Below are 57,671 nucleotides of genomic sequence, written 5' to 3'. Positions count from 1 at the left end.
CTGCGTCTGAAGAGCCATTACGAAGAACGCTACGGCAAGCGCTTCATTCCAGACGGCATGACGATCCAGGATTACGGCGTCAGCTACGACGAACTCGAACCGCATTTCGACTTCGCCGAGAAAGTGTTCGGCACCTCGGGCCAGGCTTATAAGGTCAACGGCAAGGTGGTCGGCGACGGCAACGTGTTCGACGCGCCGCGCAGCGACAACTTCCCGCTTCCCGCGCAGTTGAACACCTACTCGGCCGAGCGCTTCGGCAAGGCCGCGCGCGAACTCGGACTGCACCCGTACCGCCTGCCTTCGGCGAATACCTCGGGTCCGTACACCAACCCGTATGGCGTGCAGATGGGGCCGTGCAACTTCTGCGGATTCTGCAGCGGCTACGCCTGCTACATGTACTCGAAGGCGTCGCCGAATCTGAACATCCTGCCTGCCTTGAAGCTGTCGCCGAACTTCGAACTGCGCTCGCGTTGCCACGTGCTGCGCGTCGAACTCGACGATACGAAAAAGCGCGCCAAGGGTGTGACGTACGTCGATCCGGCGGGCAACGAAGTGTTTCAGCCCGCCGATCTCGTGATCGTCGCGGCGTTCCAGTATCACAACGTCCACCTGCTTCTGCTGTCCGGCATCGGCAAGCCGTATGACCCGATCTCGGGCGAAGGCGTGGTGGGCCGCAATTTCGCGTATCAGAACCTCTCGACGATCACCGCGTTCTTCGACAAGGACACCTTCACCAATCCGTTTATCGGCGCGGGCGGCAACGGCGTCGCCGTCGACGACTTCAATGCCGACAACTTCGATCACGGCCCACTCGGCTTTGTCGGCGGCTCGCCGTTGTGGGTGAACCAGGCGGGCACCAAACCGATCAGCGGCATCGCGACACCGGCCGGCACGCCGAACTGGGGCGTGGACTGGAAGAAATCCGTGAAGGACCACTACGCGCACACGATTTCGATGGATGCGCACGGCTCCAACATGTCGTATCGCGACGTGTTCCTCGATCTCGATCCGACCTATCGCGATTCATACGGCCAGCCGCTCCTGCGCATGACCTTCGACTGGAAGGACAACGACATCAGGATGGCGCAATACGTGACCGGGCAGATGCACAAGATCGCGCAACAGATGGGGCCGAAGTCGATCGGCGTCTACACGCGTGAATTCGGCGCGCACTTCGATTCGCGCCGCTATCAGACGACTCACCTGGCCGGTGGCGCGATTATGGGCACCGATCCGAAGACGAGCGTGCTGAACCGCTACCTGCAAAGCTGGGACGTGCACAACGTGTTTGTGATGGGCGCATCCGCGTTCCCGCAAGGCATCGGCTACAACCCGACCGGCCTCGTCGCCGCGCTCGCCTATTGGTCGGCACGCGCGATCCGCGAGCAGTATCTGAAGAACCCCGGGCCGCTGGTGAGCGTATGAAGAAGATCGATATCCGACGCCTGGATCAGGCAATCAAACGCGCGGGCGTGGCGTCTTTCTGCTCTGCTGCAGCCCTGTGCTCGCCGCTCGCCGCGCAAGCGGCGGCTCAAACACCCACTCAATCTCAATCCGGCGCGCCCCTGATCGCGCACGGCGAATACCTCGCGCGGGCCGGCGATTGCATTGCGTGCCACACGGCGCAATCGGGCAAACCTTTCGCCGGCGGCCTGAAGTTCGACACGCCGATCGGCGCGATCTATTCGACCAATATCACGCCCGATCGCGATACCGGTATCGGTTCGTGGACCTTCGCGCAGTTCGATCACGCCGTGCGTGCCGGCGTGCGGCCAAACGGCGACACACTGTATCCGGCGATGCCGTACCCGTCGTACGCGCGCCTGAGCGAAGACGACATGCATGCGCTGTATGCGTACTTCACGCAAGGTGTCGCGCCGGTGAACCAGGCGAATCGTGCGGTCGATATCGTCTGGCCGCTGTCGATGCGCTGGCCGCTCGGCATCTGGCGTCACCTGTTCGCGCCCGATCCCGCAGCGTTCAATTCGAAGCACTACACCGATCCAGTGGTCGCGCGCGGTGCATATCTCGTACAGGGCCTGGGCCACTGCGGCGCCTGCCACACACCGCGTGCGGTAACGATGCAGGAACGCGCGTTGAGCGATCTGGACGGCACCGCGTTTCTCGCGGGCGGCGCGGCGATCGACGGCTGGGTCCCATCGAGTCTGCGCGGCAATCCGCGCACCGGCATCGGCTCGTGGAGCGAAGCCGATCTCGTGCAATTCCTCAAGACCGGACGCACGCAGCACAGCGCGGCATTCGGCGGCATGACCGACGTCGTTCAGCACAGCATGCAGCACATGAGCGACGCCGATCTGACTGCAATCGCGCGCTACCTGAAGACGCTGCCGTCGACCGACCCGCAGGAAACGCCGTACGCGTACAACGATACGGCGGCTCATGCGCTGCGCACGGGCGACGCCACGACTCCCGGCGCCGCCGTGTACCGCGACAACTGCACCGCCTGCCACCGCAGCGATGGCCGTGGCTACACGCGCGTTTTCCCGGCACTGGGCGGCAATCCGGTCGTCCAGGGCAAAGATGCGACCTCGCTGATTCACGTGCTGCTGACCGGCAACACACTCGAAGGTACGAAGAGCGCGCCGTCCTCGTTCACGATGCCGCCCTTCGGCTGGCGCCTGAACGATCAGGAAATCGCCGACGTCACGAACTTTGTCCGCACTAGCTGGGGCAATACCGGTTCGACGATTAGCGCGGCGGACGTCGCCAAGGTTCGCAAGACCGTCACGGTGCGTGCGCCCGAGATGCCGCCGGGTGCTGCACTCAGTCGCTGAGATCGCGCAAACTCAGTGCTGTTGCGGGACCGCACTGATCATCTCGAGATGCCACGCTTCTGTTTCGTCGTCCGCGGGGAACATGCATTCGATACGCAGTTCCTGCGCGGCGACGGTTTGCGGTGTGCCCACGGTGGCGACCATCGAGAAGTAGTTCAGGACCTTGCCGTCCTTCACGAAGCCGAGGGGGATCACCGGCATGCCTGCGGCAGCGGACCCGGTTCCCAAGGCGTTCGAAGAAGCGTTCAGGTCCGTCTGGACGTCCGGATAGGCACGCAACGCGGCAAGCAACTCATGCGTCTGATCGTCGACCACGCGACCGACCGACTCCCGATAGACACGCTGAATCAGGCTATTCGCCACGGCTTGCCAGTCGGCCACGAACGGGCGCATGCCATCCGGATCGAAAATCAGATGCAACATGTTGCGCGGCTCCGCGCGCGCAGCCATGTCGATAAAACAATTGAAGAAACGCGGCGCCGATTCGTTGGTCATCAGCACGTTCCAGTAACGATCCATGACGAGCGCGGGAAACGGTTCATGCTGCCGCAACATGCGTCCGAGTGCCGTGGTGACGCTCTGCATTTCCTGGGCGTTCCAGGCGCCTTCGGCGTACATCGGCGCATAGCCCGCTGCCAGGAGCAGCGCGTTGCGTTCGCGCAGAGGAATATCGAGCGTTTGAGCGAGATCGAGCAGCATCTGACGGCTTGGCACGCTGCGGCCGCTTTCGACAAAACTGATGTGTCGCTGTGAGACGCCCGCGTTGAACGACAGGTCCAACTGGCTGACGCCGCGCATGTCTCTCCAGTGACGCAACAACGCGCCGAGTTCATTCGACGGCGCCTTCCTTTCGGGATTCGCGGGATTCATCGGTCTATGTTCCGCAAGTCGGTACAGATCAGGGTGGATGAGTTGTGGCGCCGAAGCATCGTGAATGTCCGGCGCCGGCCGGCCGTTCGAACCGCGCCGCCCAGCATACTCCCTGATGCCGGGCGGCGCCGCAAACGAACCCTAGGCGGTCCAGGCATGCTCCTGGAAAGAGGCTTCAAGGGCAGGCTTCGTGATGTTGCCGGCGTAGTTCGTGAGGGTGGAAGCGGCCAGCGCCGTGAGAACCTCGAGCACCTGGTCCTTGCGAAAACCCGCCTCGATAAACGGGTTCACGTCATGGTCGCTCAGGTGTCCGCGCTTCTCGATCGCGGTTTTCGTCAAAGCCGAGAGCGCCGCATGCTTAGGATCGGCGGGCGCGCGGCCGTCGCGAATCGCTTCGACGTCGGCGGGTGAAAGCCCCTCTTTCAGCGCGAGAGCCGTGTGAAATGCCACGGCCCATGAGCACGCGTTGGTCACCGCGTTCGTCAGCAACAGGGTCTGGATCTGCACTTCGGTAAACGTACCCGAATGGACTCTCTGGAAGATACCGATGAAGCCGCTGATCAGCACCGGCGATTCAGCCATGGTTCCCGCAATGTTGGGGATAAAGCCAAAGTTTTGCTGGATCTGGCGCAGCACCGGACGGGATTGTTCGGGTGCGGATTCAAGCGTATGAATCTGGAACGTCGACATGATATGTCCTCGATCGTATGCGCCGCTCGGGATGAGTTGCGCGATGACCGAAGAGTAGGCGTGAGCGTGCGGCTCGCCAATTACCTGCGATGTAATAGAAACCCATCTCAGGTGAGACGTTCAGCTTGTGTTCTTTGGCACGCGGCCGTCGTGGTTGCGTGCATGGGCCTTCGCACCGCAATTCAGAATTACAAAAATCGCCAGAATATGCTGCTACCGCCCGGGTCCAACAGTCACGATCAAGACAACGGAAACAACATGAAGAGCCAACCTCTCTTGCTGGCGGTATTCGCGGTCGCCGCGTTCTGGAATACCGCTTCCCAGGCCGCGCAGCCGGACTACGCCTATTCGACGATAGTGCGTCTTGCCGACGGCAAAACGCTGACCTGCGCCGTCAACGAGCCCCTGACTGCTGTACGCGACCCCGGTACCCCGCTCACTCTCCGGGAAAAAACGGAGGCCGACGTGTTGGCGACGCAACGGCTGCGCCTGATCAGCGGACCCACATCTGAGTATCCGTCACCGTATACCGCGCCCAACGTTACGTGCGAGGCAGCGAGTTGAGGTTGGCCAGTTGAGGTTGAGTGGCATGACGAAGCTCGTGTGGTTCATTCCGTACGATGCGGAACATCGTTCGGGAAAGGATAGGGGGCGTGAGGTCCTGGCCATTCCGCCGCCGGCGGACCGCTTAGCGCATCGCATGCTGCGAGGCCCGTCAAAAGGCTGCACATGAGTAAAACGGCGCACATGCTCCGGACTGCTGCTCGAGTACCCATCGCACACCTCCTCGCATCTCGCGCATACACTCCTTCTTGGACCTCCAACCGGCGTGGCGGGTTGCATTGCATGTTGTCATGCGTTCATCATTAACAGCCCGGGCGCGCGCCTGATCTTCCAGCGACGCCGCAGCGACTGCAGCTTGCTCGACTAAGGCCGCGTTCTGTTGCGTAGCGTTGTCCATCTGTGTCATCGAGGCATTGATCTGATCAATCCCGTGCGACTGCCCATCCGAGGCTTCACTGATCTCGCTGACGATACCAGTCACGCTTCTCGCCGCCGTGTAGCCGGCGATCGTGATGGTCAGCGCCGTCCGGATAGTGGTATGTCTGAACATGGCAGTCTTCCTCGACCCGCTGAGCAGAAAAAAGGCGGCGGCCGGACAAGTCCGCCGCCGCCAGGAGGAGCACAACGATGAACGGATCAGCGCGAATCCGGTCCCCGGATCAGAAGCAGGATCAGAAGCGGGTACGCACGCCCGAAGTCAGTTCGAGCTGGTTAGTCGCGCCGAACGTGGTTCCAACGGTGTAGCCGCCATGCAGCCTCATGTAGTCGCCGGCCAGATACACTTCAGTGCGCTTGGACAGGTGATAGAACGCCGACCAGTACAGCGTTTCCTTGTAGCCGTTGTGGAGGCCTGACGTCGGATCGAAAGCGCCGATGTTCGCGTTCGGGATATCGCCGTCGCTGTTGTAAGCGGCATTCTTCACACGCATCTGCTGATAACCGAGTTCGTAATCGAACGCACCTTTCGGCGACAGTTTGAGCGACACCGTCCACGCGTTGTCCTGACGCTGGCCGAGCGCGCCCTGATTGCCCAGGTACCGGAAGTAACCTGCGTTGGCGCGCAGGATGCCGAACGTATAGTTGCCACCCACCGAGAACGACTGGTTTGTAAAGCCAACGCGATTCGCGTGGCTATAGAAGCTCGACACGTTGAACGGTCCGCCGTTGTACCCCAGCGCCGCCTGGTAGTTCGAATTGGAGCCGAAGCTCGTTGAATTGCCGAATGCGTAGCCTGCGCTGGCGAAGATGCCATTGTCGAACAGCTTCTTCCATGCCACGCCATTGTTGTAACGTGTGCCAGTCGCGCTGGCCGCGTAGAAAATCATCTGCTTGAAGTTATTCGAGTTCGTCCAGCCGCCCTCTTCCGTCGTCAGACGCGCGGAGCCGTACGGGTCGCCGTAGATCGTCGATGCGTCGCGCGCGATCGTGTTCTGGAACCCCGCCGTGATCTTGCCGAACGTGTCGTTTTCGATACCAACCCATGCGTCACGATCGAAAATCTGGCCCGGGTCTTCCATCTGGCCATCGCTCACGCGGTATTCGCTTTCAAGCCGGAAAATGATCTTCGAACCCGCACCGATGTCTTCGGCACCCTTCAGGCCCCAACGGCTGCCGCTGAACCACGGTTCGCCGCCGATTCCCATACCGATCACATGATCGCCGTTCGCATTCGCGTGCGACTGATAGGTCGGAACGCTCAGATCCATCAGGCCATAGAGCTGAACACTCGATTGCGCATGTGCGCCGGTTGCCGCAAAAGCGCTCGCCGTGACGGCCAAAGTCAGATACTTTTTCTTCAAGATCGTCTCCTCAGATTACTACGTTGAAATTTTCGTTTTCGTCGTCTGCTGTGCTGCGCAAGCTTTTCAACATGTGCCGGCAACGCGCCATCATGAAAGTGGCCGATACAACGAAGGCGGAACCGGAAGCGCGACGAAATCGCGCTGTAACAGACAGGCAACAGCTACCGGCGAACGTCCACTTATTTCGAACCGGTGAACTCGTTGGTGTAGGTTTTCGCCAGTTCGATATGCTTGCCTTTGACCGACGGATTGAACGCCGACAGCACTTTCAGCACCGTCTCCGGACCGTCGGCGGGCATCTTGCCGTCCTTGGTGAACATCGGCAGTGACGCTTTCAACGCGCTCACGTAAAGCGGTTTGTCCTTCTGATAATCGTCAGGCATCTTCGCCGCGATTTCTTCCGCGCTATGCGTGTGGATGAATTGCATCGTGCGAACGAACGCGTGCGCGAGCTTGGCCGCTTCGGCCTTATGAGAATCGGCCCATGCTGCCTGGACGTAGAGGCTCGATGCCGGATAGGTGCCACCCAACGCCGCCTTCGTGCCTTCGACCGAGCGCATGTCGACGAGCACCTTTGCGTCGCCGGACTTCTGCAGCGCCGAAACGGTCGGCTCAGTCGTCATGCCGGCGTCGATACGGCCTTGTTTAATCGCCGCGATGAAGCTGGCATCGGCACCCACCGGCAGCATCGTGTATTCCGTGGACTGGATGCCGTGCTGTCCGGCAAGGTATTGCGTGAGAAAGCTTGTCGAAGAGCCGAGGCCAGTCACACCGAGCGTCTTGCCCTTCACATCCGCCATCGATTTGAGCGTTTCGGCCGCCTTGGTCGATACCATTTCGACCTCGCCCGGTACCTGTCCGAACACGACGATTGCCTTGACGTCCTTACCTTTGGTTTGCAGATCTATCGTATGGTCGTAGAAACCGACGACAGCCTGAACGGCGCCGGCCAGCAGTTCGTTTTCAGCGTCAACGCCGGCCGGCTGCGACAGAAGTTCGACATCGAGCCCTTCATCCTTGAAATAACCGAGCTGCTCGGTCAGGCGCGCCGGCAAATAGATCAGCTTCGTAATGCCGCCGACCATGATCGTGATCTTCCCGCCACCGTCGGCTGCGATCGCTTGTTGCGACGCAAGACCGAACAGCAGACTGGAAGCAATGGTGATATGGCGCAGCGTGCGAAAGCCTGGGGTCATCGATCGTCTCCGTTATTGTTTGGCGCGGCGGAATGGCGCCCGTCTTCATCGATGGGGCGATTCTAGGAGAGCGAATCCTTCCCTCGGCTTACACGGAAACTCCGGTTTCATGCGGGATTTCCATGAGAGGCAAGGACGCCTTCATGCGAGATCCGGCTATGAATGTCTACGCTCTGCTTACGTATGAAGGATGTCTTTACATCCTGTTTTTGCGCTGTGAGCGAGGATGGCGCGAACGGCTGGTGCGAACGGGGGGCGTATGTCACTGAGCGACGAAGTGGCGACCGGCCCCATGCCGGGGCACAAAAAAAGGCCAAGGCGGCGAAGCCTTGGCCTGCAAAATTCTGCTGAGTGAGCGATCCGGCGGAATCCGCGAACAGCGCGGCGAGCGCGAAAGCCCACGAACTCCCAAACTCACGAACGGACGTTGTTCCAATGCGGCCAGTAGTGACGATGATCCAACTGCCCAAGCCGCTTTCGATGCAACTGCTCCCGGTAATAATGAGCGGCGACGAACACGGGCGCCATCGCCAGCACGAACGAACCCATCACGATTCCCACTGCTTCACTCATCGCAACCTCCATGGCAGAACCAGGGCTTCACTGCAGGTGTTGGCCCCCATTGATTGCAATGTTGGCGCCGGTCACGAAACCCGCGTCGCGCGAGCACAGGTAGAGCACGAGCGCGGCCACTTCGTCGGGTTGTCCGAGCCGGCCAACCGGAATCTGCGGAATGATCTTCGTCTCGCGGATTTCCTCCGGCACCGCCATGACCATCTTCGTCGCGATATAGCCGGGCGAGATCGTGTTGACGGTGACGCCCTTCTTCGCCACCTCAAGCGCCAGCGATTTCGTGAAGCCATGCATACCGGCCTTCGCCGCCGCATAGTTGGTCTGGCCGACCCCCCCCTTGGAGCCGATGATCGACGACACGTTAACGATGCGGCCCCAGCCACGCTCGACCATGCTGTCGCACACTGGCTTCGTCATGTTGAACACCGAATCGAGGTTGGTCCGGATGACCGCGTCCCAATTGATCTTGTCGAGCTTCTTGAAGCTGGCGTCTCGCGTAATGCCGGCGTTGTTGATCAGAATGTCGACCGGTCCGACCTCTCTGCGGATTTGTGCCACGCATTTTTCACACGAGTCGTAGTCGGCGACGTCGACTGTGTATGCAAGAAATTGCCGCCCCTGCGCTTCCATCCGGGCGAGCCACTCGTTCGCACCGGTATTGCCAGGCGAGCAGGTCACCACGACCGCATACCCGGCGTCATGCAAGCTGACGCTGATCGCCTCGCCAAGTCCACCCGTTCCACCCGTCACCACCGCGATCTGCTTTGCCATCGAATCGTCCTCTTAAAAGCGGGCGTCGTGCTCATTTTGAGCAACACGACTTTCAGTCCATGCATCGGATACTGGAATTCCGATTTTTCAACAATCAGGATTCCTTTATATATCGTATAAGCGTTCACCGCGGGCATTGCTGCCCGCGTCAGGTTTATTGCTTCGCGCTCGTGGTTGCCGGAACCGGCTCGGCGTTGTTTCGCCCGGTCTTTGATGCTGTGGCGCCGATTGCATCAAGATTACTCCCGGCAATCGTCACGGCCTGTTGCCCCGTTTTCTGCAACGTTTCGTACAGGGTCGTGGTAGTGGCCATCGCGGATCTCCATGCAGCCATTGCGGCTTCAGACCCCGAAGGAGCACGCTTCGCCACTTCCTCGGCGAGTGCCTGCAGGCGATCGTTATACCGCGCGTAGTACATCTGGGCGAGTTGCGTGACTTCAGCCTGAGTGGTCGACGCAATGTCAAACACCTGACGCCCGTATGACAGCGATTTTTCCACGCTGGGTCCCGCGAAACCTGGCTGCAGCGCGAACCATTGCTGCGGCTCTGGTGTACCGGCTACCTTCGTGATGTTCTCCTGCACTTCGGCCAGCGTGGCTCTCGCGGCCTGCAGGTTCAGAGCGGCCAGTTTTTCGACGCCTTCAAAAATCTTTCCGGCCACCTCAAAGAACGTGTCGGCGTTGGCTTTCGTGGCGGTAAGCTGCTCGGGACTCAGTAGAGTCATGGTTGAATTCCTCATAAGTCGATCGGGCGCGCGAGACCCCGAGCGCACAGACGCATCGTGGCCAATCGCGATGATGAATCAATCGAAGCGGGTGCAGCGGATGCCTAGCGCATCCGGGCAACCGCCTTGAGAATGGAATCGCCTTCGCTTGTGATCCGGGGACGTGGGTGTCCTGACGCGAGGTTTTCCAGTGATATGAGTTGCCGCTCGAACAGGGCGTCGAGCTCGGCGCGGCCCAGTTCGATCTGATCCGGCGCGTTCTTGATGAGCATTAAGGTAGCGAATTCATGGGGACTCAACATATTGTCTCCTCGATTTAGTCTATCTGCATGGGAAGCATTAATTACCCCCTCCAGCCTGAATGCCCGGCAAATATTCCTGCCGCCTCCCTAACGCGATCATTCGAGAAATCACGCCATGGGAGACGCCATCATAACTGTTAAATTTTCAAATGCAATATGCAGGATGTTTTTTATCAAAGCCGCCGTTTTGTCTGCTGAATTATGTTTTGTCTGCTTAATACCCATGCGTTGCAAAGCCTTGTCCGGCGCCATCTCAAACCCTTAAAACCCTTGTCTGACGGGCTTTCCGACCAATTCAGCGGCCCACCATGTTCACCCCGAGACTTTATTAACAATATCAATTCACTTTGGTTTCATTGGGCTTCTATTTATACGTGAATATTGTATTTATCGATTTTCACTTTAGCGCCGGCATCGCCCATACGCACAAATTGCGAAAGATTTATTACAACGCGCGCGCATTTTAGAAATAAACTATATTTCGATCTGCAACAAAACCTGCTTGCCTGTTTATCGGGTTGCCCGCTGCAATCCGGCATGCCGCCGGCCTCGTTGCAGCGGGCGCAGTCGATTGGCCTGATATCCGCCCATGGGCGTGCCTGCCACATGGCCGAAGGAATGCCGACTGCGCCGTCGAATAACCCCCTCGCCGTGCGCAACGGCGCGGCGCTCAAATCAGAACAAGTGATGGATCCCGCTTAGAAACACCGTCTGCCTGCCGCCCGACGCCGCGCCGATCCCAAGCGTATTCGCCACGGCCCCGCCACCGGCGGTCTCGACCATCAGGTCCGCGTAGATTTGCGTCGCTTTCGACAGCGAATACACGTTTGCCACCGTGAATTGCGTCCAGCGATGCCCTGCAAGCGTCGCGCTCCACGCTCCCGCCGCGATTTCCTCCGCGGGCGTCAAGCGTACGTTGACGCCGCCGTCGATTGTGCGAAAGTGCTCGCTGCCACCGTCTGGCTGGATCCGTACATCCGTGGCGAGCGCGTGCAGCGTCACACGTTCAAAGCGGTACGATCCGCCAATCCCCATGTCACGCACCTGCTTCGCGTTGAAGGCAGCGCCGGGCGCGAGTGTCTGCCCCTCGAACGACGACAGGCCCAGTCCATTGGAGAGCGGCAGCAAACGGTCTCGGTACTCGGAATACACCGCCACCAGCTTGAGCGGCCCATTCGTATAGTTAGCGCCGAAACTGATGGTTCTGCCATTGGTGTTGCTGGCCGACGCGCCGGGAAATCCGTAGAGCGCACCGAAACTCAGTCCGCTGTAAGTTGCGCTTTTCCATTTCACTGTGCTCGACAGTTGTACCGGCAAGGTGCTTCCAAGACCATCGAGATTGCCGGGGTGAAACGCGGAGAAGTCGCCGAGCAGTTGACCGGTCGACACCGAGCCGAGCCAATCGAAATTCCAGTCGGTCTGGCGGCCGAGCGTCACGGTGCCGAACAACGGATCGGACATCCCTACGTAGGCCTGACGATTGAAGAAAGTACTGCTGCTGGCAGACGCACCGGTTGTCGTGACAAAACCGCTTTCGAGCCTGAATACCACCGAACGGCCGGCGCCGATATCTTCGACGCCCTGGAAGCCGAAGCGGTCGGCCTGGAAAGTGCCCTGCTCGGCAATATAGGCATGAGCGCCGTGCAGGTTGCTCACATAGCCGAGACCGGCGTCGAGACTTCCATACAGCGTGACACTGCTCTGGGCGTTGGCCGCGGTGGAAACGACGAGCGCGGCCATGCACGCACCGCCCGTCGCGCGAAAAGCGAAATAGGTTTTCATGGAGAGAGGATTGAAACGTTCGAGGGAGGACTGCGAGGGCTTGCGTTAAAAGCCAACGTTAAAAACTACAGTGAGCGCTAAAACCCGAAATCAGATCGCCTGGATCTTCTCCACAGGCCTTACGCGCCATGCACCGAAAACCAGATTCACGACGATTGCCGTGAGTGTCCCTGCCGCCATGCCGTTGCCCAGTACGATCTGCGAATAGCCGGGAAACGATGCATACACGTTGGGAACCAGAATCGGCAACAAGCCCACAACCAGAGCGGCGGCAAGCGTGTACTGATTGCCGCGTGCATGCAGGTCGACTTTACCGAGCAGATTCACGCCCATCACACCGATCATCGCGAACACGATCAGCGCCGTGCCGCCCACCACTGGCGCGGGAATCGCGTAGGCGAAGCGTCCGAGCGGCGCCAACAGCGCGATGACCATCAGCATCGCACCCGCCATGGCGGTCACGTAGCGCGAGCGCACGCCGGTGGTTTGCACGACACCGATATTTTCAGCGCTCGTAATGATGAGCGAGGTGCCTAGCAGCGAGCCGAGCAGCGACGCCACGGCATCGCCGCGAATCGTCCTCGGCACGTCGCGGCGCATGTCGATTTTCCGGCCGGTGATCTCGCCGACGGCCACTGTCTGCCCGGTCGCCTCGGCCATCGAAATGACACTGAAAATCAACATCGGCAGCGCGGCGAGCACGTCGAAGCGTGGCATGCCGAAAGGCAGCAAAGCCGGCAGCGTGAAGAGCGGACCGGCCCACATGCCGCCAGTGGGCATCAGTCCGATTGCCCAGCCCGCGCATGTGCCGATAGCGAGACCGATCAGCACGGCAAGCCGCCCCACCGTGCCCTTGAACAGACGCGCCACAGCTAGCGTAGCCACGATCGTGAGCAGCGCGAGACCCAGCGACTGCGGCCGCGCGAAGCCAGGCGTTCCCGGCTGACCGACGATAATGCCGGCGTAGATCTTGATGAGACTCACCGATACGAGCAGCAGCATCGTGCCCACCACAACTCGCGGAAAAAACCGCAGGCAGCGCGCGAATACCGGCAGCACGAGCCAGTAGAACAGGCTGGTGAGAATCGCCGCCCCCGCTGCTGTGCGCAGATCCGTCTGCGTGGCGATGACGGCGAACAGCATGGCGGGCGCGCCGCCCGGCACCATCACGAAGGGCAGCCGTGAACCGACCGGCCCCGCCCCGAGCGATTGCAGCAGCGTGCCGGCGCCGCAGGCAAAGAAGGTCGCGCCAATCAGGTGCACGGTCATGCCCGAGGAGAGCGACAACATCCGCGACACCAGAAAAACCGCGGTGACGGGCGAAGCCGCCATCGACAGGACATGCTGCAGGCCGAACAGCACGAGTTGCCACGCGGGCAAGCGCGTATCGACGCTATGGGCGGCTGGGTCAGGATTCACGTTACCCCCGGGGATCGAAAATACGGCGTTCAGGCGCGCAGCCACGGCAACTGCTCGCGGCTGTAGCGGAAGGTCTGGAACACGCTGTTCAACTGCCCTGGGCCGGTCTTGCGCGCCGCTTCGTCCGGGTACTCGCCGAACCAGGGAATCACGTATTCCCACACCACCTCGCCCGCGGGCGTCACTTCGAAGAGGCGGCCCGTCGCCGACTCGGTGATGTGCGTGTTGCCGTTCGCGAGCCGCTGCGCGTTGCCCATGAAAGCGCTGTAGAACGCATTCACCATGTCGTCGGCATACGACCACACGACCTCGTTATTCGTCGGATCGATCTCGAGCACGCGTGAGAAAGCCACGTGCGCACCGGTGCGGAAATTGCCGTTGTCGAAGGTGAGAATGTTGCCGTTGGCGAGCGCCACGGGCGCATGCTGGTGCGACACCACTCTCGGCGGAATGTGCATCGTGACGCCACCGGCCTTGCGATCGACGGCGATAATGCCCGACGTGGTGCGCAGGCTCATCAGCACCTCGCCCTTCGCATTCACGCCGAGCCCGTTCACGAGCGGCCAGTGATAACGGCCGAAGCCGGACGCGATCGGAAAGTCCTCGGGCTTCAGGTGCTCCCATGCCTTCCATTCCCACACCAGTTCGCCCGCGCGATTCACTTCGCGGATCACGTCGCCATACATGACTTCGTCGGGGCCGTGCGCGGTGCCGCCAGGCACGCGCTCGGCAAACCCTGCCGGCACGGGCGCGCACGCGGCGTACAGCAGATTGCCGTTGGCGAGCCACTGAGCGTCGTGGTGATGCGCCGGATCTTCGTAATGCCAGACCACCTCGCCCTCAGGCGTCACTTCGGAGAAATCGCCGCCGTGCCACATCGACCACGGCGCGTAACGGTTTTCCGATTTCGCATGGTTGCCGTTGTAGCCGAGATTGCCGTTGGGAAGAATCACGGCGTGGCGGCCGGCTCGCACCGGCATCTTCCACTCGTGCACGACCGTGCCGTCGATATCGATGAGATAGACGCGGCCACCCGCCGTTTGCGGGGCGATCAGCGTATACCCGCCGAATGAAACCCTGGGGTCGTGAGCGATGAGGCCGACGCCGCGGCGGCGCTGGGTAATTTGATCGACTGTTGTGGTCACGGTTCGCTCCGTTAAGATGATGAAGCGAAATCTAGGCTATCCGTTGCGTCAATAAAATCTGATTATTCTTTACGGCCCGTATGGAAAAACTATACGGTTGATTTATGCGTCCAATATCGCAGACATTCCGTTGTTTCGACGAAGTGGTCAGACGGGGTTCGATCCGCAAAGCGGCCGACTCGCTACACCTGACCGCTGCTGCCGTGCACCAGCAAATCCTCAACCTGGAGGAGCAGGTCGGCTCGCCGCTGTTCGACCGGTTGCCGCGCGGCATGCAACTCACCACGGCGGGTGAGATCATCATTGCTGCGGTGCGGCGCGGTCAGCGCGATTTCGATAATGCAATGACTCAGGTGGAAGATCTGCGCTCGCTGCGGCGTGGGCATATCAACCTGGCGGTGTCGCCATCCACGGCCGAGCGGCTGGTGCCCGAAGCGATTCAGGCGGCCATGAAGAGCTATCCGGGCGTGACGTACAGCGTGCGCTCCGGCAACGGCGAGAGCATCCTCAAATGGGTGGAGACCGGCGAGGCCGACATCGGCTATGGCCTGCGCCGCAAGCCACCGCCTGGCGTCGTGGAGGTGCGCGCTTTCTCGCAGCACCTTGGGCTCGTCACGCCGCCGGGGCATCCGCTGACGAAGCTCGGCAAGCGGCCCCGGTTACGCGACTGTCTCGACTACCCGCTCATTCTCATGACACCGGACACGGAATTGCGGGCCATGGTGGATCAGATCGACCACCGGGAGCAGCGCAAGGCACGGCCGCTGGTGGAAACGAGCTCGGTCTCGATGGTGCGCCGGCTGATCGCGGACAGTGTAGGCATCGGCTTCCTGATTGGTGAGAACGTGGCGGAAGATGTAGCGCAGCGCAAGCTCGCGTGGACCGCGCTCGCCGATGCCGGCGCGAAGTCGTTCAGTTGCCTATATCAACGCTCGGACCTGACCACGACCGTCGCGATGAGCATGTTCCTGCAGTTCCTCGGCCAGGCGATCGAGACGACCGAGAGTCAGGTTCATGCATCGGCGCAAACGGGGCGCAAGCGTTCGCCACGGGTCAAGTGAGGACTCCGGAAGTATCGGCAACGCAGAATTGCTCCACACACGCCTGCCTCACGCGCTCGACCGTCACCGGCCAGCCCTCACCCACGGCCCGGCGAAACAGCCGCAGCGTGTGCGGATACCAGGGCGAATCGCTGCGTTCATGCATCCAGCGCCAGTCGATGTCTTTTTCCGGCAGCATCACCCAGCACGGTTTGCCGAGCGACGCGGCCAGATGCGCCGTGGATGTGTCCACGCAAATCACCAGATCGAGTTGCGCGACGATCGCGGCGGTGTCCGCGAAATCGCTCACCGCCGAACCAAGTTCGAGCAGCGGCTGACCGGCAGGCGGGTTGTGCGCCTCATCTTCGCCCTGGCCCTTCTGCAGACTCACAAAGCTCAGGCCGGGCACGCTCCAGAGCGGCGCCAGCGTGGCCAGCGTGGGGATCGAGCGGTTCGCGTCGTTGTGATGTTTCGCATTGCCCTTCCAGACCAGCCCGATTTTGCGGCCGGGCGGCATGGTTTCGAGCATCGGCCGCCACTTGTCGACGAGCGACGCTTCGGCCGCGAGGCGAACTCCGCGCGGAATCGTATCGACAGTCGTACGCAAGTGCAGCGGCGCGCTCAACAGACTCGTCCAGCAGTCGTAGCCGGATGCGGCCACGCGGGCGAGTGCCGTGTCGTGGTCGAGCACGGCATCGATGCCCTCCACCGAAGCCATCAACCGATGCAAAGCAGGCACACACGCAAACGCGATATGCGCGGCCCCTTGCGCCTTGAGCAACGCGAAATAGCGGCAGAACTGGACCATGTCGCCGAGCCCGTCTTCCTGCCAGACCAGCAAGGACTTGCCGGAAAGCGTGTCGCCTTGCCACTGCGGGCAGTTCAACATGGAACGCGTCTTGTAATGCACGAAACCCGGCTGATCGTAGCGGCACTCATACAACCGCCAGCCCTCGTCGAAGCGGCCCATGCCGAGCACCAGCACGGCCAGACCGAATCTGGCGTCGCCGTAATCGGGGCGTAAAGCCAGCGCCCGAAGATAAGCGGCTTCGGCCTCAGGCAAGCGCTTGAGTTGCGCCAGCACGGCCCCGACGTTGTAGTGCGCCTCAGCCAGATCGGGACGCAGCGCGAGCGCTTGTGTGAAAGCCTCGATGGCTTCGGGCAAACGGCCGAGCAAACGCAACACGCAGCCCAGGTTGTTATGCGCATGGACGATGTAGGGCCCACAGCGAACCGCCTCCCGGTAAGCCGCTTCGGCTTCAGGCAGGCGCTCCAGGCTCGACAGCGCGAGGCCGAGGTTGTAGTACGCCTGCGCATAGTCCGGACGATGCGCGATGGCCTGCCGGTATGCCGCTTCAGCCTCGGGCAGACGCTTGAGGTCCGCCAGCACCGCACCGAGGTTGAGGTACGCCTCCGGGTAATCCGGGCGAATAGCCAGCGCGAGCCGGCAAGCCAGTTCGGCCTCCGGCAGGCGCAACGCCGCCTTCAGCGCACCGCCGAGGTTATTGAGCGCCTCCGGATACTGGGGCTTGATGGTCAGCGCCTGCCGGTACGCGGTGTCCGCGTCGTCGACACGCCTGAGGTCCATCAGCACGTTGCCCAGGTTGTTGTACGCCTCGGCGTGCGCCGGCAGCCCGACTAGCGCCTGACGGTAGGCCGCCTCGGCTTCATGCAGGCGGCGCAGTTCGTGCAATACGATGGCGTGGTTGTAATGCGCCTGGGCATAGCCGGGGTGGATCGCGACCGCCTGACGATACGACGCCTCCGCCTCGTTCTTGTAGCCCATCGCGTAGAGCACGGTGCCGAGATTGTGGTGCGCGTCGGCCTGGCCGGGCCGAAGTGCGACCAGTTGCCGATAGACCGCCTTGGCCGCCGACAACCGCCCGAGCGATTTGAGCAGCATGCCGAGACTACTGTACACCTCGGCATAGCCGGGCTTCGCGCGCAAACATTGGCGCCAATAGTCTTCCGCGTCCGGCAGATTGTCCAACCCATACGAGCAGGCCCCGGCGATATTCAACGCGTCGGCCCGCGCATCTTCCTCTTCCGTTACATCGGCATGCGGTTCGAGGAGCGGCGTCACCAGCGCTAAAGCCGCGGCGAATTGCCCGGCCGAGCAGAGCGACGCCGCCTGCTGATTGATGTCGGCTATCGAAGATGCGCGCGTCTGCGTGAGTGTCTGCCTGAGTGTCTGCGTAGATGCCATGAGTCGTCGTGGTGGGATCGGCTGCGTTCAGGCCGGGGCAATCGTGCGTTTCGAGCTTTGTTTACGCCCTATTCGTACCCGCTGCGGCGTTGTGCGTATCCGCGCATCGGCGCGGGCTGGCCGAGACGCCGGCGCGGGAAAGCGCAACCTGCAGCACACAGCTTAAGGCAAGCGGCCGGACGGCAACGCCCGGAAATGAGCGGGTTTCGGGCTTCTAATCCCACGCTATATCCCATGCAATAAGCGCAATCACACGAGAAAAGATTGCGCGGCAATGCTAGAATCGCCCGCGTCTTTACGCCGACCATCATGACTCCACACTCCCGCAACCGCATGACCGCATGGCTTGGCCTCATCGCCATGTGGCTCGTCGTGTTCGCGCCGGTCGTGAGTCAGGTGCTGGTATCGAACCGCGCGAACGAACCTTTCGCCGCACTCTGTTCGGCGCTCCAACCGCACAACCAGAGCGTGGCGAGCCCGTCCACGCAGACCAGCCCGGCGCCGGTTCACCTCAGTCACGACGACGCCTTCGGCGCATGCGGCTACTGCCACCTGCTCGAACACCACGTCGCCATGCCGAGCGTCGCGGCCGTCGAACCGCCTGCCGCGCTCGCGCTGGCCGGCACCGCGCCACCCGCCCTCTCCACCCGCTTCACGCCGCTCGGCGCGTTCCCGTCCGGACGCCCACGCGGCCCGCCCGCCGTTTCCTGATCGCTGTTGTTCCTGATCGCGCATTTCGCAGCGCCCCTTGAGGGCGCGCGCGATCGTCTGTTCAATGCATCAAGGAAACGTTCATGTTCAACTTCGCTCTGCGAAGGCTGCCCTTTTGCGCCCGTCGCATTCCGTCCTTTTGTGCCCGTCGCATTCCTTCCGTCTATCGGCCGCTGTCGTATTTTCCAGTCTTGATTCCGGCGTTCGCACCCGTACTCATCGCCGCCCCGGCACACGCGCAGAGCGCGCCCGCCGACGCCACGCTGCCCGCCGTCAGTGTCACCGCCAAGGCGGTCGCCACGCCGCGTGCCGTCGACCCCAACGTGCCGGCCTCGGTCGAAACCGTGACGCGCGAACAGTTCGACAACTGGAACGTCGTCAACACCGAAGATGTGTTGAAGTACATGCCGAACCTCGCCGTGCGCAAGCGCTTTATCGGCGACCTGAATTCGATCATCGCCGTACGCGGCACCAGCAATACGCAGAGCGCACGCGGTCTCGTCTACGCGGACGGTCTGCTGCTCAGCAATCTGCTCGGCAACAGTTATTCGTTTCCGCCGCGTTGGTCGATGGTGTTTCCTGACGAGATCCAGCAGGTCGACGTGCTCTACGGGCCGTTTTCCGCGCTCTATCCGGGCAATTCGCTGGGCGCCACAGTACTCATCAGCACCCGCATGCCGAAACAGTTCGAGGCCGACGCGGATGTCAAAGCCTTCACCCAGCATTTCAGCCTGTTCGGCATCAATCAGAATTTCAACGGCAGCGAAGCGAGCGCCTCGATCGGCGACCGGATCGGCAAGTTCTCATATTTTCTGGGCGTGAACCACCTGGAGAACACCAGCCAGCCGTTGCAATTCGCCACGCTCGCCAAGTCCAGCACGCCCGCAAAAGCCGGCGACACGCCGGTGACCGGCGCGACCTTCTACAACAACCAGACCAATACGCCGACCGCGGTACTCGGCGTGAACGGCGAAGGGATCGAGCATACGGTGCAGGATCAGTTCAAGCTGAAGATGCAGTACGACTTCACGCCGACACTGCAAGCCGCCTTCACGCTCGGCTACTGGCATCAGACCTACAACAGCGCGACATCGAGCTTCCTGCGCGACGCGAACGGCAATCCCGTCTACAGCGGCAAGGTCGCGATGGGCGGCTACGAATACACGATTCCGGCGGCCGCCTTCGCCCCGAGCCTCGGCCACAGCGAGAACTGGCTATACGGAGTCACGCTGAAGACGCGCAACGCCACCGGCTGGAACGGCGAAGCGATCGCTTCGTACTACGACGTCGGCAATAGCGTGGCGCGCACCGCGAATTCAGGTGCGCCGGGCAACGGCCCGGGCACCGTGACCTTCGGCGACGGCACCGGCTGGAAAACACTCGACCTGCGCACCACTTACACCCCCGTCACGCCGCAAGCGGGGTGGACGAACCACGCGTTGAGCTTCGGCTATCACTACGACAACTACTTCCTCGACAACGAAAGCTACAACACGCTGAACTGGCGCGACGGCGCGGCCACGTCGTTTGCCAATGCGTTCGCCGGCAAGACACAGACTCAGGCCCTGTACGCGCAGGATGCGTGGCGCTTCCTGCCACGCTGGAAACTGGTCTACGGCGTGCGTTACGAAGACTGGCAAGCCTACGGCGGTTCGCAAGCGCTGCCTGGCACAGCCATTCGATACAGCGACGCGAGCCAGCACCACTTCTCGCCGAAAGCCTCATTGTCGTTCGACGTCACCGACGATCTGACCTTGCGCGCTTCGATCGGCCGCGCCTATCGGTTTCCGACGGTGGGCGAGATGTTCCAGGGGCAAATCAACGGCTCGTCGATCATCAACAACAATCCGAACCTGAAGCCCGAAGACGATCTCTCGAAAGAGCTGAGCGCCGAATGGGCGCACTGGAACGGCGTGTTCCGCTTCTCGCTGTTTCAGGACGACGTGAAGAACACGATCTTCAGCCAGACCGATACGACCGTGATTCCCAACGTGACGAACTTCCAGAACATCGGCAAGGTGCGCTCGCGTGGCGTCGAAACAAGCTACGCGGGACAGGACGTATTCATACGCGGTCTCGATCTGCTGGCGAGCGTGGCGTACACGCAGTCGAAGATCATTGCGAACGCGCAGAACCCGGCTAGCGTCGGCAAGTACTTCTATCGAATTCCGCTGTGGCGCGCCAATCTCGCCGCGACGTATCACTTTAACGAACGCGCGGCGCTCACGCTCGCCGCACGCTACTCCGGCCGCGAATACAACACGCTCACCAATACCGACACGAATCCCAATGTATTCGGCGGCACCAGTTCGTACACGGTGGCGGACGCGAAGTTCACGTTCAAGCCGACCAGACTGAGCGAAATCGGTATCGGCGTCGACAACCTGTTCGACGCGCGCTACTTCGTTTATCACCCCTATCCGGGCCGCACGTTCTACGTCGAAGGGAAGCTGCGCATGTGAAGACGCGATATGCCTGCGCTATTTGCACTCGCCCTGGACGATCCACCAGCGAGTTACAAACCGGCGCACGTATCGCTGCGCAAACCGATCGCCTCAATATTTTTCAGGAGGATTGAATAATGTCCACCACCCTTGCTCAACGCACCACTTCGTCGACCGGCGCTGCGAACGCCGGCTACCGGACGCTCTGGCGCTGGCACTTTTACGCGGGCCTCTTTGTGATGCCGTTTCTGGTGGTACTTGCAATCACCGGCACGCTGTATTGCTTTCAGCCACAAATCGAGCCGCTGCTTTACCCGCACCGCCTGATCGTCGAACCGCAAGCCACGCCGAGGCTCACGGAAGAGGTCCTGCTTGCCAGGGCGCGCGCGGCGATGCCGGCCAATGCCCGCGCGGTGACGGCCCCCATCGCGAATGCCCCTGAGCGCAGCACCGAATTCATCTTCCGTCTGGCCGACGGCGAAAAGCAGAGTGTCTATCTGAACCCGTACAGCGGCGAAGTACTGGGCACACTGAGTGTCGAGCATCGCTTCATGCAGGTGGACCGCATGCTTCACCGCAAGCTCCTGCTCGGCAAACCTGGAGAATTGCTGATGGAGTTGGCCGCGTGCTGGACGCTGGTGATGATCGGCACCGGCATCGCACTCTGGTGGCCGCGCGAGAAAACCACCGCGCGCGCAGCGTTGCTGCCACGTTTCTCGCTGAAAGGTCGCGCACTGTGGAAGAACCTGCACGCCGTGATGGGGATCTGGCTTGCGCTCGGTGCACTCGTATTCGTGCTGAGCGGTCTGCCCTGGACGGGTTCATGGGGTAAGCAGTTCAAGGCGCTCGCCAGCGCCGCCAATCTTGGCGCGCCGCCGGGAGCGTGGGGTGGCTTGTCATTGCGCTCCGCGCTGCCGGGCATGCCCGCCGGTGACCAGGCGGGCGCGGCGGATACGCGCGCCGGAACGCAATCCGCGCATGCAACCCACCCTGCTCCCGCATCGACCCATGAACACGGCGAGCACAGCGCCCATGAGGCGAACATGGATTCGATGCCCGGCATGGTCATGGACGATCTGCCGTTGCCGCTTGCGCCATGGGCCGTCGGCAACACCCCGGTACCGCAATCCGCCGATCCGCACGCAGCGCGGGCACTGCCTCTCGGACGCATCGTTGCACTCGCCGCATCGCTCGGCGTCCCGAGCGGCTACGACATCGTGCTGCCCGCCTCCGCCACGGGCGTCTACACCGTCTCGTACTTTCCCGCCGATCCGAAAGACGAGCGCACGCTGTACATCGACCAATACAGCGGCGCGGTGCTGAAAGACATCCGTTACGGCGATTACGGCGCGGTGTCGAAGGCGGTGTCGTACGGCACCTCATTGCACATGGGCCGCTATTTCGGCATGGCCAATCAGATTCTCTGCGCCGCAATTTCGCTTGGGCTGGCGGGGATGGCCGTGACCGGCTGCGTGATGTGGTGGAAACGGCGCCCGCAGCGTTCGCTCGGCGCACCCTCGCGCGAGCGTGCCGCGCCGCCGATGCGCGGCTGGAAAACCGGCCTCGTTCTGCTCGGCATCGTCTTCCCGTTGATGGGCGTCACGTTGCTCGCGGTGTGGCTCGCCGACCGCACGATTTTTGGCCGCGCCACGCGGCAAACGGCTTAGGTACGTCGCTTACGTACACCACTCAGGTACACCACTTAACGCTTCATTCCCGCAGTCAAAACCACGGAGCACATCATGAAGACATCACGCCAACTCCTACTCGCCGGCTTGCTGTGCGGGTCATCCATTCAGGCCTTCGCGGGCGCCGCGGCAAACGCCCCAACAGCGGCGAGCATATCGGACTGCTGGATCCGCGCGCTACCGGGCGATCTGCCGTCGGGCGGCTATTTCAAGGCCGGCAACGCGAGCGACCAACCGGTCAATCTCGTCGGCGTCAGCGCCGACGCTTTCGGCATGGCCATGCTGCATCAGACGCAAAGTCAAGGCAGCACGTCGTCGATGGCGATGGTCGATCAGGTCGCGGTCCCCGCGCGCGGCTCACTCGTCTTTGCACCGGGCAACTATCACGTGATGCTGGAGCACCCGAAACAGCCGCTCAAGATCGGCACGACGATCCCGCTGACGTTCTCGTTCAGCGACGGCGAGAAAGTCACCGCGGCATGCACGGTGAGGAGCCCCGGCACGATGGCGCACTGATAGCCGCCCGGGGCGGCTCGGACGGCTGCGAGGCTGTTCGATGGCGCCGGTTGCAGCTAGTGCGGCTCGTGCAGGTGCCGCCGTTGCCGCCGTTGCCGCCGTCATTGCGCATTCCGCTCGTTTACGATATATTTTGCTCGATTATGATCGTTTTGCAATCGAGCAAGGTGCCGTCATGCAACGAACGCGACAAGACGCAGTGAACGGGCTTCTGCCCGAGGAACGGGAACAGCTGATTCTGGAACGGCTGCGGGCGCAGGGCCGCGTGCTGGCTTCCGAGCTCGCGGCTGAACTCCAGACATCCGAACACACGGTGCGCCGTCACTTGCGCGAACTGGCCGATCAGGGCCATTGCAAACGCGTCTATGGCGGCGCCCTGCTGCTCTCGCCTGCCGCCAAAAGCGCGGCGGTCCGCATGCACGAAGCGGTGGACCGAAAAGCCTGTCTCGCCGTCACCGCTGCGTCGATCGTCCGGCCGAAGCAGATCATTTTGCTGGACACCGGCTCGACCAACGTCGCGATTGCCGCGGCCTTGCCGGACAACGCGGATCTGACCGTCGTGACGAACTCGCCCGAGGCGTGCGCGCGCCTGCTGAACCGGCCCGGATTCGACATCATTCTCATCGGTGGGCGCATCGCTCCGCACGCGGCCGGCTCGACCGGCGCCACCGCCTTGCTGCAGATCCAGCAGATCAAACCCGACCTGTGCTTCCTCGGCACATGCGCGTTCGATCCGGACGAAGGGGTCGCCGCGTGCGAGGCCGAAGAGGCCGAACTCAAACGGGCAATGGTCAACGCCAGCAGCCAGATCGCGATTGCCCTGACATCGGAAAAGCTGATCACCGCCGCACCGTTTTTCGTGGCGCCGGCGCGCGCCGTGGACTATCTGTTCGTCGAAGCGGATGTGACAGCCGAGCGGCGCGCCCTGCTCGAAACGGTCTGCGACAACGTCATGGTGGCGCGCTCATGAACACACTCGACAAACCGTTCATTCAGCCGGACACGAGGCCGCTCAAGGAGCGTGTGGCCACGCTCGGCGTGTTTCTCGCCAATGGGTTCGGGATCGGCGCCTGGGCGGTCGAAGTGCCGCGCATCAAGGAAAGCCTGTCGCTCAGCGACACCTCGCTGGGCATCGCGTTGTTTGCCTTTGCGCTGGGGGCCATCGTGGCGATGCCGCTGGCCGGACAATTGGCGCCGCGCTTCGGCAGCGGCCGGGCCACCGCGCTGCTCGGCGCGGCATTTGTCGTGGTGCTGCCGCTTCCCGCTTTCGCGCCGAACCTGGCGACGCTGTTTATCGTACTGCTCGCGCTCGGCGCAGCGAACGGCGCGCTCGACGTATCGATGAACGGCCACGCCAGCACGATCGAAACGCAATGGAAGTCGCCGATCATGTCGTCGTTTCACGCGTCGTGGAGTGCGGGTGGCCTGCTCGGCGCGGCAACTGGCGCCATGCTGCAGAAAAGCGGTGTCGGCGTGATCGGCGGTCTTATGCTGCCGGACCTGTTCATCGCCGTCCTCATTCTGGCTACCGCGCTGCTTGCGTTGCGCGATCTCGGCCCCCGGGCGGCCGCGTCCTCGAGTGGCTTTGCATGGCCCACGGGCGGCGTCATGAAACTTGCGCTGCTCGCGTTCCTTTGCATGCTGGTGGAAGGCGCGGTGGCCGACTGGAGCGCAGTGTACCTGCGCTCGGCCTTGAACGGCGAGGCCAGCGTCGCCGCGGTCGGCTATTCCGCGTTCGCTTTCTCGATGGCCGCCTGCCGCTTCGTTGGCGACGTCTCCGTGCGCCGCTTCGGTTCGAGCAAGGTGATCGGCCTCGGCGGTCTTCTGGCGGTAGCCGGGTTCACGCTGGTGTTGAGCCTGCCGAGCGTGCTCACGGCATGCGTGGGCTTCGCCATGGTGGGCGTCGGTCTCGCGAATATCGTCCCGGTTATTTTCAGTGCGGCGGGCCGCTCCACCGTTACGCCGGCTATCGGTGTGTCGATGGCGGCCACGGCGGGCTATGCCGGCTTCCTGATCGGGCCGCCGTTGATCGGACTCGGTGCGGGCCTGTTCGGCTTGCGCCTTGCGCTATGCGTGCTCGTCCTGGCCACGCTGATCGTCTGCCTGCTGGGCGGCAAAGCGGTGCGCAGCGCGAGGCTGGCCTAGAACAGGCACGGCATGCGCACGCAGCGGCCAGCTCAGCGCGCCGAACAGCGAACGCGGCTGTGCGCCGTCGTCCAGGCCGGTGGCCGGCCATTCGTGCTTAGCCGGCACCCATAACGTGCCGAACAGGTGATCCCACAGCGGCAGCAGTTGCGTGAAGTTGTGGTCGAAATGCTCGGCACGGTTCGAGTGATGCAGGCGGTGATATTGCGGATTGTTGACCCAGGTCGTGAAGCGGCCCAGGTCGATGCGCAGGTTCATATGCGCGAAGTAATTGCCGAACATGAAAATGAGCGAGGTCACGCCGACAATCCACGGCTCGACCTTGAATAGCACGCCCACCACCGGATAAAGCAGGCAGCCCTTGATGAGCAGTTCGAACCAGTGATGCCGGAAGGTCACGGTGATATTGAACTCGGCGGCGCTATGGTGCAGCGAATGCAGTTTCCACAGTACGGGCCACGCATGCTGCAAGCGGTGAAACGCGTACTCCAGCAGATCGACCGTCAATAGCACGAGCACGATGGAAGCCAGCGCACCCCACCCGCGCGAGGCCAGCACGACCCAGCCGCCGCCGAGCGCATTGACGATCGCGACGCTGGCCATCGCCATCACCGGCCGCATCGCTTCCCCGAGTACCAGATACAGCGCCGCGTAGACAACGTTAAAGCGCTTGCCTGCGCGCGATTGCAGCAATTCGGCCGGCCAGCGCCGTTCCAGCACCGTGCCCACGGTCATCATCGACAGAACGAGCGCGTAACCTTGCAGCCAGTGGCTCGCATGGCCCAGCAATCCGGCAAACGGGCTCGACGCAAACATGTAACTCCCCGGAAAATACGGTGCGGTGCGCTCGATCGCCCGGCCACCCGATCTGGCTGCCATGATCGGGAACAGTTGGTCCGTTGCACGGATCGCCGAAGGCGGCAACCACCGCGGCGCAAGGCGTCAGGACAACGCAAAACATCAGAAGAAAGAGCGAGTTTAACGCGATCTTGGCAGCCTGGTCCGCAGCGCGCAAGTGTCGTTTGGTGGGCAGATTCCCGGTATGAATCCGCATCAAGCAACGTGGCGGCTTCGCTGCACACGCGCTCACGGCGCTTGTGACTCAATACTCCACAAGGATGGTGACGCGGCGATTCGCAGCCCGCGCGGCCACGTCGTCGCCGATGATCAGCGGAAAATTATCCGCCCTGCCGATAGCGGCCATTCTGTGCGGTTCGATTCCCCTGTCCGCAAAAAATCGAACCACGGCGCCGGCCCGTGCCGACGACAACTCCCAGTTGGATTCATACTTCGCGGTCGAGATCGGCACACTGTCGGTGTGGCCCTCGACGAGGATGTTGTTTTTCGAGCGTTCGCGCAACGCCCCGGCAATCTGCTCCAGCACGCCGAAAGATTGCGGCAGGAGATGCGCGTCCCCCGAGTTGAAAAGCACTTTGGCGTTGATGGCGATTTCCACGCCCTGTGAGGCATTCGAAATCTTAATTTGCCGGTTGTCCTGGAGCGGCGCCAGCGAGGCAAGCAGTTGCTGCCTTGCCGCATCGCGCGCACCTGGCGCGACGACGGGAACATAGGCGCTGCCGGCAGCCGTTTGTTCCGTTTTCACCTCGCGATGCTCCAGCATCCTGATCTCGAGCTCGCGGCTTTTTGCCAACTGCAACGCATAGAGCGCAAGGAACAACACCATCAGCGTGGTGACGAGATCCGCATAGGAAATCAGCCAGCGCCCGGACTGCGCGTCACCTTCGCCGTCAGCGTCGTAGTCGCCGTCGTAATGGCCGCGCCGATAGCCGGTTTTGTCCGCCGCAAGGCGCTTGTTGCCCGAAGAGGTGCTTATGCTCGACACGTCTGTTTCCGAATTGCGTTTGAATGAGCGCCTGGCGCGCTGCCGCTCGCCGGTGGAGGCCGATCAGCCCAGCAACTCCGCCGACCTTTCCCGAATGTCGCCCGCCAGCCGTGTTTCGATCGTATGGGGCGACTCCTTGCGCGAAATCGCGAGCAAGCCATCGAGGTACAACCGCCTGAAGCGCAATTCGCTGTCCACCTGCGCCCGTATCTTTCCGTACAGCGGCAGAAACACCAGATTCGCCAATGCGAGACCGTACAGCGTGGCCACAAATGCGACGGCAATCCCTTGCCCGAGTTGCGCCGGTTCGAGCATATGGCCGGTGACCTGAATCAGGCCGAGCACCGCCCCCAGAATGCCGAACGTCGGCGCATAGCCACCCGCCTGCTGCCATATCCTTGCGGCCGCCATGTGATTGCGCTCATAGGCATCCAGTTCTCGTTGCAAGGCGTCTTCGAGCACGGCAGTCGACACCCCGTTGGCCAGCAACTCCAGCCCGCGTTTGGCAAATGGGTTGATGCCGCCCGCCTCGATCACCTCGATCGACTCGAACACGAGCATGCCGTTCAGCTTCGCCTGATCGCCCCACTCCAACAGGACCGACAAACTTTCCCGATCGACCTGCCTTGCCTTCACAAAGGCGAGCCGCAGTTGCTTGATGCCGTCATGGAATCTGGCCCACGTGTTCTGGATCATCACGGCACCGAACGTGCCGCCCAATACGATGACAAACGCCTCCAACTGAAACAGCGAGGTGAAGTGCCCACCCTCGAGCGAAAATCCGGCCACGATGGCCGTCACGCCAAACAGGGCGCCAAATAGCGTCAAAAGATCCATACTTCCTCTCGAACGGCTGCCCCAGTCAGCGGATCGGACCTGAACACGGTCCGCTGTCCGGGCAACGGGAGTCAAGCATCCACATTGGAAAGCGGCACCGCCGTAGCGGCCGACGATTTGATCGTGCGTACGGTCTCGATGAATCGCTCCTCGATCTCGGCGATCTCCAGCGGGTCGATCTTGATCTCACGGCGCATGACCCACGACACCTCCTTCTTGCGCGCCTCGGTCATCACCGAGAACAGGCGATCGGAGATCGGCTCACCGGTCACCGCGGCGAGCAATTTCGCGAGGTCATAGGTGTCGAAAGCGCTCACGGCTTCGAACAGGGTTCGCTGGTCGACAAACTCCAGATCGGTCAGTGACTTGAGCTCGCTCGTGCCACGCGGACTGCGCCTGGAAAAATACGTGATGCCCTTTTCCTCGACGTAGTTCAATACCCGGGTCTTGCGAAACGCGAAGACGTCTTCGGCAATTTCGGCGTGCGAGAGCTTGTTGAGGATCAGAGTCTTCTCGACGCCGATCAGGGCTTCCAGATCGGCCAGCTCGATCAGTTCCAGTTCGCTGTTGATCGACACATCGAGATCGTGGTCCGCCACCTGCTGAGCCCGTTCCGTGATGCGCACCGGATCGAAGGTCACGAGTTGACGCCCCGCTGCGCCGTCTTGCGCCGAATAGCGGGCCGACAGCGTGCTCAGGCGATCGGAGCGGCCCGGTTCGAGCGTCACGAGGTTGAGCTTCTCCATGCGCTTGAGCATCGCCATCACGTGCGGACGGGAATGACCGGCAATCGCATGGCACTTCTTGATGACTTCAGGCAGTGGCACCGAGCACTCTTCCCCTTGAGCGCGGCGCGTGCGGCCGTCCGCCCGCTCCGTGTTATCGATTCCCGCCATTAGCGACAGCACATGCGCGTACGAGAGCACACCTGGCAGAAAATCGGCATGCGTATTAGTGGCGAGGACATCGTCCTTTTTCTTCACGCGTCGAATCATGGTGCGCACGATATGGCGCAAGAGCGGCGATACGCGTTCGAGTTCTTCTTCCACGACGCCGGCCGCGATCACGGTCAATTGACAGAAGCTGATGGCTCTCGCGGTGTGCGCGCGTGGTTCGGCAGGCAACAAGGATGCTTCGCCAAAAAATTCGCCCTTGCCTAGCGTGGCCAGAACAACCTTCTTTTCGTCGCATTGCGTGGAGATTTCGACTTTGCCGTCTGCGATCACGTAGATGACGGCGTCGCCTGCGAAGCCTTCGGCATAGATGACTTCACCTGGAGCCGCTGCGCGCGACCATGGCGATCGTTGGTGATTCAAGTTCGTTCCCCCGAAGAGCTATTGCCATGTGCATCCCGCGTCTTCATGCGGCGCGGGTATGTACGATGGTCCTGACTTATTTGACTGGATAACGACATGCAAAACGCAAATCTTTAACCTGACAAATCGTCAGACCAATAGCCACAACGGCGCAAACGTTTGGCGAACCAACCGCCGTGATTACGCCCTGCCTTCACTATGCTCGCGATGTTCCACGCCGCCGCTGCAAAACCGGACTCCACTTCACCGGGCTAAAGCCTGCTTGCAACGCAGCCGGCAGCTCTCGCACTTCAGGCTGCCGGGTGACACGGAAAGTGAACACTGCCTGGGCCGTCGGTTAATTCCCCGTGCCCGCATAGGCGGCGTTCAGCGCGGCGACGTCGAGCTTCACCATTTTCATCATGGCCTCGGCCACGCGCCGGGCCTTTTCTGGATCGGGGTCAGCCATCATCCGGATCTGATCGGTTGGCGTGATCTGCCATGAGACGCCGAAGCGGTCTTTCAGCCAGCCACATGCTTCGGGCGAACCGCCACCTTCGAGAAGCGCGTTCCAGTAGCGATCAAGTTCCGCCTGATCGTCACAGCTCACCATCAGGGAGATCGCGTGGTTGAACGTGTCAGGTCCCGAGGCGCTCATCGCGATGAAGGGTTGGCCGAAGAGAACAAACTCGACGACCTTCGTGGAGCCCGCACTCGGCACGGCCGTGACCCGGGTGACGCGTGAGTCCGGAAAAATACTCGCATAGAAAGCTGCGGCCTCCTCAGCTTGCGTGGAGTACCAAAGAAAAGGGGTGATCTTTTGAATCGTCATGGCAAATCTCCTGGCAGTATGGGCGAAATACGGAGGCAAACCGCGTGCCACCACTGAGACGACGAAGGAAGATGATCAAAATCGACACCGCGAGAAAAAAGGTTTCGCTTTGTCCCCGCCCGATGCCATATGACCCCGGTCGACCCGCGGTCCATGCTACCTGCTATCGGTTCTCGTCGAGCTGCCCCGCCGAAGGTACTTGCACATTCTGCGGCGCCGGTGTTCGCCGGCATTCGCGGGCGATGCTCCGTCTTCGCTCAGCCCCCCGCGCCCATGCGCAATCGTTCCAGCAATTCACGGCCCTGACGGGTGTGTTGCAGCGTCGATCCTTGCGGACCACGCTGCCGTATTTCAACGAGCGCGTAACGGCGCAAAGCCAGCACGTCCGGATCGAAAGTTTCCAGGCGCTCGTCCGTGTCGCCAAGCAGCATGAGTGTCGCGAGTTCGTGATGGCTAAGCATCGGGCACCTCCATTGATCGATACATGAGCGATGGGGATATCCTGGACACGTGACACTACAGTTCGGCTACGGTTGTGTTTCGGTGGATTACCTGCAGCGTCGTAAGCGTCGGCGGCAATCCGTTGCCACGCCCTGCGGTAGAAGTGCTGCGCGAGGTGGGTGAGTAAAGCGGCGCAACATTGTTCGCGCGCCGCGTAATTGGGGTCCAGGTGCGGATCGCGAAACCGGCGGGTCGGGTGTGCGGCCGGCCACGCCGTCATTCAGTTTTATAGTTTTATGGCTCGGCGTCAGCTATCTGCCCAAAGCGTGCCTGAACCACACGGTCATACGCGGCGCGCTCGGCATGATTCAGACGCGCCGGCGCTACCGCCTGTCTCATACGTCGCGATGCATCGGGCGGAGCAGCCACATTCACTCAATACCGACATCGCGCGGCTCGCCGCGCAGTGCTGCGATTTCAGTTCGAACCTGCTCGATCCGGGCCGGGTCTGAGCGAGACCGCGGCCTTTGTGAGCCATGCGTGCGGCATGGCGCCTCAAGGCAACGTGATCGGCACGGGGCGCGTCAGCAGGTCGACGTAGAGGCTGAAGAACCGGTTGTTGTCGAACTGCGTGACATAGGTGATCTTGTTCGGTGAGGCGCCCGGCGCGGGTTGGCCAGGGTAGACCATCACGTGCCCCTGATCCTCGCCGCTCGTGGTGTCGATGTCCAGGTAGGCGCTTTTCGTTTGCGTGGCATACGTCGGATCCATGAAATAGGCGATCGTCAGCGTGTCGAACAGATGAGTGTTATCGCCGAACGAACCCGCATTGACGATTCCGTACGCCCGGGTGACCGCCGTCTGCTTGTTCGGGTTGTTGACGATCTGATCGAAAATGCTCTGCGTGAGCGGCACCGTATCCGTGACGTCGAGCGGAATGACGGCCTGCGGAATCGTCGTTTGAAGCACCGTGCGTACGGCAAGCGGATCAAACCACCAGTTCAGTTCACCCACGGCGTTCGCATTGCCCGGCACCCCCATCGCTCCGCCCATGTAGACGATCTGTTTGATCAGCGGCACGATCTCCGGCGCCTTCATGATGGCCATGGCGAGATTGGTGGGCGGCCCCACCTCGAGAATGGTGACCTGATTCGGATAGCGCTTGATGGTCTGGATCATGAAATCCGCGGCGCTTTGCGCCTGCAGCTTCGTCGACACTGCAAAGCCATCAGGCGGCGCAACAAGCTGCGACTGCTGGGTCGGTTCCGGCCGGCTCCACGCGCCGAAATAGCCTTGCGGGTTGGCGGCCTGCTGCGCACGAATGCTCGCTACATCGTATTGCAATGGATGGTCCGCTCCGCCGTAGACCCCCACCACGTTCTGCACGCCCATGCGCTCCACGGCCTTCAGTGCATCCGCTTCTTCCTGAAGCAGCCAGTCGTTGCCGGTCACGACCGTCAGCCCGAGCAGGTTGACCTTGCCCTGCCCCATCAACTGCGTGGTCATGGCGAACAACTGGCCGTCGTCGCCCATCGTGTTGAAATCCGAATCGATGATGACCTTCGGCGCGTTGGCGAGCGGATCGGTGGCCGTCACGTTGCCGCCACATCCGGCAAGGACCAGCACGGTCATAAGGATGCCTATATATTGTGATTTCATGTTTCGCCCATTTATTCCAGTAGAGATCGCGATTAAACCAAAGAAACACCATCCGGAGATGGTGTCGGTCATTCAACGTCAAACTACCCAGAGTTGCCGGTCGAACTACTTCCTGTCACAACAGGCATCCACTTCACGCCGCGTTGTCGACTTCCGCGCGAGTCGGGATCGACGGCTGCGCACCGGCGCGCGTGACGGAAATCGAAGCCGCGCGTTGCGCGAGGCTGATCGCGCCTTCCAGCGGCTGGCGCGCGGCGAGTTGCGCGGCAAAGACACCGATAAAGGTATCGCCGGCCGCGGTCGTATCGACCGCCCGCACCTGCGGCGCCGGAAAATGCATGCCTTCGCCGCCTTCCGGCAACAGGTAAGCGCCTTGTGAACCGAGCGTGACGATCACGTGGCGGGCGCCGCCGCGTTGCAACTCCAGCGCCGCCCTGCGGGCGCCGCTTTGCGATTCGACCGGCAGGCCCGCGAGGATCCCCGCTTCAACCTCGTTCGGCACCAGATAGTCGACGAGCGGCAACCATTCCGTGGGGAGCGGGCCGGTTGCCGGCGCCGGGTTCAGCACGGTGATCTTGCCCAGCCGCCGGGCCAGCGCGAGTGTGGCGTGGACGGAATCCCAGGGCGTTTCCAGTTGGCACACCACGACGTCGCTAGCCTTGATCGCCGCTTCATGCCGCGTGACGCTCTCGGGGGTAAGTTCGCCATTACTGCCCGCGACCACCACGATGGTGTTCTGCCCGTCGTCCGACACCGTGACCATCGCCACACCGGTGGGCTGTGCCGGGTCGACTTCGATACCCGCGCAGTCGATACCCTCGGCCTCCAGATCCTGGACCCGCTGCGCGCCGTTCGCGTCCTTCCCCACCCGTCCGATCATCGCCACACGCGCGCCGATGCGGGCGGCCGCCACCGCCTGGTTGCCACCCTTACCGCCGGCAACCTGCGAGAATTCATGTCCGCCGATCGTCTCGCCGGGCCGCGGCAGATGCGGGGCACGGGCGACCAGGTCGGTATTGATGCTGCCCACCACGAGTACGCGGCCCTGCTTCACTTCTTTCGACACTTTCACTCTCCTGCTGACCCGCCATGCGTGGTCGCCAATGGTCAATTATGCGGCGCGACGCCGGCTTCTGTAGGTATCCAGCACGACGGCCACCACGATGACGGCCCCCGTGATAATGCGCTTGGTCGGCTCAGTCGCGCCGATCTGGGCCAGACCCGCGGCCAGCACCGAGATGATCAACACGCCAAAGAACGTGCTGATCACCGAGCCGCGCCCGCCCATCAAACTCGTGCCGCCGATCACCACGGCCGCGATCACCTGCAACTCGATCCCCGAACCGGCATTCGGGTCGGCCGCCTCGAGCCGCGAAATCTGGAACAGGGACGCGAGGCCGGCTAACAGCCCCATCAGCGCGAATACGGCAACCTTGTAGGGCCGCGGGTTGACGCCCGCGAGACGCACCGCTTCCTCGTTGGTGCCGATGCCCACCAGATAGCGGCCGAACACCGTGCGGGTCAGCACCCACTGCGCGGCGATCATCACGACGATCGCAATCAGGAACGCGGGAGAAATGCCGAACGCAATCGGGTTGGACAGGAAATCGAACGCATCGCCGATATAAGCCGTGCGGGAATTGGTCAACTGATACGCGAGACCGCGGGCCGCCTCGAGCACGCCCAGCGACACGATGAACGAAGGAATCCGCCAGGCTACGGTAATCGCGCCGGTCACGCAACCGGTCAAGGCCGCGCCCGCCATGCCGAGCAAGGCTGCGGGCAAGGCCGGCCAATGCCACTGCAAGGCCGCGACGCTGGTGAGCGCCGCGCCGAGCGCCAGCACGGAGCCCACCGACAGGTCGATCCCGGCGATGATCAGCACGAAGGTCATGCCGACCGACATCACGACCAGATCGGGAATCTGATTCGCGATCGTGCTGAAGGTGTCGTAGCTCAGGAAGTGCGAACTCAGAAACGAGAACAGGACGATCATCCCGAGCAGCGCGCCGAGCAGGCCGAGGTAGTTCGAGAAACCAAGACGCGTGCCGATCGGCTTCGCGTCTTTGGGCGGTTCGTTCTGCAACGTAGGCAGGCTGGTTGGTGCGGTCATGCTTCAATACTCCACAGATTTTTTGTGGGGCGCCCTCGCGTGGGGCGCCGGGACGTCGGGCGTTGGCTGATCGGGCGACGCTGCGTCGGGTTCGATCGGATCGTGCAGCAACGCGTCGCGATTCGTGTAGCCCGCGAACGCCGCGGCAAGCAGCGCGTCCTGGGTCCAGTTGCCGCGCTCGAACAGGCCTGTGATCCGGCCAGCCGACATGACCGCGATCCGGTCGCAAATCGACATCAACTCACGCAGATCGCTCGACACCACCACCAACGCGCGGCCTTCCCGCGCAAGCGCACCCATCAACGCATAGATATCGAACTTGGCGCCGACGTCGATGCCGCGGGTGGGCTCGTCGAACAGCAACACCGTGCAATCGCGCGCGAGCCAGCGCCCGATCACCACCTTCTGCTGGTTGCCGCCGGAGAGTTCAGACACCGGTTGCGCCGGCCCCGAGCTGCGGATGCTCATCGCATCGATCTGTTTGCGCGCCAGCGCCGCCTCGCGACGGCCATCCACCACCCCGTTCTTCGACACGGCGCCCAGATGGCCGAGCGAGATATTGGCGGCAATGGGCTGCGTGAGCAGGAGGCCCTCGCCTTTGCGATCCTCGGTAATCAGCGCGATACCGTTCTTCACGGCGTCCACGGGCGACGAAACCTTCACGGGTTCGAGCGGACCGCCGCCGTGCGCAATCGACACCGTGCCGGCATCCGCGCGATCGGCCCCGTAAATGAGCCGCATCAATTCCGTGCGGCCCGCGCCGATCAAGCCGCTGATGCCGAAAATTTCGCCTGCCTTCACGTCGAAGGACACATCGCGCACGGCCGGCTCGCGGGTCATGCCCGTGACCTTGAAAGCCACGTCGCCAATCCGCCGTTCGCCGAGATCGATCCGCTCGCCGATATCGCGCCCAACCATCAGCGTGACCAGACGGTCGGCCGACAGATTGGCCATGTCGTCGACGTGGACGAGCCGCCCGTCGCGCAGTACCGCGGCGCGCCGCGCGATACGCCGCAACTCTTCCAGCCGGTGCGAGATATACACCAGCGCCACGCCACGTGACTTGAGCCGCTCGACCTGCTCGAACAGCAGGTCCACCTCGCGGGCGGTCAGCATTGCGGTGGGTTCGTCGAGAATCAGCACGCGGCAATCGCCGATCAGGTTGCGCGCGATCTCGACCATCTGCTGATGGCCGATGCCCAGCGTGCCCACCAGCGTATCGGGGTGAATCGCGTCGAGCCCGACTTGCGCCATGGCGTGCCGGGCGTCCTCGCGCAGCTTCGCGCGGTCGATCCGGCCGAACAGGCCGCGCTGCGGCAAGCGGTTCAGGAACAGATTCTCCGCCACCGAGAGCGTCGGCAGCAGGTTCAGCTCCTGCATGACCATGCGCACGCCGAGCGCCTCGGCGTCCTTGCGACTGGCCGGCGTGTAAGCCACGCCGCCCAGCGTCATCGAGCCGGTGGTCGGCGTGACGAGACCGCCGACGATCTTGGACAAGGTGCTCTTGCCCGCGCCGTTCTCGCCGGTCAGCGCCAGCACTTCGCCGGCGTACAGTTCCAGCGAGATATCGGCAAGCACCGGGCCGGCGTAGGTCTTGCCAATGCCGCGCACGCTCAGCACGGGCGGGACATCGGTGAGAGATAGGATGGGAGTAGACATCAGATCGATAAAGCGGGACAAAGATCAGGCAGCGTAGCCCGTCATGCAAGACGGGCCACGCGTTTTGCCAGTCTTACTTGGTGACCAGATCGACAGGCGTTTCGACGACGCCCGACAATTCCGACTGCTTCTTGTGGTCGGCGATTGCCTTCAAAGCCGTATCGATACCGAATACGGCCTGCTTGGCGGCGTACTGATTGGCGGTGGCGAGGACGCGGCCGTCGGCCAGCATCGGCTTGATCGCGTCGATGTCGTCGTAGCCCACCACCTGCACCTTGCCTGCCTTGCCTGCCGCGCGCACCGCCGAGACCGCGCCGATTGCCATGTTGTCATTGCCGCACAGCAGCGCCTTGACGTCCGGGTTGGCATTGAGAATCTGGCTCGCGACGGCGTTGCCCTTGTCGATTTCCCACTCGCCCGATTGCAGCGAGACCACCTTCATGCCGCCCGTCGCCATGGCCTGCTTGAAGCCGGCCGTGCGTTGCTGCGCGTTGGTGGTGGTCGAGACGCCTTCAATAATGGCGACGTTGTCGCCCGACTTGAGGTGCTTGGCCAGATAATCGCCGACCTTCTGCGCGCCCTTCGCGTTATCCGGGCCGACGAACGGAATGTTCATGTCCTTCGACTTGAGCACGCCCGGATCCAGCTGGTTATCGATGTTGACCACGATAATGCCGGCGTCGACCGCTTTCTTGAGAACCGGTACCAGCGCCTTGGAATCGGCCGGTGCGATCACGAGTGCGTCGACCTTCGAGACGATCATCTGCTCGACGATGCGAATCTGGTTAGCCGTATCGGTCTCGTCTTTAATCCCGTTTGTGATGAGATCGAACTTCGTGGGGTTCTGCTTCTGATAGTTTTTCGCGCCGGTTTCCATGGTCAGGAAAAACTCGTTCGCCAACGACTTCATCACCAGCGCGACCTTCGGCTTGTGAGCGGCCTGGGCGAACGCTGAGGGCATCGGCAGAATCGATACGGCGAGGAATGCCGCACTGGCTACGATGGCGCGACGGCGCGCCAGTTGGAAATGACGAATCATTAATGTCTCCTTTTTGCTCGTTCGGTCTACGTACTGATAGCCGTTGAGTCGCGTGATGGGCAGGTTCGCCACACTTGCCGCCGCTGCCGGTGAAACCCTCGGGTTTGCTTGCCAGATGCTGGGACGAGTACGGCCAGGTCCAATGCTATCCTCGCGATCCACGTTATGCTATGCCCAATTTCAAAATCGATCGTTACAAAAATGGAACACGTAGACTGGGACGACCTGCGGATTCTGGTGGAGATCGCGCGCGGCGGAACCATGCGGGCCGCCGCAGCGGCCTGCGATCTGAGCGCGCCGACCCTATCGCGGCGCCTGACCGAGCTTGAGCGGCGGCTGGGCGAGCCGCTCGTCGACCGGGTGCCATCGGGCTGCACGATGACGGCTTTCGGCGCGCGGGTGCTGGCGTGGGCCGAGCAGATGGAGGATCTCGCCCATCAGATCGAGCGCGCCGCGGACGTGACCGGCGGTGCGGCCGCTCACGGCACGGTGCGGATCAACGCCGTGGAATGGCCGTCTTACATTTTGCTTAAACTGCTCGGCTCGTTCCAGGACCGGCTGCCCGGTCTCGCCATCGAAGTGCTGACTTCACGGCGGCCGTATAGCCTTGCCCGTCGCGAAGCGGACATCGCGCTCTGGTCGGAATGCCCCGATGAGGGCGATCTGTATGTGCGGCGCATCGGCAAGATCCGCTTCGGGCTTTACGGTTCGCGCGACTACTATCTGCGCCATAAGGCAGCGATCGCGAGGAAGGAATGGGACAAGCTGTCGTTCGTCGGCTATGACGACCGGCAGCCCGATCATCCCGCCACCCAATGGCTGAAAACCCTGCCTGGCGCGCCCGCGCCTTCGCTTCGCAGCAGCTATGGCATGGGCGTATTCGACGGCGTGCTGGGCGGCTCCGGGCTCGGCGTGCTGGCTCAACTCGCGGGCGACACCACGAGCGATCTCGTCTGCGTCGAAAAACACCTCAAGGCGCTCGACCAGGACGTATGGATGGTGCTGCATCCCGCCCTGCGCGATAGCGAGCGCATCCGGACTGTGGCCAACCTCATTGCCGAGATTTTTCGCTAGACCGGCGCGTGGGCCGGCGCGTCGAATCCGCCGGCCGGCTACGCGCAAACCGTTGGTCGAAATCGCGCGCGAGCATCCCGACTGAAATTTCGCCAAACCGCGCAAGCAACACGGCTTCGGCCTCACGAACCGTTTCAGACAAACGGGCATTGACGGCTTGCTCGACCAGACATTCCGGGTGATCTTCCGTCAGGAGCTCGGAGAAAATCGGCGGCTCACCGACTGCCCGATAGACGTCCAGTAACGTTAGTTCGTCCAGATTTTTCGACACGATCCAACCGCCCCCGTGCCCTTTCTCGGACTGCACGTAACCCTGATCTCTTAGCCCGGCCAACATTCGCCGCACCACGACGGGGTTCGTGCGCAGCATCTGCGCGATCGCTTCAGATGTCAGCGGACCGTCATGCCGGTCCATATGAATCAGGGCATGCAGCATCCGCGACAGGCGGCTATCCGTTCTCATTCATCGCCTCACGTTCAGGGAGCATGGCGGACGAACCCACTCACGCAACATTCGAAGTTGCGTTAAGTATACCATCGCCCTATCATGCAACTCACGATGTTCCATGAAACGGTTGGCGTCAGTTCGACCATGGCCCTTCGGCCTGGGCATGGGCGCTGGCGCAATACAGAACAGGAGAAAGGAAATGCATACCCAGCATGATGTGATTGTCGTGGGCGGGAGTTTCGCGGGCCTGTCGGCCGCCATGCAACTGGCGCGCGCCAGAAGAAAAGTGCTCGTGATCGACGCAGGATTGCCGCGCAATCGATTTGCCTCGCACGCGCACGGCTTCTTCGGCCAGGATGGCAAGCCGCCTGCCGAGATCATTCGCGAAGCCGCTTCACAGCTCGCGGCCTATCCAACGGTTCAATGGGTCGGCGGCGAGGCGCTCACTGCCCGGCGGGTCGACAACGCCTTCTGTGTCGAACTTCCGGACGGCCGGACCGAATCTGCTGCCCGGCTCATTCTCGCGACGGGCGTGCGAGACGAACTGCCCGCCATAGCGGGCTTGCAGGAACGTTGGGGCACGACGGCATTGCACTGCCCTTATTGTCACGGCTACGAGGTTCAGGATCGTCGTCTCGGCGTGCTGGCCAATCATCCGCTGTCCGCCTATCAGGCGCTTCTCATTCCCGACTGGGGTCCGACAACCTATTTCACTCAGGGCATCTTCGAACCCGACGCGGGGCAACTCGCACATCTGGCCGCGCGCAACGTTCGCATCGAGCGCTCGCCGGTAGTCGAACTGCTCGGTCCAGCGCCGCACCTCGAGGCGCTCAGACTCGCCGATGGACGCGTTGTCGCGATCGACGCGCTGTTCGTCGCGCCCAGGACGCACATGAACAGCACGCTCGCGGAGCAACTCGGATGTGCATTCGATGAAGCTCCGCTGGGCCCCGTCATCAGGGTCGACGACTTGAAGCAGACGACAGTCGAAGGCGTCTACGCAGCGGGCGACATGTCGAACAAGATGACCAACGCGACGTTTGCTTCGGCGGCCGGCGTGACAGCAGGCGTCGGCGCGCATCATTCACTGGTGCCGGAGCTGGCGCAGCACAAGTAAGCAGCATCACGACGCGCCCCTGCGCAAACCCCCACCCCCGCAAACCCATCAAGCCGGCCCAGACTCGGGCCGCCGCTCGCGCATCAAACACGCCCCCCCGCCGTCGCGGATTCACTCGCAGCGCCCTCCATTGGGTTGTCATTTTTGTTTACCGATGTAATGATATAACATTCCTAACGACGAACGACAGCCAGGAAGAACGTCGCCGAGACGGAAACGCATCCACCCAGTGACCAACCCTAAATAAAAAAGATGAAAAACCGCACGCGCGTCTCTCACGCAGCCTTGCTGCTGTTCGCTATCACCGCTCATGCCCATGCCGCGTCTAACGAAGCTTCCGTGACCGGCGCCGTCACGGACGCCGCGGGCAAGCCCGTCCGGAACGCCTCCGTCAGCGTTCAGAATGCAAGCGGTGCCGCTATTAGCGAAGTGAAAACGGACGCAGACGGCCATTTCGCGATCGCTCACGTGAATCCTGGCACCTATGCGATCGTCGTCACGGCACCGGGATTCGCGAGCGGCAGCAGCATCGCGACCACAACAGCGGGCGCGCAAAGCGCGGTGAGCGTCAAACTCGCTCAAAGCGACACACTCGACGTTCAGGTGAATGCAAAGCGTCTCGATCGAGCCCGTAACGGACTACTGCCGGAGACCGGCAGCAGCGTGTATCGCTTCAGCCAGGCCGATATCAATGCTTTGCCCGCGGGGCAAGACACGCCGTTGAACCAGGTCCTGCTGCAGGCGCCTGGTGTAGCAAGCGACTCATATGGGCAGTTGCACGTGCGCGGCGACCACGCGAACCTGCAATACCGCATCAACGGCATCATCATTCCCGAGCCGATCAGTGGTTTCGGCCAGTCGCTCGACACCCGCATCATCGACCAGGTGAACCTGCTCACCGGCGCATTGCCGGCGCAGTACGGCTACCGGACCGCAGGCGTGGTGGACATCCGCACGAAGTCGGGCGATGCAGGCAACGGCGGATCCATCGACGTATTCGGCGGCAGCCATCAGACGATCAAGACCAGCGCGGATGTCTTCGGCAGTCAGGGGCCGTTCAGCTACTACTTCAGCGGTTCAGTCGGCATGAACAACCTCGGGATCGAGAATCCCACCTCCAGTGCCAACGCGATTCACGACCACACACGCCAGGGCAATGCGTTCGGCTACATGTCGTACATCATCAATCCGCTCACGCGCGTGAGCGTGATGTTCGGCACGACGAGCAACCAGTTCGAGATTCCGAACACGCCCGGCTTGCAGACCAACTTCACGCTCAACGGCAACAACACGTTCAACTCGAGCCAGTTGAACGAAACACAATCGGAGTTGAACAACTTCGCCGTGGTGGCGCTCCAGGGCACCAATGGCGGTGCTCTCGACTATCAGGTCGCCCTCTTTACGCGCTACACGCGAACGCAATTCAATCCCGATCCGGTCGGCGATCTGCTCTTTAACGGCGTAGCGTCGCAGGATTTTCACAGCAATTCGGCCAACGGCGCACAGGTGGATACGACCTGGCGGCTGAACGACAAGCATACGGTTCGGGCGGGTATCTTCTTCCAGCAAGAACACGCGGTGTTCGACGACAGCGTCAACGTATTCGCAACGGACAGCAGCGGCAACCAGCTATCCGGTCAACCCTTCAATATTCAGGACTCCAGCAGCAAGACCGGTTATCTGTACAGCGCCTACGTGCAGGACGAGTGGAAACTCACCGACAAGCTCACGCTGAACTATGGTCTTCGCTACGACAAGATGGACGAGTACGTCAGCGCAAGCCAGCTTAGCCCTCGCATCGGCCTCGTCTATGCGCTGACGCCGGCCACGACGCTCCATGCCGGCTACGCGCGCTACTTCACACCGCCCGCATTCGAGCTGGTGTCCGGCTCGACCATCAGCCGTTTCAATGGCACGACCAACCAGAGTCCGTCGAGCCAGAACGGCCAGGTGCAACCGGAGCGCAGCCATTATTTCGATCTCGGTGTGACCCAGCGCCTCGGATCGAACGTGACGGTCGGAGTCGACGCTTACTACAAGAAGTCCACCAACCTGCTCGACGAAGGACAGTTCGGATCCGCCCTCATCTTCACGCCGTTCAACTACCGGGAGGGTCGCGTGTATGGGGTCGAGTTCACGGCCAACTACAAACAGGACAACGTATCGGCGTACGTGAATCTCGCATGGAGTCGCGCACAGGGAACCCAGATCGATTCGGCGCAGTTCAATTTCGACCCGACGGAACTCGCCTACATCAACAGTCACTGGGTCTATCTGGATCACGACCAGCGCATGACCGCATCATTCGGCGGAGCCTACGATTTCGGCAAAACGACCTTCACGTTCGATGGGCTGGTGGGAAGCGGATTGCGTAGCGGCTTTGCGAACACCGACAAGTTGCCGCTCTATGCGCAAGTCAATCTCGGGGTGATACAGCACTTTAACCAGCCTCTGGTCGGGAAATTCGATGCGCGCCTGCTTGTGGTCAACGCGTTCAACCGCGTCTATGAGTTGCGCGACGGATCGGGCATCGGCGTCGGTGCACCGCAATATGGCCCGCACTTCGCCGTCTATGCCGGCATCACCAAGAATTTCTGATTCCACCGAGTTACAAAGCGAGACGAAGAGGTAGGGCATGCAAGATTGGGCAAGCGTTCTGGCGGCGGTACGCGTGGGCGGATGGGTCATTTATCCGCTGACGATACTCGCCATTCTCGCGGTCGCGATTACCCTCGAACGGGCTTATGTGTTTCTGCGCTTTGGCCGTTTGCCGGGTACGCTGCGCGACACGGACGAAATCACTCACGCAATCCTCCCGTCCGGATCAGCGCTTGATTGGGCCGGCAGATTGAAGGATGCGTCCAGTCAGAACGCGTTCAGACGCATGAACGCGCCGTGGGCGCCAGATCCTTCCGTACCGCTGTGGCTGCGTGAGGCAAAGGCACAATCGGTTGCCTCACAGATCGAACGCGACATGAGCAAGGGTTTCTGGGTGCTGGAAACCATCGTGACAGCGGCGCCTTTGCTGGGTCTGCTCGGCACCATCGTCGGCATGATGCATTCGTTCCAGTTGTTCGGCGGCGACGGTCTCGTCGATCCGGGTGGCGTGACCGGCGGCGTGGCACAGTCGCTGGTGGCGACCGCGATCGGCCTGGTGGTCGCCTTGTTCGCGCTCTTTGCGTTCAACTATTTCTCCCGCCGGCTCGAACGGCTCATGGATGAACTCGAGTCGTTCGCGAACGCGCGGCTCAGCGAAATCCGCCTTGCCGACACGCCCGCTGGAGCGCTGCCGTGAAGTTCAAGCGCTCGCGCGCGGCGAGGCGCGGTCGCATCGAAATCATTCCGATGATCGATGTGATGTTCTTTCTGCTGGCGACCTTCATGCTTGCATCGCTCGCGATGCAACGGCTCGACGCCGTCAAGGTCAATCTCCCGGCCGGCCGCGCTCAGCAGATGGCGGCCCATGACCCGCTTACGATCTCGGTGGACAGCAGCAATGCGATATTTGTGAACCATCAGTCAGTTCATCTCGATCAGATCGAGCCGACGGTAAAGCGTCTGCTGCAACCGGACGGTAATGTTGTGATTGCCGCTGACGACGCAGCCGGCCACGGCGTGGTGGTTCAGGCAATGCTGGCCGCGCGCCGCGCCGGCGCCGAGCGGTTTCTGCTCGCCGTGCATCGTGAATAGCCGGATGCGCTTTGCAGCTGCTGTGGACGATTCTCCGCCAATGCGATTCGCGCTGGCGGTGCTGGTCGCGCTAATCGTATGGATCGTGTTCCTGTTTCAGTTGGGGCACTGGTTGGGTCCGTCGCCGTCTGCGCGCGTAGCTGATAAGCCACTCGAGATGCGGATGGTGGAACTCGATCCTCCAAAGCCTCCGGTTGAGACGCCTCCCGCGTCTCCGGCTACGCACGCGCCACTCGCACCGGCAAAACCACCACAAATCTCCGATCCGCGCGCCCACGTCTCAACGCAATCGCGCACGCCGCCTGTGCCGCCGAAGCCGGACGCACGATCGGTGCAAAGCGTGGTGCCGGCTCCGTCGGCACCCACCGTGCAAGAGTCGAAGCCGGCCGCCGAGCCCTCTGCGCGCACTGCTGCACCTCCGGACGAAAATGCAAACGCAACGCCGGCCGCCAGTTCATCCGGCAATGCCGCAGCGCACGCCATGGCCCAACCATTGCCGGAACTGCCGGACGATTTGCGCGAACAAGCGTATCAAACCGTCGCGACGGCGCGCTTCGCGATCCATGTCGACGGCTCGGTCGAGGTCGAACTCATCAAGCCGACACCCAACCCGCGGCTCAACCAGATCCTCCTTGAAACGCTGCGTAAATGGCGATTCTTTCCGGCGATGCAGGCTGGGCATCCGGTCGAAAGCCGGCAGGACATCCGTGTGCATTTCAACGTGAATTAGCTGCTGAGGGCTGTGCGTCGCCACTCGCAATGGCGGCATCACGAGTGCGGCTTGCCGATGTTCAAACGAGCAAGGTCAACGTGCCAAACAGCGCAAGGTCTTCTTTCTTTGCCGATCGCGCATGCTTGCGGATCACTTGCAATAGACACTCGATAAAGCAACAGGCCGCGCTGCTGAGCGTGCTGTTCCGGCGCGTGACAACGCTCAGTTGTCGCGTATCGAACTTCTCTTTCAGCGCCAGAGCCACCAATTGGCTTTGAAACAGCGGAACCGTCTGGAGGACGGTTGGGCACCATGTACACATGTCGGCACGTTCCACCAGCATCTGCAGTGTGCCTAGCGAATGAGCCCGCACAATGCGGTTCGCTTCGATTCGCGCACCATGGCGCGTGAACAGATAGTCGATCAGCGCGTCTTGCCCGTCAGGCGCGAAATTCAGCGCCCAGTCCTGGTCCAGTAGGTCGTGAATCGAACGGCAACCCTGAAGCGGATGTCCCCGGCGAACCATCACGGCCGTCTCATAGTTCAAAACCGGCTCGCAGGAAAACTCCTGAGTGGCGGTAGACGGATGCACCTGCCCGATCACGAAGTCCATATCGCCGGCACGCAACAGCGGTTGCGCGACAGCCATCAGACTTTCGAACAGCTCCAGCTGAATATCAGGCATTCGCTCGCGAAACAGCAATACCGTCTCGGCCAGAAACGTCAACGTGATCCACGGTGTCACGCCGACACTAAGCCTTCCCTCCGCCCGGCCGCGCAATCTTGCCAGGTCGTTCTGCGCGTGCTCCAACTGGTTAAGGACCAGTCGCGCGTGGGTGAGCAACGCCTTGCCATATTCGGTAAAGCTGATTCCTTCAGGCGCGCGTATCAGCAGCGGCAGTTGCTCGGTGGCTTCGAGTTCGCGCAGCGCGCGCGTGACCGCGGCCTGCGAAATCCCCAATGACCGCGCGGCCGCTCTGATGCTGCCCGTTTCCGCACTCGCGACTAACGCCTGCAATTGATGAATTTTCACCGAAACCACCCCGACAACAAATGGTTGTCAGCATAACAAAACTGCGGCTTCACCCTCGAAATTTAGCTGCATAGCATTCCGACCAGTGCAGACAGTTGCGTTGCCCGAAGCCCAAACCGGCGTGGCGCGACGATCGGGTCTGTCCGCTCTTCCAAGGACATCATCGATGGTTCAAGACTTCGTTTTGCCCGGCATCGCTGCGATTCAAGAAGAAATGATCGGCTTGCGTCGCCGCATTCACGCGTATCCGGAACTCGGCCTGCAGGAGCTCGCCACCAGCGAACTGGTCGCCGAATGCCTGCACGAATGGGGCTATCAGGTCACGCGCGCCGTGGGAAAAACCGGCGTGGTGGGCACGTTAAGGAACGGACATGGGCCGTCCCTCGGATTGCGCGCCGATATGGACGCGCTTCCCATTCACGAGACGACGGGCTTGCCTTATGCCAGCCGCAACGACGGCGTCATGCACGCATGCGGTCACGACGGGCATACGGCCACGTTGCTGGCGGCAGCAAAATACCTGGCGACAACACGCGCTTTCTCCGGCACGTTGAACCTGATTTTTCAACCCGCTGAAGAAGGCCTCGGCGGCGCGCAAAAGATGATGGAAGACGGTCTCTTCGAACGTTTTCCGTGCGATGCCGTATTCGCTCTTCACAATGTCCCCGGATATCCGGCAGGCCATCTGGGCTTTTTTGGCGGCGCATTCATGGCGTCTGCCGATACGGTTACCGTGCGGGTGGTGGGTCGCGGCGGTCACGGTGCCGTGCCGGACAAGGCGGTCGATCCGATCGTCGTGTGCGCGTCGATCGTCACGGCGCTGCAAAGTATCGTGTCACGTAACGTAAGTCCGCGCGATCTGGCCATCATCAGCGTCGGCTCGATTCATGCGGGCGTCGCGTCGAATGTGATTCCGTCATCGGCGCAAATGCTGCTGACCGTCCGGGCACTTGCACCGGACGTGCGCGACCTGCTTGAACGCCGGATTCACGAACTCGTGCACGGGCAGGCGGCAAGTTTTGGCGCGCACGCCGAGATCGATTACTTTCGCTGTCATCCGGTGCTGATCAATCACGCCAGGGAAACGGACTTCGCGCGCCAGGTGGCTACGGACTGGCTCGGCACGCAAGCCATCATTGACGACCTCGAACCCTTCACGGCCAGCGAGGACTTCGCCTGCATGCTCGAACAGTGTCCAGGCAGCTACCTCGTGATCGGCAACGGCGACGGCGAACGCGGTTGCGCGCTGCATCACTCCGGTTACGACTTCAATGACGACTGCCTGGCTGTGGGCGCCACCTATTGGGTCAAGCTGACCGAGCGCTTTCTGGCAAAACCGGTTCGCATGGAACACAACTAATTCAACAACGACGGTGAGGAGAAACACATGAAGAAGGCACTTGCAGCGATCTCGTTTGCTTTGATGAGCCTGTCCGGCGGCACTCACGCCGCCGACTGGTCCGGTAAGGAGATCAGGCTGGCGGTGGATCCGACGTACCCACCGCTGGAGTTCAAGACACCCGACGGCAAGTTCACCGGCTTTGGCGTGGATATCGCCAATGCGCTCTGTGCCGAGCTTCATGCGCGGTGCGTATGGGTCGAAACCAGCTTTGACGGCATGATCCCCGGACTGCTGGCGAGAAAGTTCGATGCGATTTCGTCGTCGATGACCATCACACCCAAGCGCATGCAGCAGATCGCGTTCACGAACAAGATCTCCAACGCGCCGGCCCGCCTGGTTGTCAGGCGCGGCTCCGATCTGCTGCCGAGCGCCGCTTCGCTAAAGGGCAAGCGGGTCGGCGTCGAACAGGGGTCGAGTCAGGAGGATTACGCCCGGGCGCAGTGGCAACCGGCTGGCGTGCAGATCGTCTCCTACCAGAACCAGGATCAGGTCTATACGGACCTGATCGCGGGTCGGCTCGATGCGGCATTTCAGGCGTCGATCGAAGCGAACGACGGCTTTCTGAAGAAGCCCGAGGGTAAGGACTACACGTTTGCGGGCCCCGCTTTGGACGACCCGAAGTATTTCGGTCTTGGCGACGGTCTCGGTCTTCGCAAGGAGGACGTCGCGTTGCGCGACGCGTTCAATCAGGCACTGGCTGCCGTGCTGGCAAACGGGACCTATGCGCGGATTAACCGGAAGTATTTCGACTTCGATATCTACGGCGCGAAGTAAGCCGGCCTGAGCCAGTCCTGACAGAAGACAAAATGATGGGGCAGCCGTAGTCCGGCATAAAAAATAAACTATAAACTTAGGATGACAAAGTGAAACGTAAAATTATTCTTGCCGCAATAGCGTCAGCATTTGCAACGTCGGCATTCGCGCAGAGCAGCGTAACGCTGTACGGCGTGATCGACGAGGGACTCGACTTCACGAATAACGTCGGCGGAAACCATGTGTATGAAATGGCAAGCGGCTATGCCCAGGGTAGCCGCTGGGGACTGAAAGGCACCGAAGATCTGGGTGGCGGCCTCAAAACGATCTTTCAGATCGAAAGCGGCTTTAACGTCAACACCGGAAAGCTCGGGCAAGGCGGGCTCGGGTTTGGACGCCAGGCGTATGTCGGAATCGAAAGCGAGCGCTACGGGACGGTGACCCTGGGCCGCCAATACGACTCGGTGGTCGACTATCTTGCGCTGACCACAGCCAATGGCAACTGGGGCGGCTATCTGCTATCGCATCCATTCGACAACGACAACACGGATAACACGTTCCGCGTCAACAACACGGTCAAGTATGCGAGCCCGGATATTGCCGGGTTCCAGTTCGGCGGCACGTATAGCTTCAGCAACAGCACCGGCTTCGCCAACAACCGGCTGCTGAGCGTTGGCGCACAATACACGTCCGGCGGGCTGTTGATCGCTGCAGCCTATCTGAATGCGGACAATCCGGGATCAACGTCAGGCGGCGCAATTGCCGGTTCGAGTTCAACCGTCGCGGCAGACGCGAACTTCCAGTCGGAGCGCTTGCGCATCTTTGGCGCAGGGATCAACTACACCATGGGCCCGGCAACAGTTGGCTTCGTCTATACCAACACGAACCTCAGCAACCCGGCCGCGAATGTCGCCTACCTCAGCGGCCAGGAGAGCATCCAACCGACTAGCGGGGCACTCGCAGGCGGGACGTTAACCAGCCTGAAGTATCAGAACTTCGAACTGAACGGAAAATATCAGTTCACACCGGCGTTCTTTGTGGGCGCGCAGTACGTCTATACGCTGGAGAACTACGATGCGACGACAGGCAGCGTACGGCCGAAGATTCACACCGTCGGCTTGATGGCGGACTACAACCTGTCAAAGCGCACCGATGTCTACATCCAGGGCGCCTTTCAAAAGATCACGGGCGACGCAACCGGATCGGCACTGGATCAGGCATACGTGCCCGGTGCACAGGACCTGTCTTCGTCCTCGAGTCAGATTGTCGTTCGCGCGGCGATCCGGCACACGTTCTAACCCAAGTGCAGGCAGGTTCCGGGCGCGCGAGGCGAGCTTGCCTCGCGTAGCGCGCTCCCTACCCCTTCGTCGCCCCAAACGTCAACCCGGCCACGAAATGCTTCTGCATCGCAAAGAACATGGCGACCGAAGGCAAGGCGGCCAGAATCGACCCGGCCGATACAAGATTCCACGCGGTGGTCCACTGCCCTTTCAAGGCCGCGACGCCTACGGTAATCGGTGCGGCGTCGTCACCTTGTGTCAGACACAGCGCCCAGAAGTAGTCATTCCACACGAACGTGAAGACGAGAATCGCCAGCGCCGCGAGCGCGGGACGAATCAAGGGCAATACGATCTTGAAGAACACCGTCCATTCGTTCGCGCCTTCAATCCGAGCCGCCTCAACCAGTTCGAATGGCAACTGCTTGATGAAATTGCGCAGAAACAGCGCGCAAAATCCAGTCTGGAACGACACATGGAACAGAATCAGCGCGCTCACCGTATTGAACAGACCGAGCTGTAACGACAAATCCCGCACTGGAATCATCAGCACCTGAACCGGGACAAAATTCCCCGCGACAAACGTCGCAAACAACGTGGAATTGCCCCGAAACCGATAGATGGCCAGCGCGAATCCCGCCATTGCCGCAAGCGCAATCGAGCCCACCACGGCGGGCACCGTAATCAGCACGCTGTTCCAGAAATAATGCAGCATCGGTGAAGTCGTCAACGCCTCGCGATAGTTATCGAACATCGCGAAGTGCTTCGGCCAGCCCCAATAGTTACCCTCGCTCAGTTCCTCCGTGGAACGCACTGAAGTCACAAGCACCGCGATCATCGGCAGCAGCCAGATCAGCAGCGCGAGCGGCAGGGTCAATTTGTACGCGCGGCGCGTGACCGGCTTCCATTTGTCGATCGGGATCGGAAACATGATCGGCTCCTTATTGCTCGGTGCGCAGCATGCGGCGCAGGTGATAAACGATATACACCAGCATGATCGCGAACAGCACCACCGCCACCGCCGCGGAATAGCCGACGCGGTAATACTTGATCGCCTGGTCGTACATGTAATACGCGAGCACCGTCGAGCTTTCGAACGGTCCGCCGCCGGTCATCACCGAAATCAGATCGAAACTGCGCAGCGCGCCGATCACCGTGACGACGATCGCCATGAACGTGGTGGGCCGCAATTGCGGCAGGATCACATGCCACAGCATCGACCAGCCACGCGCGCCTTCCATGCGCGCGGCCTCGATCTGCTCGGCGTTCAGCGAGGTCAGGCCGGTCAGATAAAGAATCATGCAGTAAGCGGTTTGCGGCCACAGCGCCGCGAACACGATCCCGAGAGTTGCGTAACGCGGATCGCCGAGTACCGGCACGCCGTGCCCGAGAATCACCGCGAGCAGGCCGAAGGTCGGGTCATAGAACCACGAGAAGATCAGGCCGACCACCACGCCCGACAAAACGAACGGCGCGAAGAACAGTGATTTGACGATGCGGATGCCGGCCACAGCCTGGTTCAGATAGAGCGCGACGGCGAGTCCCATTGGCGGCGCAAGCAGGAATAGCAGCAGCCAGATGAGGTTATTCTTCAGCGCCGTATAGAAGGTCTGCGTATGGAACAACTCGACATAGTTGGCGAGGCCGACGAAAGACGGCTCGGTCATCCCATCCCAGTTGAAGAAACTCAGGCGCACGGTCGAGATGATCGGCCACACGACGTAAATCGCCACCATCACGCACGCCGGCGCGAGAAACAGAAAAGCCGCGCGCCGCTGTCGGCGCGCGGTCGGCGATGGCTTGCGCCGGCGCGCCACGAGAGGCGCGCCGCCGCGCGAAGCACCGCCCGATGCCGGCGTACCCGGAACAGGCAAGCCAGGGCCGCCAGGATCGGCAGGACCGCCAACAGTGTGACGGGTGACGGAATGCGACACGATCATTCTCCACGATAGTTGCGATCGAACGTAGCGAGTTGACGCTCAAGCGCGCGGCCCATTAGTCCGTTAGTCCATTGCCAGGCACTAACGGGCCGCCACCGCTCACTTCTTGTAGATCCGCTTACGCGTCTGCTCGAGTTGCGCAAGTATGTCGTCGAGCTTCGACGGATCGGAGATGAATTGCTGCATCCCCTTCATGCCTTCATCGGCCATTTCCTTCGTCATATCGCGATCGTAGAACTGCGCAATGCCGCCCTTCGTGTTCGCGAGAATCTGGAAGCCGATCTTCGAGATTGGATCGTCGGGTTCAGGCGACTTGCTGTTCGCCGACAACGAACCGAGCCCCTCCGCCAGCTTGGCGCCATTTGCCGGCGTCTGGACGAATGCAAGGAAGGCACGCGCATCCGTCTTGTTCTTGGCCTTCGATGGAATATTCAGCGATTCGACCGGCCCCTCTTCGGCAGTGGGCACATTCGCGTCGATGATCGGGAACTGGAAGTAACCCATTTCCGGCTTGACGCTCGGCGGGAAACCACCGGTAATGAAGGTACCCATCAGCATCATCGCGGCCTTGCCCTGGAACAGGAACGGCTGCACGGCATCCAGATCGTAGGAAAGCGAATTGTCGATGAAATAACCGGCGTCGATCAATTGTTTCCACGTCGTGTAGACCTTCTTCACGCGCGGATCGGTGTACGCGATATCGCCCGCCATCAGTTTCTGATGGAACGCGTTGCCGTTCAGGCGCAGGTCGAGATAATCGAACCAGCCGGCCAGCGTCCATGAATCACGGCCCGCCACGGCAATCGGCGTAATCCCCGCCGCTTTCAGCTTCTTGCAGTCGTCGAGAAACTGGTCCCACGTTTTCGGCTCGCCGCTAATGCCGACCTTCTGGAACAGATCCTTGCGATAGAACATACCCCACGAGTAGTACACGGTCGGCGCGGCGTACTGCTTGCCCTTATACGAGGACGCTTCCTTCGTCGACGCATACATGTCGTTCCAGCCGTTCTTCGCCCAGTCGCCGCTCAGATCTTCGAACAGGCCGCGCTGCGCGTAATACGCCATCCGTTCGCCGTCATGCCAGTTGACGATATCGGGCGCGACGGTGGAGAGCCAACCGGGCAACTGGACCTTGTACGCTTCCTCGTCGATGAACGACACTTTCACGTCGGTACCGGGATGCGTTTTCTTGAAGTCGTCGATGATCGACTGCCAGACGGCGCGTTGACTTGCGCCCTTGAACGCGATGTTGACCGCGAGCGTGCCGGCCTGCGCCGTGCTGACGACCGACACGCCGGCGGCGGCCGCGGCCAGCGCGAGTGCCAGCAGAATCTTGCGAGGTTTCAGTGCCATGTTGCTGTCTCCTTTATTCCGTGATTTTGCGTCGTTGTTGTTACTGCATGGAATCCTTCGTTCTGCGCTTCAAATCATTGGCCCGAGCGATAAACGGCCACACCCTGCGGCTCCACCGCGCTTGCACCGATCACGAAGGCGTCGTCGGCGACGTTGGCCAGGTTGTGCGTCTGAGCGCCGTAGTTGAACACGTAGGTCAGCGCACCACGACGGCTGAAGCGCACGCTGTCACCGAGCGGCACCGGGTCGAGCCCGGCTTCCTCGGCGATCCGCTCGAACAGGCGGACGGTGAGCGCGTCGTCGAACAGACTCGCGAGGTAATGAAATGCGCCGCTTTTCACGTAGGCGGGATGGCCGTCGGCGAAACGGGCTCGCACATCGAGCGCTTGCGCCGCATCGCTGCTGCTGCCGCCTTCGCCTTCGATGAAATCGCGCCAGTGGCGCGCCACGCCGTCCTCCACTGTCGCGTTGTTACTGTCCGTCAGCCGCACCGCTTCGGTCACATTCGGCCGCATCGATTCAACGCGCCACACACGCAGCGGTAGCACCGAAGCCAGTGCGCCCGGCGGCAGGTTCGCCGGAATCTGCACGTCCTGGGTCTTCGAACCGGTGCGCGGACCGAGCACGATTTGCGCACCCGAGTTCGCGAGGCGCGCGGCGAAATCGCCGGGCACAACGGGCAATGGCGGCACCACGATCAGACGATAGCCGTCGAGCGGCGCATCGACCGGCACGATATCGACATCCAGTCCGAGCGAGCGCAGCACCGAGTAGTACTCGAATGCAAAGCGCGGATAGTGAAAGTCCGCCCCCTGCGGATGAATCTCGAACAGCCACTTCGCTTCATAGTCGTAGACGAGCGCAACCTTCGAGCGAATCGGGGCATTCGCGTCGGCATTCGCAGCGAGCACCGCGCGAATCTCGCCGGCAACCTGCGTGGCTTCATGGCCGCCAACGTCGAGCCGGTTGTCGGGCGTATTCAGGCCCGCGTGCATCTGCTCCTGCGCAAACGGCGCCTGGCGCCAGCGGAAATACGACACGCAGCCCGCACCGTGCGCGAACGCCTCCCAACTCCACAAGCGCACCATGCCAGGCAGCGGCGCCGGATTCCATTGCGCCCAGTTCACCGGGCCGGGCTGCTGCTCCATCACCCAGAACGGCAACTTCGACATGCCGCGGTACACGTCATGATTGAACGAGGCGAAGTCGGGATGTCCGCTGCGCAACCAGCGCGCCTTCACGTCCGGCGCAAACCACTGTTCTTCGAGCGCGCCGAGCGGATAACTGTCCCACGTCGCGACATCGAGATCGGCCGCTACCTTGTAGTGATCGAACTCGGTAAAAAGCTGCATGAAGTTGTGCGCGACCGGCCGCCCTGGCGAATGCGCGCGGATGATCTCGACCTGCATGCGGTTGTAGCGCGCCACTTCGTCGGAGGCGAAGCGCCGGTAATCGAGCCGGTGCGACGGATGCGCTTCGGTCACGGTCGCCACCGGCGCGTCGATCTCGTCGAAGCAGCGGTATTCCATGCTCCAGAACACCGTACCCCACGCGCGGTTCAGCGCGTCGATGGTTTGATAACGCGCCTTGAGCCATTCGCGAAAGCGCCCTACTGCCGCCGGCGAATAACTGACTACCGTGTGATGGCAACCGAATTCGTTATCGGTCTGCCAGTACGCAACAGACGGATGCTTGCCGTAACGCTCGGCAACCGCCGTGCAGATCCGCTGCGACGCGGTGAAATACGAAGGCGATGAGAAATCGTAGTGACGGCGTGAACCGAAAGCGCGCGGCCGGCCGTCCGCGCCGACCGGCAAAATATCCGGATGACGATCGATCAGCCACTTGGGCGGCGTTGCCGTCGGCGTGCACATCACCACCTGCAAACCAGCCGCGCCGAGTACGTCGATCGCGCGATCCAGCCAGCCCCAGTCATATTCGCCTGGGGTCGGCTCCATCCGGCTCCACGCAAATTCGGCGATTCGCACCTGCTCGATGCCGAGTGCTTTCATTCGCCGGGCGTCGTCTTCCCACATCGACTCCGGCCAGTGTTCCGGGTAATAACAGACTCCAAGGCGCATCCGAATGTCCTCTATGCGTAGTGTTCGACGGATTCGAGCGAAGCAGCGGCAAAGCCGTCTTCGGTAAACAAATGGCAGGCGCGGCCAGGCACACGCAGGCTCGCGCGGTCACCCGGCGTGAGGCGTGTGTCGCCCGGCGCCTTGGCGATCAGCGCGGCGCCGCCGGGCTGATCGAGGTGGACATAGCTGTGCTCGCCGAGCTGTTCGACGAGAGACACGATGCGGATCAGCACGGCGTCCCGCGGGTTTTCCGCACTTGCCGCATCGATGAATTCCATGTGTTCCGGGCGCACGCCGAGCGTGACCGGCTGCGAGGCCGCGAGCCCTTCGCCGCTGACCGGCACATGCACGTTTTCAGCGGTGTGATCGAGCGTGACGATCACACCGTGCGCATCCACCGACGCCACCCGCCCCGGCAAGAAGTTCATGCGCGGCGAACCGATGAAGCCGGCCACGAAGCGGCTCCTCGGACGGTGATACAACTCGAGCGGCGCGCCGATCTGCGCGATGCTGCCGTAGCGCTCGGTGTCCTTGCCCGCGTGCAGCAACACGATCTTGTCGGCCAGCGTCATCGCTTCGATCTGGTCGTGCGTGACGTACACCACGCTGGCTTTGGCGAACTGTTTATGCAAGCGCGCGATTTCGACGCGGGTCTGGCCGCGCAGCGTCGCGTCGAGATTGGAGAGGGGCTCGTCGAACAGAAACACGCCCGGCTCGCGCACGATGGCCCGCCCGATCGCCACGCGCTGCCGCTGGCCGCCTGATAGCGCCTTCGGCCGGCGCTCGAGCAGCGCCTCGAGTTGCAGGATGCGCGCGGCTTCCCGCACCTTGCGGTCAATTTCGTCTTTCGGGGTTTTGGCGAGCTTGAGGCCGAATGCCATGTTCTCGAACACGGTCATATGCGGAAACAGCGCGTAGCTCTGAAACACCATCGCCACGCCGCGCTGCGCCGCCGGTACGTCGTTGACGACGCGGCCGGCAATCGACAGGTCACCGTCGGTCACATCTTCGAGGCCGGCGATCATCCGCAGCAAGGTGGACTTGCCGCAACCGGACGGACCGAGAAACACGCAGAACTCGTTCTCGCCGATCTCCAGGTCGACGTCGCGGATCACCAGCGCGCCGTCACCATACGCCTTCTGCACGCCTCTCAACGAAATGCTCGCCATTGCATCGACTCCGTGATTTAATCGGCTCGATGTCGGAGATTAAGCGCTTAATCAGCAGGGCCGAAAAAAATCGATCGCTACCGATCGCTGGGGCCTTACCTGTCTCCGATATCGTTTTGTCTGTGCGGCAAATGGTGCCGCGACTTTGGCTGCGATGCAAATATCGAACATCCATCCCAAATACTGATTAGCCATGACCACCCTAAGCGAAGTCGCCCGCCACGCCGGCGTCACCCCTGCCACGGTATCGAACGTGCTGCGCAATCGCGGCCGGGTCGGCGCAACCACCCGGCAACGGGTGCTGGACGCCGTCGAGGCGCTCGGCTACCGCCCGCACCTGGCTGCCCGCGCGCTCGCCGAAGGCCGTGCCCCGACGCTGGCGTTGATGGTGTCGAGCATTGCCAATCCGTTCTATCCGGAGTTCGCGCTCGCCGTCGAACACGCGGCGCGCAGCAGCGGCCACTTCGTGATCATCTGCAATACGAACGAAGATCCGCTGACCGGGCGGGCCTATCTTGACCAGATCGCAGGGACGCTTTCCGAAGGCGTGCTCGTGACAAATGCGAACCTCGATTTCACGGACCTGCATACGACCGAATCGCGCGGCACGCCCGTGGTGTTGTGCATGTGGGAACGGCCCAACGAGCCGCCGGGGCTGCCGTGCGTCGCGGTCGATTTTCGTCTGGCCGGCGAGCTGGCTGCATCGCATCTTTTGGTGCTGGGCCATCGTCGAATCGGCGCGATTGTCGGCAGCAAAGCCTCGGGGATTCACGCCGCCCGCTACGAAGGTTTTGTCGATGCGCTACAGGCGGCCGGCGCACCAAAAGTCCAGGTCAAGCATGCGCCCGACACGATGCAAGGTGGCTACGCCGCGGCGCGCGCCCTGCTGGAAGCCGATCCGAAACTCACCGCGATCTTCGCGACCAACGATCTGCCGGCGCTCGGCGCGATGCACGCCGCTGCCGATCTCGGCTTGAACGTGCCGCGCGACCTGTCCGTGATCGGCATTACCGACATTCAACTCGCGCGAGAATCGCGGCCCGCGCTGACGACGGTCGCCGTGCCGACCGTCGAGGTCGCCGGTCTCGCGGTATCGCTGTTGCGCGAGCTGATCGAGTCGTCGTACGGGCAAGCGGGCCGCCCGCCCGCGGCAAGCGTGCCGATGCGGATTTCTTCCGCGCCGAAACTGGTTGTGCGCGCGTCCACCGGCGCGCCGCGTTCGGCGTAACGTGGCCGTAACAGTGTCGCGGACGTTACGTAGCGAACCCGCCTGTAACCGTCGCCGCTTATCGGGCCATCACCCGCGAACGCCCGTCTCAAGGGGTTCCACGGCAAAACCACGGCTTCGCGCTGTCCATCCATGCAGTTGGCACGGTCCCTGCAATCAGGCAGGGGAAAGGGGAACGGGCCGAGCGCCGGCATGACTCATATGCCGCCTGCGCTCCCCCCACCGGCCGGGCCAAGGCCATAACATGCATGGATACTCAAAATGATCGCCGATCTTCTGGACGCCGACGTCGCAGCACAAACCACCGACGCGGATTCGCCCTTCGCACAACACCATCCCCTGCAAATCGCAGTTTGCCTGCGCAAGCTGATGACCGGACAGGACTTCGTGACGGTGGAATTCAACGGCCGCCAGATCGTTACGCAAGTGCTCGATGTCGATTCGCGCAATGCGCGCTTTATCTTCGACGCCGGCAGCGTGGAGGCGGACAATTACGCGCTTGCGTCCGCGCGCCAGTTGATCTTCCGCGGCTTGCCGGATGGCATTCGCACCGAGTTCACCACGCTTAACGCAAACCCGATCATGTTCGAGGGCCGCCCGGCGTTCGAGGCATCCTTCCCCGCGTTCCTGTGCTACGTTCAGCGCCGCGAATTCTTCCGCGTGCAAACGCCCGTGCTGGACCCCTATATCGCCAGCGGACCCTGCGTGGACGGCGGTTCGTTCCGGCTGGAACTGCAGGACCTCTCGTTGGGCGGCATCGCATTGAAAACCGCCGATGAACGCTTCGGCTCGCTTGAAAGCGGCACCGTCCTGCGCGATGTCACGCTGCAACTCGGCAGCTTCGGCACGCTGCGGCTCGATCTGGAAATCGTCGCGCCACGGCAGTTGACCACGCCGAAGGGCGAACGGCGTTTCGTGATCGGCTGCAAGTTCGTGCAGACGCCAGGACGGGCGGAGCGCACCTTGCAGCGTGTCGTCACCCAGCTCGAAACGAAGCGTCAAACGCTCGCGCCGCGCAGGTAAATTTTCGCAGACAAGCCCTTTTCAGCCTCCGCCGCCTCGAAATCGCGCCGGATTCCAAACCGGCTTACTGGACCTCGGCGCCTCGTTGAAGCGTCGGCACCTGTATGAGGCCGGGCGCGCCGACAAGCCGGTATGGCGGAATCCGCCGAATCGCGCTTTCGGCGGCGGGCGCGCCTGCGAGTAGATGGACTGCAAGATCGAACGTCGTCGAGCGGCGTGTCAGCATGAGGCACGTCACCTCGTTCTGTAATGCACGCGTCGCATGCCAGC

The 57,671-nt window shown here is 61.9% G+C and carries 54 protein-coding genes (2 of these 54 cut by a window edge); 21 read left to right on the top strand and 33 right to left on the bottom strand.

What is annotated here, in order from left to right; genetic code table 11:
• Positions 1–1,425 carry the 3' portion of a GMC family oxidoreductase gene (locus tag PQR67_RS15805; protein ID WP_408460728.1) on the top strand. The gene continues 354 nt to the left of window position 1, outside the view, so 1,425 of the gene's 1,779 nt are visible here — the last part of the coding sequence; the start codon falls outside the window, past its left edge; its stop codon occupies positions 1,423–1,425.
• Entirely contained in the window at positions 1,422–2,795 is a 1,374-nt protein-coding gene (locus tag PQR67_RS15800; protein ID WP_408460725.1) for a c-type cytochrome, read from the top strand. Before PQR67_RS15805 ends, PQR67_RS15800 begins: the two co-directional genes overlap by 4 nt.
• A gap of 12 nt (positions 2,796–2,807) precedes the next feature.
• Here the strand turns inward: PQR67_RS15800 and PQR67_RS15795 are convergent, their stop codons facing one another.
• Together PQR67_RS15795 and PQR67_RS15790 are read right to left on the bottom strand one after the other, a co-directional pair.
• Entirely contained in the window at positions 2,808–3,665 is an 858-nt protein-coding gene (locus tag PQR67_RS15795; RefSeq protein WP_408460722.1) for a helix-turn-helix domain-containing protein, read from the bottom strand.
• Between the two features lie 141 nt (positions 3,666–3,806).
• Positions 3,807–4,355 carry a carboxymuconolactone decarboxylase family protein gene (locus PQR67_RS15790; RefSeq protein ID WP_408460719.1) on the bottom strand — a complete coding sequence of 183 codons (549 nt, stop codon included), beginning with the start codon at positions 4,353–4,355 and terminating at the stop codon, positions 3,807–3,809.
• A gap of 258 nt (positions 4,356–4,613) precedes the next feature.
• On the opposite strand from PQR67_RS15790, the gene PQR67_RS15785 reads away from it, so the two are divergent.
• Positions 4,614–4,919 carry a hypothetical protein gene (locus PQR67_RS15785; protein ID WP_408460717.1) on the top strand — a complete coding sequence of 102 codons (306 nt, stop codon included), beginning with the start codon at positions 4,614–4,616 and terminating at the stop codon, positions 4,917–4,919.
• Between the two features lie 151 nt (positions 4,920–5,070).
• On the opposite strand, the gene PQR67_RS15780 is transcribed toward PQR67_RS15785, so the two are convergent.
• The 11 genes from PQR67_RS15780 to PQR67_RS15730 all read right to left on the bottom strand — a co-directional run bounded on the left by PQR67_RS15780 (position 5,071) and on the right by PQR67_RS15730 (position 14,633).
• The gene (locus PQR67_RS15780) at positions 5,071–5,469 is read right to left on the bottom strand and encodes a hypothetical protein (protein WP_408460714.1); all 399 of its coding nucleotides are present in this window, start codon (positions 5,467–5,469) and stop codon (positions 5,071–5,073) included.
• A gap of 121 nt (positions 5,470–5,590) precedes the next feature.
• Positions 5,591–6,718, bottom strand: coding sequence for a porin (locus tag PQR67_RS15775; RefSeq protein WP_408460712.1), 1,128 nt, complete (start codon positions 6,716–6,718; stop codon positions 5,591–5,593).
• A gap of 182 nt (positions 6,719–6,900) precedes the next feature.
• Positions 6,901–7,917, bottom strand: coding sequence for an ABC transporter substrate-binding protein (locus PQR67_RS15770; protein ID WP_408460710.1), 1,017 nt, complete (start codon positions 7,915–7,917; stop codon positions 6,901–6,903).
• A 414-nt stretch (positions 7,918–8,331) separates the two neighbouring features.
• Complete coding sequence (locus PQR67_RS15765; protein ID WP_408460708.1) at positions 8,332–8,490, bottom strand: hypothetical protein; 159 nt, start codon at positions 8,488–8,490, stop codon at positions 8,332–8,334.
• A gap of 27 nt (positions 8,491–8,517) precedes the next feature.
• Positions 8,518–9,261, bottom strand: coding sequence for an acetoacetyl-CoA reductase (phbB, locus tag PQR67_RS15760; protein ID WP_408460705.1), 744 nt, complete (start codon positions 9,259–9,261; stop codon positions 8,518–8,520).
• Between the two features lie 154 nt (positions 9,262–9,415).
• Positions 9,416–9,985 carry a phasin family protein gene (locus PQR67_RS15755; RefSeq protein ID WP_408460702.1) on the bottom strand — a complete coding sequence of 190 codons (570 nt, stop codon included), beginning with the start codon at positions 9,983–9,985 and terminating at the stop codon, positions 9,416–9,418.
• A gap of 104 nt (positions 9,986–10,089) precedes the next feature.
• Complete coding sequence (locus PQR67_RS15750; protein ID WP_408460699.1) at positions 10,090–10,287, bottom strand: hypothetical protein; 198 nt, start codon at positions 10,285–10,287, stop codon at positions 10,090–10,092.
• Positions 10,288–10,395: 108 nt separating this feature from the next.
• Entirely contained in the window at positions 10,396–10,539 is a 144-nt protein-coding gene (locus PQR67_RS15745; protein ID WP_408460696.1) for a hypothetical protein, read from the bottom strand.
• 423 nt (positions 10,540–10,962) lie between these two features.
• Entirely contained in the window at positions 10,963–12,069 is a 1,107-nt protein-coding gene (locus tag PQR67_RS15740; protein ID WP_408460693.1) for a porin, read from the bottom strand.
• A 90-nt stretch (positions 12,070–12,159) separates the two neighbouring features.
• A complete protein-coding gene (locus PQR67_RS15735; protein WP_408460691.1) occupies positions 12,160–13,488 on the bottom strand; it encodes a uracil-xanthine permease family protein in 1,329 nt (442 codons plus the stop codon).
• A 29-nt stretch (positions 13,489–13,517) separates the two neighbouring features.
• On the bottom strand, positions 13,518–14,633 hold the full coding sequence (locus tag PQR67_RS15730) for an aryl-sulfate sulfotransferase (RefSeq protein ID WP_408460689.1): 1,116 nt from the start codon (positions 14,631–14,633) through the stop codon (positions 13,518–13,520).
• A gap of 104 nt (positions 14,634–14,737) precedes the next feature.
• Between PQR67_RS15730 and PQR67_RS15725 the strand changes: the two genes are divergently transcribed.
• On the top strand, positions 14,738–15,694 hold the full coding sequence (locus PQR67_RS15725; protein ID WP_408460686.1) for a LysR family transcriptional regulator: 957 nt from the start codon (positions 14,738–14,740) through the stop codon (positions 15,692–15,694).
• Here the strand turns inward: PQR67_RS15725 and PQR67_RS15720 are convergent.
• Positions 15,687–17,879 (bottom strand): tetratricopeptide repeat protein, encoded by a 2,193-nt coding sequence (locus PQR67_RS15720; protein ID WP_408460684.1) that lies wholly within the window; start codon positions 17,877–17,879, stop codon positions 15,687–15,689. The two genes, PQR67_RS15725 and PQR67_RS15720, sit on opposite strands and share 8 nt — an antisense overlap.
• A 309-nt stretch (positions 17,880–18,188) precedes the next feature.
• Here PQR67_RS15720 and PQR67_RS15715 point away from each other — a divergent pair, with 309 nt between their 5' ends.
• The 6 genes from PQR67_RS15715 to PQR67_RS15690 all read left to right on the top strand — a co-directional run bounded on the left by PQR67_RS15715 (position 18,189) and on the right by PQR67_RS15690 (position 25,383).
• A complete protein-coding gene (locus PQR67_RS15715) occupies positions 18,189–18,590 on the top strand; it encodes a DUF2946 domain-containing protein (RefSeq protein WP_408460682.1) in 402 nt (133 codons plus the stop codon).
• An 83-nt stretch (positions 18,591–18,673) separates the two neighbouring features.
• The gene (locus PQR67_RS15710; RefSeq protein WP_408460679.1) at positions 18,674–21,052 is read left to right on the top strand and encodes a TonB-dependent receptor; all 2,379 of its coding nucleotides are present in this window, start codon (positions 18,674–18,676) and stop codon (positions 21,050–21,052) included.
• A gap of 119 nt (positions 21,053–21,171) precedes the next feature.
• Positions 21,172–22,701 carry a PepSY-associated TM helix domain-containing protein gene (locus PQR67_RS15705; RefSeq protein ID WP_408460677.1) on the top strand — a complete coding sequence of 510 codons (1,530 nt, stop codon included), beginning with the start codon at positions 21,172–21,174 and terminating at the stop codon, positions 22,699–22,701.
• 75 nt (positions 22,702–22,776) lie between these two features.
• A complete protein-coding gene (locus PQR67_RS15700) occupies positions 22,777–23,238 on the top strand; it encodes a copper chaperone PCu(A)C (RefSeq protein WP_408460675.1) in 462 nt (153 codons plus the stop codon).
• Positions 23,239–23,413: 175 nt separating this feature from the next.
• On the top strand, positions 23,414–24,208 hold the full coding sequence (locus PQR67_RS15695; protein WP_408460673.1) for a DeoR/GlpR family DNA-binding transcription regulator: 795 nt from the start codon (positions 23,414–23,416) through the stop codon (positions 24,206–24,208).
• Positions 24,205–25,383 carry an MFS transporter gene (locus PQR67_RS15690; RefSeq protein WP_408460670.1) on the top strand — a complete coding sequence of 393 codons (1,179 nt, stop codon included), beginning with the start codon at positions 24,205–24,207 and terminating at the stop codon, positions 25,381–25,383. The genes PQR67_RS15695 and PQR67_RS15690 overlap by 4 nt, the downstream gene beginning before the upstream one ends.
• Here the strand turns inward: PQR67_RS15690 and PQR67_RS15685 are convergent.
• The 11 genes from PQR67_RS15685 to PQR67_RS15635 form a co-directional block, all read right to left on the bottom strand.
• Positions 25,306–26,262 (bottom strand): sterol desaturase family protein, encoded by a 957-nt coding sequence (locus tag PQR67_RS15685; RefSeq protein ID WP_408460668.1) that lies wholly within the window; start codon positions 26,260–26,262, stop codon positions 25,306–25,308. The two genes, PQR67_RS15690 and PQR67_RS15685, sit on opposite strands and share 78 nt — an antisense overlap.
• A 223-nt stretch (positions 26,263–26,485) precedes the next feature.
• Positions 26,486–27,217 (bottom strand): OmpA family protein, encoded by a 732-nt coding sequence (locus tag PQR67_RS15680; protein ID WP_408460830.1) that lies wholly within the window; start codon positions 27,215–27,217, stop codon positions 26,486–26,488.
• 72 nt (positions 27,218–27,289) lie between these two features.
• Entirely contained in the window at positions 27,290–28,063 is a 774-nt protein-coding gene (locus PQR67_RS15675; protein ID WP_408460665.1) for a flagellar motor protein, read from the bottom strand.
• A gap of 71 nt (positions 28,064–28,134) precedes the next feature.
• Positions 28,135–29,379 carry a Crp/Fnr family transcriptional regulator gene (locus tag PQR67_RS15670; protein ID WP_408460663.1) on the bottom strand — a complete coding sequence of 415 codons (1,245 nt, stop codon included), beginning with the start codon at positions 29,377–29,379 and terminating at the stop codon, positions 28,135–28,137.
• A gap of 337 nt (positions 29,380–29,716) precedes the next feature.
• Positions 29,717–30,190, bottom strand: coding sequence for a VOC family protein (locus tag PQR67_RS15665; protein ID WP_408460661.1), 474 nt, complete (start codon positions 30,188–30,190; stop codon positions 29,717–29,719).
• A gap of 257 nt (positions 30,191–30,447) precedes the next feature.
• Positions 30,448–30,651 (bottom strand): hypothetical protein, encoded by a 204-nt coding sequence (locus tag PQR67_RS15660; protein ID WP_408460659.1) that lies wholly within the window; start codon positions 30,649–30,651, stop codon positions 30,448–30,450.
• A gap of 535 nt (positions 30,652–31,186) precedes the next feature.
• Positions 31,187–32,263 (bottom strand): nucleoside hydrolase, encoded by a 1,077-nt coding sequence (locus tag PQR67_RS15655; protein ID WP_408460657.1) that lies wholly within the window; start codon positions 32,261–32,263, stop codon positions 31,187–31,189.
• A gap of 160 nt (positions 32,264–32,423) precedes the next feature.
• Entirely contained in the window at positions 32,424–33,356 is a 933-nt protein-coding gene (gene rbsK / locus PQR67_RS15650; RefSeq protein ID WP_408460654.1) for a ribokinase, read from the bottom strand.
• A 45-nt stretch (positions 33,357–33,401) separates the two neighbouring features.
• Positions 33,402–34,403, bottom strand: a complete 1,002-nt coding sequence (locus PQR67_RS15645; protein ID WP_408460652.1) for an ABC transporter permease — start codon at positions 34,401–34,403, stop codon at positions 33,402–33,404.
• Positions 34,404–34,406: 3 nt separating this feature from the next.
• A complete protein-coding gene (locus PQR67_RS15640) occupies positions 34,407–36,062 on the bottom strand; it encodes a sugar ABC transporter ATP-binding protein (protein WP_408460649.1) in 1,656 nt (551 codons plus the stop codon).
• Positions 36,063–36,135: 73 nt separating this feature from the next.
• Positions 36,136–37,101, bottom strand: a complete 966-nt coding sequence (locus tag PQR67_RS15635) for a sugar ABC transporter substrate-binding protein (protein ID WP_408460646.1) — start codon at positions 37,099–37,101, stop codon at positions 36,136–36,138.
• Positions 37,102–37,302: 201 nt separating this feature from the next.
• On the opposite strand from PQR67_RS15635, the gene PQR67_RS15630 reads away from it, so the two are divergent.
• On the top strand, positions 37,303–38,175 hold the full coding sequence (locus tag PQR67_RS15630; RefSeq protein WP_408460643.1) for a LysR family transcriptional regulator: 873 nt from the start codon (positions 37,303–37,305) through the stop codon (positions 38,173–38,175).
• Here PQR67_RS15630 and PQR67_RS15625 read toward each other — a convergent pair.
• On the bottom strand, positions 38,153–38,638 hold the full coding sequence (locus PQR67_RS15625; protein WP_408460641.1) for an Rrf2 family transcriptional regulator: 486 nt from the start codon (positions 38,636–38,638) through the stop codon (positions 38,153–38,155). The two genes, PQR67_RS15630 and PQR67_RS15625, sit on opposite strands and share 23 nt — an antisense overlap.
• A 184-nt stretch (positions 38,639–38,822) precedes the next feature.
• Between PQR67_RS15625 and PQR67_RS15620 the strand changes: the two genes are divergently transcribed.
• The 5 genes from PQR67_RS15620 (at position 38,823) to PQR67_RS15600 (ending at position 44,160) form a co-directional block, all read left to right on the top strand.
• Positions 38,823–39,740 carry an NAD(P)/FAD-dependent oxidoreductase gene (locus PQR67_RS15620; RefSeq protein ID WP_408460638.1) on the top strand — a complete coding sequence of 306 codons (918 nt, stop codon included), beginning with the start codon at positions 38,823–38,825 and terminating at the stop codon, positions 39,738–39,740.
• Between the two features lie 252 nt (positions 39,741–39,992).
• Entirely contained in the window at positions 39,993–42,338 is a 2,346-nt protein-coding gene (locus tag PQR67_RS15615; protein ID WP_408460635.1) for a TonB-dependent receptor, read from the top strand.
• A 37-nt stretch (positions 42,339–42,375) separates the two neighbouring features.
• Positions 42,376–43,035, top strand: a complete 660-nt coding sequence (locus tag PQR67_RS15610; protein ID WP_408460633.1) for a MotA/TolQ/ExbB proton channel family protein — start codon at positions 42,376–42,378, stop codon at positions 43,033–43,035.
• Positions 43,032–43,430: an ExbD/TolR family protein gene (locus PQR67_RS15605; protein ID WP_408460631.1), complete on the top strand. Its 399-nt coding sequence runs from the start codon at positions 43,032–43,034 to the stop codon at positions 43,428–43,430. Before PQR67_RS15610 ends, PQR67_RS15605 begins: the two co-directional genes overlap by 4 nt.
• Before the next feature lie 40 nt (positions 43,431–43,470).
• Entirely contained in the window at positions 43,471–44,160 is a 690-nt protein-coding gene (locus PQR67_RS15600) for an energy transducer TonB (RefSeq protein WP_408460628.1), read from the top strand.
• A gap of 61 nt (positions 44,161–44,221) precedes the next feature.
• On the opposite strand, the gene PQR67_RS15595 is transcribed toward PQR67_RS15600, so the two are convergent.
• Positions 44,222–45,175 carry a LysR substrate-binding domain-containing protein gene (locus tag PQR67_RS15595; RefSeq protein ID WP_408460626.1) on the bottom strand — a complete coding sequence of 318 codons (954 nt, stop codon included), beginning with the start codon at positions 45,173–45,175 and terminating at the stop codon, positions 44,222–44,224.
• Between the two features lie 166 nt (positions 45,176–45,341).
• Between PQR67_RS15595 and PQR67_RS15590 the strand changes: the two genes are divergently transcribed.
• From PQR67_RS15590 to PQR67_RS15580, 3 genes are all read left to right on the top strand, one after another.
• Positions 45,342–46,535, top strand: a complete 1,194-nt coding sequence (locus PQR67_RS15590) for a M20 aminoacylase family protein (protein ID WP_408460623.1) — start codon at positions 45,342–45,344, stop codon at positions 46,533–46,535.
• Between the two features lie 27 nt (positions 46,536–46,562).
• Positions 46,563–47,351: an ABC transporter substrate-binding protein gene (locus tag PQR67_RS15585; protein WP_408460620.1), complete on the top strand. Its 789-nt coding sequence runs from the start codon at positions 46,563–46,565 to the stop codon at positions 47,349–47,351.
• An 89-nt stretch (positions 47,352–47,440) separates the two neighbouring features.
• The gene (locus PQR67_RS15580; RefSeq protein WP_408460617.1) at positions 47,441–48,628 is read left to right on the top strand and encodes a porin; all 1,188 of its coding nucleotides are present in this window, start codon (positions 47,441–47,443) and stop codon (positions 48,626–48,628) included.
• A 58-nt stretch (positions 48,629–48,686) separates the two neighbouring features.
• On the opposite strand, the gene PQR67_RS15575 is transcribed toward PQR67_RS15580, so the two are convergent.
• The 5 genes from PQR67_RS15575 to PQR67_RS15555 form a co-directional block, all read right to left on the bottom strand.
• Positions 48,687–49,538: a carbohydrate ABC transporter permease gene (locus PQR67_RS15575; RefSeq protein WP_054039020.1), complete on the bottom strand. Its 852-nt coding sequence runs from the start codon at positions 49,536–49,538 to the stop codon at positions 48,687–48,689.
• A gap of 10 nt (positions 49,539–49,548) precedes the next feature.
• Positions 49,549–50,547: a carbohydrate ABC transporter permease gene (locus PQR67_RS15570; protein ID WP_408460615.1), complete on the bottom strand. Its 999-nt coding sequence runs from the start codon at positions 50,545–50,547 to the stop codon at positions 49,549–49,551.
• A 99-nt stretch (positions 50,548–50,646) separates the two neighbouring features.
• Entirely contained in the window at positions 50,647–51,900 is a 1,254-nt protein-coding gene (locus tag PQR67_RS15565; RefSeq protein ID WP_408460612.1) for an ABC transporter substrate-binding protein, read from the bottom strand.
• 74 nt (positions 51,901–51,974) lie between these two features.
• Positions 51,975–53,981 carry a beta-galactosidase gene (locus PQR67_RS15560; protein WP_408460609.1) on the bottom strand — a complete coding sequence of 669 codons (2,007 nt, stop codon included), beginning with the start codon at positions 53,979–53,981 and terminating at the stop codon, positions 51,975–51,977.
• An 11-nt stretch (positions 53,982–53,992) separates the two neighbouring features.
• Positions 53,993–55,150 carry an ABC transporter ATP-binding protein gene (locus tag PQR67_RS15555; RefSeq protein WP_408460606.1) on the bottom strand — a complete coding sequence of 386 codons (1,158 nt, stop codon included), beginning with the start codon at positions 55,148–55,150 and terminating at the stop codon, positions 53,993–53,995.
• A 193-nt stretch (positions 55,151–55,343) separates the two neighbouring features.
• Between PQR67_RS15555 and PQR67_RS15550 the strand changes: the two genes are divergently transcribed.
• Entirely contained in the window at positions 55,344–56,378 is a 1,035-nt protein-coding gene (locus PQR67_RS15550) for a LacI family DNA-binding transcriptional regulator (RefSeq protein WP_408460603.1), read from the top strand.
• 261 nt (positions 56,379–56,639) lie between these two features.
• On the top strand, positions 56,640–57,401 hold the full coding sequence (locus tag PQR67_RS15545; RefSeq protein ID WP_408460600.1) for a flagellar brake protein: 762 nt from the start codon (positions 56,640–56,642) through the stop codon (positions 57,399–57,401).
• Between the two features lie 64 nt (positions 57,402–57,465).
• Here PQR67_RS15545 and PQR67_RS15540 read toward each other — a convergent pair whose 3' ends face one another.
• Positions 57,466–57,671: the end of an ureidoglycolate lyase gene (locus PQR67_RS15540; protein ID WP_408460597.1), read on the bottom strand. The gene runs 379 nt beyond the window's last position; 206 of the gene's 585 nt are visible here — the last part of the coding sequence; the start codon falls outside the window, past its right edge; the stop codon is at positions 57,466–57,468.

The organism is Paraburkholderia fungorum, from assembly GCF_046026025.1.
Classification (GTDB): Bacteria; Pseudomonadota; Gammaproteobacteria; order Burkholderiales; family Burkholderiaceae; genus Paraburkholderia; species Paraburkholderia fungorum_E.
This window is presented reverse-complemented; position numbering and strand designations above follow the sequence as displayed.

Excerpts from the sequence above, each read along its gene's own strand:
- PQR67_RS15800 (WP_408460725.1), top strand. The coding sequence starts at position 1,422 with ATGAAGAAGATCGATATCCGACGCCTGGATCAGGCAATCAAACGCGCG.
- PQR67_RS15795 (WP_408460722.1), bottom strand. The coding sequence starts at position 3,665 with ATGAATCCCGCGAATCCCGAAAGGAAGGCGCCGTCGAATGAACTCGGC.
- PQR67_RS15790 (WP_408460719.1), bottom strand. The coding sequence starts at position 4,355 with ATGTCGACGTTCCAGATTCATACGCTTGAATCCGCACCCGAACAATCC.
- PQR67_RS15785 (WP_408460717.1), top strand. The coding sequence starts at position 4,614 with ATGAAGAGCCAACCTCTCTTGCTGGCGGTATTCGCGGTCGCCGCGTTC.
- PQR67_RS15780 (WP_408460714.1), bottom strand. The coding sequence starts at position 5,469 with ATGTTCAGACATACCACTATCCGGACGGCGCTGACCATCACGATCGCC.
- PQR67_RS15770 (WP_408460710.1), bottom strand. The coding sequence starts at position 7,917 with ATGACCCCAGGCTTTCGCACGCTGCGCCATATCACCATTGCTTCCAGT.
- PQR67_RS15765 (WP_408460708.1), bottom strand. The coding sequence starts at position 8,490 with ATGAGTGAAGCAGTGGGAATCGTGATGGGTTCGTTCGTGCTGGCGATG.
- phbB (WP_408460705.1), bottom strand. The coding sequence starts at position 9,261 with ATGGCAAAGCAGATCGCGGTGGTGACGGGTGGAACGGGTGGACTTGGC.
- PQR67_RS15755 (WP_408460702.1), bottom strand. The coding sequence starts at position 9,985 with ATGACTCTACTGAGTCCCGAGCAGCTTACCGCCACGAAAGCCAACGCC.
- PQR67_RS15750 (WP_408460699.1), bottom strand. The coding sequence starts at position 10,287 with ATGTTGAGTCCCCATGAATTCGCTACCTTAATGCTCATCAAGAACGCG.
- PQR67_RS15745 (WP_408460696.1), bottom strand. The coding sequence starts at position 10,539 with ATGGCGCCGGACAAGGCTTTGCAACGCATGGGTATTAAGCAGACAAAA.
- PQR67_RS15740 (WP_408460693.1), bottom strand. The coding sequence starts at position 12,069 with ATGAAAACCTATTTCGCTTTTCGCGCGACGGGCGGTGCGTGCATGGCC.
- PQR67_RS15725 (WP_408460686.1), top strand. The coding sequence starts at position 14,738 with ATGCGTCCAATATCGCAGACATTCCGTTGTTTCGACGAAGTGGTCAGA.
- PQR67_RS15720 (WP_408460684.1), bottom strand. The coding sequence starts at position 17,879 with ATGGCATCTACGCAGACACTCAGGCAGACACTCACGCAGACGCGCGCA.
- PQR67_RS15715 (WP_408460682.1), top strand. The coding sequence starts at position 18,189 with ATGACTCCACACTCCCGCAACCGCATGACCGCATGGCTTGGCCTCATC.
- PQR67_RS15710 (WP_408460679.1), top strand. The coding sequence starts at position 18,674 with ATGTTCAACTTCGCTCTGCGAAGGCTGCCCTTTTGCGCCCGTCGCATT.
- PQR67_RS15705 (WP_408460677.1), top strand. The coding sequence starts at position 21,172 with ATGTCCACCACCCTTGCTCAACGCACCACTTCGTCGACCGGCGCTGCG.
- PQR67_RS15700 (WP_408460675.1), top strand. The coding sequence starts at position 22,777 with ATGAAGACATCACGCCAACTCCTACTCGCCGGCTTGCTGTGCGGGTCA.
- PQR67_RS15695 (WP_408460673.1), top strand. The coding sequence starts at position 23,414 with ATGCAACGAACGCGACAAGACGCAGTGAACGGGCTTCTGCCCGAGGAA.
- PQR67_RS15690 (WP_408460670.1), top strand. The coding sequence starts at position 24,205 with ATGAACACACTCGACAAACCGTTCATTCAGCCGGACACGAGGCCGCTC.
- PQR67_RS15685 (WP_408460668.1), bottom strand. The coding sequence starts at position 26,262 with ATGGCAGCCAGATCGGGTGGCCGGGCGATCGAGCGCACCGCACCGTAT.
- PQR67_RS15675 (WP_408460665.1), bottom strand. The coding sequence starts at position 28,063 with ATGGATCTTTTGACGCTATTTGGCGCCCTGTTTGGCGTGACGGCCATC.
- PQR67_RS15665 (WP_408460661.1), bottom strand. The coding sequence starts at position 30,190 with ATGACGATTCAAAAGATCACCCCTTTTCTTTGGTACTCCACGCAAGCT.
- PQR67_RS15660 (WP_408460659.1), bottom strand. The coding sequence starts at position 30,651 with ATGCTTAGCCATCACGAACTCGCGACACTCATGCTGCTTGGCGACACG.
- PQR67_RS15655 (WP_408460657.1), bottom strand. The coding sequence starts at position 32,263 with ATGACCGTGCTGGTCCTTGCCGGATGTGGCGGCAACGTGACGGCCACC.
- PQR67_RS15645 (WP_408460652.1), bottom strand. The coding sequence starts at position 34,403 with ATGACCGCACCAACCAGCCTGCCTACGTTGCAGAACGAACCGCCCAAA.
- PQR67_RS15640 (WP_408460649.1), bottom strand. The coding sequence starts at position 36,062 with ATGTCTACTCCCATCCTATCTCTCACCGATGTCCCGCCCGTGCTGAGC.
- PQR67_RS15635 (WP_408460646.1), bottom strand. The coding sequence starts at position 37,101 with ATGATTCGTCATTTCCAACTGGCGCGCCGTCGCGCCATCGTAGCCAGT.
- PQR67_RS15630 (WP_408460643.1), top strand. The coding sequence starts at position 37,303 with ATGGAACACGTAGACTGGGACGACCTGCGGATTCTGGTGGAGATCGCG.
- PQR67_RS15625 (WP_408460641.1), bottom strand. The coding sequence starts at position 38,638 with ATGAGAACGGATAGCCGCCTGTCGCGGATGCTGCATGCCCTGATTCAT.
- PQR67_RS15620 (WP_408460638.1), top strand. The coding sequence starts at position 38,823 with ATGCATACCCAGCATGATGTGATTGTCGTGGGCGGGAGTTTCGCGGGC.
- PQR67_RS15615 (WP_408460635.1), top strand. The coding sequence starts at position 39,993 with ATGAAAAACCGCACGCGCGTCTCTCACGCAGCCTTGCTGCTGTTCGCT.
- PQR67_RS15610 (WP_408460633.1), top strand. The coding sequence starts at position 42,376 with ATGCAAGATTGGGCAAGCGTTCTGGCGGCGGTACGCGTGGGCGGATGG.
- PQR67_RS15600 (WP_408460628.1), top strand. The coding sequence starts at position 43,471 with ATGCGATTCGCGCTGGCGGTGCTGGTCGCGCTAATCGTATGGATCGTG.
- PQR67_RS15590 (WP_408460623.1), top strand. The coding sequence starts at position 45,342 with ATGGTTCAAGACTTCGTTTTGCCCGGCATCGCTGCGATTCAAGAAGAA.
- PQR67_RS15585 (WP_408460620.1), top strand. The coding sequence starts at position 46,563 with ATGAAGAAGGCACTTGCAGCGATCTCGTTTGCTTTGATGAGCCTGTCC.
- PQR67_RS15575 (WP_054039020.1), bottom strand. The coding sequence starts at position 49,538 with ATGTTTCCGATCCCGATCGACAAATGGAAGCCGGTCACGCGCCGCGCG.
- PQR67_RS15570 (WP_408460615.1), bottom strand. The coding sequence starts at position 50,547 with ATGATCGTGTCGCATTCCGTCACCCGTCACACTGTTGGCGGTCCTGCC.
- PQR67_RS15565 (WP_408460612.1), bottom strand. The coding sequence starts at position 51,900 with ATGGCACTGAAACCTCGCAAGATTCTGCTGGCACTCGCGCTGGCCGCG.
- PQR67_RS15560 (WP_408460609.1), bottom strand. The coding sequence starts at position 53,981 with ATGCGCCTTGGAGTCTGTTATTACCCGGAACACTGGCCGGAGTCGATG.
- PQR67_RS15555 (WP_408460606.1), bottom strand. The coding sequence starts at position 55,150 with ATGGCGAGCATTTCGTTGAGAGGCGTGCAGAAGGCGTATGGTGACGGC.
- PQR67_RS15550 (WP_408460603.1), top strand. The coding sequence starts at position 55,344 with ATGACCACCCTAAGCGAAGTCGCCCGCCACGCCGGCGTCACCCCTGCC.
- PQR67_RS15545 (WP_408460600.1), top strand. The coding sequence starts at position 56,640 with ATGATCGCCGATCTTCTGGACGCCGACGTCGCAGCACAAACCACCGAC.